Below are 55003 nucleotides of genomic sequence, written 5' to 3'. Positions count from 1 at the left end.
TGAGAAAACAGTCCGTAGGCCGTGCAAGTAATTACTCATCAGCGATCTCCTCGTATGAGTTGTTGGGGTAAGTCGGTAGGTTATTAATGTTCCAGGTGGGGCCGAATATCAGCTCAATCGCCAGGTTTGCAGCGTCTGTCATTTCCTCAGGCACAGATGCAGCGATCTCCGCATTATCGAACTCGTTGCTTTCCAGCTTGCGCATAAACGTGATGGTAAAGTCGATTTTCTGCCACTCTATAAACAGACGTCGCGGGATCTCGTTGCCAGCCTCATCCATTCCGCCAAGCAGAGGCTTAAACAGCTGATACTCTCGAAGCGTAAGATAGCCAAGCGGAGTAAATGACTCACCATCGCCGTCGCTGAATTTTTTGCCGCGATAGATGTGAACGGTGAACGTCTGGCCGCCCTGAGAAACATCCAACACAGACAGCGGCGAGTGGTTCGCGTAGTCGGAATTAACGCCCGGCATAACCACAGAAACCATTTTATGATCTGGAAAATCGGCTGCGTTCATTAAACTCATAGCGCGCCCTCTGCGTACTCAATAACTCTATCTCCGTCACCCACCCAGAAATCATCGCTAGGTTTTTTAGTGATAATTTCCCAATCACCGGGTAATGTGTTTTCGAGAATTGCGCCTGACCAGTCAGGATCATTCTCGTCAGCAATCGGGGACGCATAATTCCGCTGATAAATAGTATCAGACTGATCCAGACGGTATTCGGCAACGACAAAACCCTCATCCGGGGTCTCTGTACTCCATGCTAAAAAACTAAACATCGTACCGGCTGCTGAGCTGCCCCAAGTTGATATATCAGATCCGTACGCTCGCATTAAATATCTAATCCGGTACAAGCCCCCAGAAGAATAACTACCTACAGGAACTCCATTTACTTCTACGGTTATTGTGGAGCTGCCCGGCGGTCTGCTAACTGTGATCCTATGGATTGAATAATCCAAAGATAAGGTGGCTACCTGAATCCAGCTATTCGCATCACGAGCAACAAGGTTCCCGCTTTCTCGGGAGTAACTCAGGAAACCAAGGCCATTCTTAGATTCATTTCCCCAGAGTCGCACACTAGCGCCTTCCGGACAGTCACCGAAATACACTAATGCTTCTACGCGAAACGCATCCGGGAACTCTATGTCGTCACTCAACGTCGCATACTGAGTACCGTTGAAGTTCATAATGGCGCGGGTGATTTTCGATATTCCAGTGCGTATCGGGTTGATCATTGGCGTGGTCATGGGGTTAGCTAATGGCGACCTCAGCATTATTCGTACTCCACGTGGGTGCTACGAATAATCGCGTCGAGTTCTTCCGCGTAATCCAGAATCGCATTTTCTCGCTGATACAATACCTGGTACGTATCATTAGATAGGCACGTCAATTCATGCGCCGGTATTGCAGGCAACAGAGGTCGCTCGACGATTGGCAGTGGTACTGTCTGGTAGACAGTGTGCGTGCAGCCGCTAGCGCCAGTTGTTATTAAAATGATCGCGATCGCCAGTTTTGAACGCCTCATCATCGTCCTGTGCCTCGTTCTGTTGCTGTTGTTTCAACTGAGTACGTGCCGAGTTAATACGCTGATATGTGTTGGTCGCGGCCTCTGCCTGGTCGGCACGTTCTTCGGCTCGTTCGGCCTTCTCTTTCAAGGTCTGGCCTCGAAAGAACATGACCAGGATTGCACCTAATCCAGCCAGCCAACCCACTAAACGACTGGCCCAGTTACTCATAGTGGGCCGTCCTCTGGTGGTTGATTCAGTTGAGGTTTATTTTTCTCGGTGTATTCACGCCCAACCCAGATTCCCAGTACGCCGATAACAGCAAGGCCAAAATCACCTGCATTCATATCTGGTACGGTTCCGACCGGAGTATCTAGCCCAGCGAGCACGAATTTGATAATAAGTACCGCCCAGCTAACCGCCACGAAGAAAAGTGTGTGGCTGCGCGCTCCACGGCTGTCGTGCAAGCATGGCAGTGTTTTCATATCAGCCACCTTCCTTGTTTAAGTGCATCGTCCTGAGAGTAAATTCCCGGCACATATACAGTCGCTGATCGCCTCAGTGAGCGAGGCACTTTTACTGCTGTGTATGTCTCGCCTCGGGCTTCGTTCCATTTTGCAGGCGCTGAAATATGCACCCACTGGCCAAACTCAAGTATCAACTGGTCAAAGTCATGAGGATACGCAAACAAGGCACTGATCGTATTCGCAAGCTCGAGATCACTCATTCCTGCAACATGGATATCCGCAGCAAGGCCGTGCAGATGCTGTGATTTTTTAGCACCACCAATTTTCTTGTTTAGTTTCTTCGAGCGATATCCGGAGCTAATTGTAATCGGCTTGCCGATATGGTCACGTAGTGGCTGCAGGATGTCTCGGCTCAGACGCTTCAAGTTACTGAATACCACACTGTTTAGTTTCACCGAATTATCGATACCAAAGCGAGCCGCAGTCTGGCTGCGCTCGAATTCGTCAAGAAAGAAGTTTTCACTAAGTTGAATCCGCTGCATTACATGACCCCATCCTCTGCTGATTCAGATTTGAATTAATCGATAGGGTCATATTGCACGATCAGTGACGGGCGATCTTTTAAAGGGCTTTAAAATTATCGGGAGGGAGGCACGCGTAAACTGACCCTACTTTCTTTTTCGGATTTTAACAATGGAATTTCTGGATCAGCTCAAAGCCTGGGGGCCGTTCGTACTGCTCATTATGAATGGATTTTTTCTGTGGATCGCGTGGAGTTTTCGTCAGGCTACCGTCAGCCGTTCTGATTTCGAAGAATTTACCAAGGCCTTGTCGTCATCGATTAACGATCTGGATTCCGATGTCCGCGACAGGCTCACAGAACAAGATAAACGCATATCAACCGTCGAGGCGGTAGTAAAAGGTCAACCCGGCCATGATGATCTGAAAGACATTTATACCCGCATGAATGGCATGTCGCGCACGCTCTCGAAAGTGGAGGGCGCGACATCTGCGATGGCAAATCAAACGGGTGTTATATATCAACACTTGCTGAGTCAGAAAGGAGAAAGCAAATGAGCTTTGGAAACCTGGTCGCAGAGCATCAACGACTGCTGATTCTGCAGATGCTAGAACAGGACGCCGGCTATTCGCATAACGAAGCCGTGCTGAAGTCAGGTCTCGCAGCAATGGGGCATGCAATCAGTACCGCAGCGCTGCATTCAACAATCGACTGGCTAAGTGATGCGGCATTGGTCACATCTGATAACGTTGAGAGCGTTGGCAAGGTCGTAAAAATCACGAGCCGTGGCCTTGATGTGGCATTGGGTCAAACGGTCGTTACCGGCGTTGCTCGACGCATGCCGGGAGTGTGATATGGGCCGACAGTCATCTATTAAACAGCTCGCCCCCGACATCGTTGAAAAACTGAATGAGTTGCTGCGTGATCCTCGTATTAATCAGCTGGATGCGACGGAACAGATTAATGCGTTGCTTGTACAGCGGGGTGAAGATCCCGTCAGTAAAAGCGCGGTAAACCGATACAAACTCAGCATGGACCAGGTCGGCAAGGCTATCCGTGAATCACGCGAAATGGCCGAGATCTGGATTGGTAAGCTGGGGGCAGCCCCGCAAAGCAAAGTGGCCAACCTCACGTCTGAGATTATTCGCAACTCCTTGATCGATCTGTCACTCGCTATTCAAAAGATCACGATGGGCGAACACGACCCTGAAGTGATCGCGGGCGCGGTGCGGATGATTAAAGACCTGTCGTACTCCCACGAAAAACTCGAAAAAGCCGTCAGCGAAACCACCGCTCGTGAAGCGAAAATCAAAGAAGCCGCACGCAAAGAAGCGCTGGAAGAAGCTGCCGAGAATGCAGAAAGCGCTGCGCGGGCACAAGGCATGGACGAAGACCAGGTCACCTTCTGGCGTAACAAAGTGCTGGGTGTTTAATCATGGCCATCAAGCCGTTGGGCGATACTGTACGCTGCGTTGAATGGGAAGAACTGCCAGCGCGGGCGCGCGAGATTCCTGACGGTTTCGACCCGTCGGCTGAAGGCGTATTGATGCAGCACCAGGTGGAGTGGTTGCGAATCACTGCACCGATCAAGGTATGTAGCAAGGGTCGTCGTACCGGGATTACATTTGCCGAAGGCTTGGATGCACCGCTGACTGCTGGTGCAACGAAAGAAGCTGGCGGCATGGATGTGTATTACATCGGTGACACCAAAGAAAAGGGCCTGGAGTTCATCGGCTACTGCGCGAAGTTCTCTAAGACAATCGCTCAGGCTCAGGCTGGCGGGATCTCGGAGATTGAAGAATTTTTGTTTGAAGACCAGCAGGAAGACGGCACCACTAAACACATCACCAGCTACCGCATTCGGTACGCCTCCGGTTTTAAAATCGTCGCGTTATCAAGTAACCCCGCCAATATTCGTGGCTTGCAGGGTAAGGTCATCATTGATGAGGCTGCATTCCATCGGAACGTTGCGGCGGTGATTGATGCTGCGACTGCACTGCTGATCTGGGGCGGTCGCGTTTCTATTATCAGTACGCACAACGGTCGCACCAACGCATTTAACAGCCTGATCAAAGACATTCACGATCAACGCTATGGCGACAGTGCTGAGGTCTATACCTGTTCATTTGATAATGCCGTAGCGAATGGGCTGTACGAACGTGTCTGTATGATGAAGGGCGAAAAAGCGACGATCGAAGGTAAAGCTAAATGGTACGCCACGATCCGTAATGCGTATGGCCCTCGTAAGGCGCAAATGCGCGAAGAGCTGGATGCAATACCGCGAGACGGTACCGGTACCAGCATGCCTGGCATCTGGATTGATAATGCCATGCCTGAACTACCGCATCGTCCAGTAGTTCGCCTGAAATTGGCAGATGATTTTGCAACCAAGGCTGTCGAGGAGCGTGAGTCCTGGTGTGAAGACTGGATTAAAAAATACATCCACCCGGTGCTCGCGTTGTGCAATCCAGAGCACTTACATGTCTACGGTCACGATTTCGCACGTCACCGCGACTATTCCATTTTCGCGCCACTAGCAATCGAACCGGGGCGGCATCGTTACTGCCCGTTTGTATTGGAAATGCACAAGGTGCCAACCCGGCAGCAAGAGCAGATCATCTGGTACATCCTCAAAAAACTGCCACGTTTCTGCGGTGGGGCTGCGGATGCCACCGGCTCCGGTGAAACGCTCGCAGAATACACTGCTGATGAGTTTGGCATAGGTATTATCGCCCAGGTAAAACTGAATCGTGGTTGGTATGGCAGCTGGATGCCAAAAATGATTCAGCAATTCGAAGACGGAACCATTCAGGTACCGAAAGATCAGGATCTCGCCAACGACCTGCGAGCGGTTGAAGAAGTCGACGGTATTCCAATGGTCGCAAAACCACGCAGAAAAGATTTGAAAGATCCCGACACATATCGTCACGGCGACTTTGCACCAGCTCTGGCACTGGCGGTATTCGCCAGCATTGAAATGCGCCAAGGCCCGGTCGAAGTTTCAAGCCGCCACCGCAGAAAGTCGGGCGGATTATTAGAGGGTTATGATGCATGAATAATGGAATCTGGGTGTCGCCCAATCAATTCGTTCAATTCGCTGAAAAGAATGATCGTCTGACTGATCACATCGTTACGCGCGATCGCAGCCCGGATTTTTCCGCATTGGGCAGCTATCTTCCAAATCCCGACCCGATTCTACGAGCGAAGGGAAAAAGTGTTGAGATCTACCGCGACCTGCGCAGCCATCCTGCAGTTGGCGGTGCAATCCGTCGACGTAAAGCGGCAGTCACGGCTCTGGAATGGAACCTCGATCGTGGCAACGCCAATGCCCGCGCAACTGCGAACGTCAAAGCAGTGCTGGACGACATCGATATGGTTCAGCTGCAGCGCGATATTTTAGAGGCACCTTTATATGGCTATCAGCCGATCGAAATTCTATGGGCAAAAGGCCAGCGCTGGACCGCACCAGGTGAACTGATCGCAAAGCCGCCAGAGTGGTTTCTGTTCAATACTGAAAACCAACTGCGATTTCGCAGTCGTAAGTCGATGATCGAAGGTGAAGAGCTACCAGAGTATAAATTCCTGCTGCCACGTAATGATGCGACCTATCAAAACCCGTGGGGTAACGCAGATATGGCGATGGTGTTCTGGCCCGCTACCTTTATGAAAGGCGGGCTGCGGTTCTGGGTTCAATTCGCTGAGAAATACGGAACACCGTGGCTGATCGGTAAGGTTCCACGCAACACCAACAAGTCGGTGAAAGATGCTCTTGCTGAAGACCTGGAAGGCATGATTCAGGATGCTATTGCTGTGGTACCAGACGATTCATCGGTCGAGATCGTCGAAGCAGCTGCGAAAACCGGTGCAGCTGAAGCCTACGAAAAACTGCTGAAGTATTGCCGTTCAGAAATCAGCATTGCGCTCCTGGGGCAGAATCAGACCACCGAAAGCAACAGCACCAACGCTAGCGCAACAGCTGGACTTGAGGTTGCCGAAGACTTGCGCGACGGCGATGCAGCGCTCGTTGAGAGCACAGTGAACACCTTGATCGAATGGATAATGTACGCAAATGGCATCAGCGGCCCAGCACCGAAGCTCACAATGTTTGAGCAAGAAGACGTCGACGATACTCAAGCCAAGCGAGACGAGACGTTGAGCCGAGCAGGAGTGAAGTTCACTAAAGCGTACTGGATGCGATCGTATGATCTGGAAGAGGATGATATCGAAGATGCAGATGCGTCTACGTCGACGGATATACCGTCGGTACCGGATGTGAATTTTGCAGAGGGTGAGCCTGAGAATATTGGCAAGCGCATCGACAGCCTGACAACCGAGCTGATCAAGTCGGCAGCTGAACCACTGCAAGACTGGACCAGCAGAATTCAGCGCATGGCGGCCAGCGCTGAAAGCCTCACCGATCTGCACGAGCAGCTCATCAACGGATACGGAAATTTACCGGACGTATCCATGCAAGCCGCATTGGACGTAGCATTCACCGTTGCTCAAGCTCGAGGAGCAGAAGACGTTGCCCGCGAAGCTGGACAGGATCTACTGATGTTTGCCGAACCAGGCGATGCATTCTATGAGCAGCTCGCAGCGCTGCAGGTGCGTCTACGCAACCTGGTACCAACAGAACGCTGGAGTGACATTCAGCGATCAGCACACGATCGCGCCTTCGTGGTCGCTGGTGCTATGAAAGCAGACCTTCTGAATGACCTCGCCACAGCAGTAACCAAAGCGATCGAAACGGGCGGTACCATCGACGAGTTCCGCGCGGACTTCGATCGCATCATTGAGAAAACCGGCTGGTCGTACACAGGCGAGAAAAACTGGCGCACACGCACCATATATTCCACCAACATGAAGTCGACCTACCACGCAGGCCGACTGGCACAGCTCAACGACCCAGAGCTGAAGAAAGTCGCGCCCCTGCGCATGTATCGTCATGGCGGCAGCGCAGAACCGCGACTGGAACACCTGAAGTGGGACAAAACTGTACTGCCAGCAGACCACCCTTGGTGGCGTACGCACTACACGCCAAACGGCTGGGGCTGCAGCTGCTACGTGATCGCTGTATCCGAAGCAACGGCACGGCGCATGGGCGGCAACTTCGACGAGCCCGCCCCCGATCTGGACGGTGACATCGATGACGGCTGGGACTACGCGCCGGGTGAAAGTGTCGATCATGAGCTGCGGCAGATTGCTGGTACCAAACAGATCAGCCTGCACGAGACGCTAGCGACTGCATTTAAGCTGGCGCTGGTTAAAGCTCTGGGAGAGCGTTTCCTGTGAAGATCGAAGTCAACAACCGCGAGATAACGTCAGCGCTGGGCGCATTGCAGAACGCGATCGGAAACGTCGATCCAGCACTGAAAGAGATCGGTGACTATCTGATCGACAGCACCAAGCAGCGGTTTATTAAATCAGAAGCGCCGGACGGATCTCGCTGGAAAGACAACAGCCCGGTGACGCTGCTCAACTATGCCAGTCGTTTCAAAACTAAGCGCGCCCGTATAAGTCGCTTGCAAAACAAGAAGCCCGGAATTGGTGAAACTGGTACTTTGTCTGATGCAATCTACAAACAGGTTGGTAGCGGTGTGCTGGAGCTGGGGTCACCACTGAAATACGCGGGCACATTCCACTACGGTGCGAAGAAAGGTCAATATGGAAAGCGTACCCCGTGGGGCGACATTCCAGCTCGACCGTTCCTTGGGTTATCAAACGAGGATGAAGACGTGTTACTGGACATCATTCGAGCCCACTTTGCGTTTGCGTAGACTGCAATAGATTTGCAGAAACGTTCCCGATACTTCCCGATCGTTCCCACTAAATCCCGCATTTATTGCACACGTCCCTGTAGGTTTATCTCATTAGGGATCACTATGCTGTTGTTCATGGCTATGCCCGTGGCCTTCTTCGTGCTCATGATCGCCAGATGCGTGTACTGTTAAAGACAGGCTAAGCAGCAGGCAGATAGCCAGAGAGTGTGGTCGATACATCATTGTGGGGTGTCCTGTGTTGTCTGGTTACTTACTGCCCGGGCGGTTAATTCTTCTATCAGGGTGCGGCTGATCAGAGCGGCGCTGGCACTGCTGATCAGCTGGCGCTCAGCCTCAATCAGTTCTTCCCGAGCGATATGCCAGTCCTGATAGCGGTAACGACCCTGGGCGTATCCCTGCCCGACCTCATCCATGGCTCGTTTAAGTAATGGGATGATTTTTTGTTGGTAGGTAATCACGCTGGCGGAGTGTTGCTGCAAGGCGCTCCAGGCGGTGTGAAGTCTTTGGGTTACTTCTCGTTTATGGGCCTGGTATTCATATTCACTCGCGACGGCACGCTGGCGGGCTGAAGTGGCTGCGGATGATCCGCGACGACCGCTGAAAAGAGGGATGCTGGCGGCCGCGCTCAGAGCCTCATCGCGACTCTCTGCAAAGTGAGTAACGCCGACCCGCCACTCTACGCTGCCGGCATTCTGGGCCTGTACCAGTGTCGAGTCGGCTTCTGCCAGCCGTGCTTTGCTGGCATACATCTCCAGGACCAGCGCATCATCAACAGCGCTCAGCAGCTGAGGAAACTGACCGGGCGGGGTACTCAGATCGAACAGGTTGCCTGTCAAGCCGAGCTCTCCGCGGGGCTCCCCGGGTGTCATCCAATAGCTTGTGAGTCGGTAAATATCGTTATCCAGCTGTAGGCGGGCCTGCGCTACGGCAGAGGCTGAGCGCTCCAGTGCCGCTTCAGCGCGAAGTTGATCGTTCATCGGAGCGGCGCCGCGCTGGTGGCGTTTTTCAACGACCGCCAGCGCCTGTCTATTCAGGCGCAGGCTTACTTCTGCAATCCTGAGCCTTTCCTGCGAGGCAAGCGCCGCTATGTAGGCGCGGGTAACATCGCTCAGTAACGATAAGGTCCGGGACTTACTCTGAGCTTCTGTGAGTTCGTAGGCCGATAGTGCCTGTTGGCGGCGGGCTCTGCGCTGCCCGCCCAGTTCGATAACCGACGACAGGGCGAGGATGTACTCAGCCTGTGCTGCCTGTTGGTAGCTGCCATTACCGATAAGGTTGTCGGCCTCGCCACTGAGAATAAGCGGCGGAGCTAACGCCTGCGTATCGACATTGGCCTTGCTGGCACGCTTAAGGGCCGAATACGCTCTGAATTGTGGGTGCGCCGCTTGCGTGCGCTGAATGGTTTCATCGAGGGTCAGGGCCTGAGATGGCACTGACCACAAGGTACTGAGGCTCACAATCAGGCCCACAGCACCGCGTGTTATTGGTGATTTCATAAAATTTCCTGAATAGCTGATCTGTCGGGCAGCCATAAGGCAGCCCGGCAACGAGTGGCGTTATCGTTCAGCTATTCAGGCAATCGGAGGGCGACAGATCCCAGTGACGGGAGAGTGCGGTGGCCGGACAAAAGGGCCGGACTGTTTAATAGTCACACTACTCAGTTGTGGTACCGACCAGCGCTGAGGCAGCGTGGTAGGAGTTGTGTGTTGGTGGCTGTGACAACCTGCGTGACCAGTTTCCGGGCAAGCGTCCTCTGCTGTATGGTCCTGATGCTCATGATCGCTATGGTGGGCGGCATCATGATGGGCAATGTCTGAGGCGTTGGGATCGGCAGCAAAGACATCCGTCACTTCATTAAAAGGAGCGAGATTCTGCAACATCAGCACAAGCAGCATCATCACCAGCGCAGGTGATGTTCGGGATAGCTGATGTTTGCGGTCAGTCGCTAGCGTAGGTTGTCAGGGCGAATCTTTTCGCGAACTCTTATCGGGATCTTTTAGTATAGTCATATACGACTACTTCTAGGATCTCAGCAATGGCAGCAGAAAACCAGTTGCACGTGACCTTTCGTGACGAAGATATAGAAAGTCTGCGCAAGCAGATGCTCAGTTTTGCGCGACTGCAGCTCGATGATGAGCATCTGGCCGAGGATGCGGTGCAGGAAGCTCTGGCCGGTGCGTTGAAAAATGCCTCTTCTTTTTCCCGCCAATCGACTCTGAAAACCTGGGTTTTCTCTATTCTGCGAAGAAAAATTGCGGATGTACTACGTGGGCAATACCGGGAACCGGTGCGCGAAGCCTGTAAGGAATGCAGCACGGACGACGACGAACTCTTTGATGGACGTGGGCATTGGCAGGCGGGAGCGACCCCCCGGCGCTGGGGTGACACGCATGAACTGGCTGATAACACTCAGTTCTGGCAGGTGTTTGATATCTGTCTTGAGGCACTGCCCGCAGAGCAGGCAAGGGTGTTTATGATGCGTGAATTTATTGAGCTGGATTCCGCAGAAATCTGCGCCTCGCTTGAAGTGTCGACGAGTAACCTTCACGTTCTTCTGCACCGTGCACGCCTGAAGTTGCGGGCATGTTTATCTGATCATTGGTTCGAGAGGGAGGCCTGACTATGTTGAGCTGTGAGCAAGCTACCCGTTTATTATCCGAAGGGCAGGACCGCACTTTAACCTTCCCCGAAAAAATGAACCTGAAAGTGCACACCGCGATGTGTTCCGGCTGCCGCGAATTTGGTCGTCAGCTGGGCTCGCTAAGAACATTGATTCAGGAAGAAAAAGACGCTGGGCCTGCGTCCGGTAAAAAATAATTTCTGTTCCTGTAAGAAAAGTGTCGGCAGGTGCGACTTACTCTATGTGCGGCAGAACCGCTGCTAATTTATTAATCAGAGAGAAATCAAAATGAAAAAGACCATGACAACTTTATCTGCTGCAATGCTTCTTGGTGCCGCTTCGGCCACAGTCAGTGCTGCTGAAAATCCATTTGCATCACAGTCGCTGGAATCTGGTTATCAGGTTGCGGGCCACCATGCAGAAAAATCTACTGAAGGTAAGTGTGGCGAAGGCAAATGCGGTGCTAAGTCTGAATCTGAAGGCAAGTGCGGTGAAGGCAAATGCGGTGCTAAGTCTGAAGCCGAAGGTAAGTGCGGCGAAGGCAAGTGTGGCGGTGCCAAGTCTGAATCTGAAGGTAAGTGCGGCGAAGGCAAATGCGGCGGCTCTAAATAAGAGTCCTCTGGCAGAAAAAGGCTGACCTATGCTCAGAACAATGACTCAACACTATAACGCTGTACTTCAGCGGATCCTGCATCTCGATGGTCTTGCACCTCTGTTGCTTCGGCTTTATCTGGCGCCAGTGATGATGCAGGCGGGTTGGACGAAATTCCAGTCGTTCGACAGTACAGTGGCATGGTTTGGTAACGCTGACTGGGGCCTTGGGTTGCCATTCCCTGAGCTGATGGTTGTGCTGGCAGCAGGCACCGAGCTGGTGGGCGGTGCACTGCTGATACCGGGCATTGCAGTGCGGTTGGTCAGTATCCCGCTGATGGCGACCATGGTCGTCGCGGCCCTGACGGTGCATCTGGAATATGGCTGGCTAGCCATTGCAGACAGTAGTTCGTGGCTGGCCAATGAGCGTGTGCTGGAATCGGCGGAACGTCTCGAGCGGGCAAAAGGTATCCTGCAGGAGCATGGAAACTACAGCTGGCTTACCGGGCGTGGCTCCCTCGTTGTCCTTAACAACGGTATTGAGTTCGCAGCAACCTATTTTGTTATGTTGCTGACCTTGTTGTTTACCGGCGGTGGCCGCTATACCAGCGTTGACTACTATGTTTCACGCTTCCTGAATCGCAACTGAAATAGCGCATGCCTGAAACAAGCAGGGCCGCTGATTTATAGCGGCCCTGTTATTCCTGTCCTACATCTCGATCTTTCTGTCTGTCCTTAGTTCGTTCTGCGCATCAAGGTACCTTCGCGATTTTATAGGGGTTAATTCCGTCATTCGGGCGGCGCTTAAAGCGTTTATAGGTCCACTGATATTGAGCCGGGCATAGACGCACGCAGTTCTCGATAGACTGATTCATTGCCGTTGCGGATATTACGGGGTCTGGATCAAACTGCTCCGGCAGGGCGTCGAATAAATGAATATCGAAGCCTTCGGCATTGGGTAGGCGTTCGCCGAACGCATAAATCACCTGACAGCCGGTTTCGCGGATCATCTGATGCGGCAGTGTTGGTGTCAGGGTTTCAACGCCCATAAAAGGTGCGAACACCCCCCGCTCACGCTTGGGCTCCTGATCTGGCAGAAAGCCAACGACCTTACCTGCATTAAGAGTGGCGAATAATGCCTTAACACCGCCACCTGTCGTGGGCACCAGTTCCGCACCGACCGCCTCCCTTCGGGAGACCATCCAATCGCTGAAATTCTTAACTTTTGCGGGTCGATACATAATGGTCGCCGACGTTAAGGTGGCCAGCCAGGCACTGACGATCTCCCAGTTGCCAAGGTGCGGAGACATAAACAGCAAGCCCCGCTCATCGGCAAGCTTCTGCTCTAACAGTTCCTGATTGTGGACCTTCCGGACCATCGTCAACAGTTTTTCATGCGAGTAGCCCCACATGGGCCCCATCTCTCCACCGGTCATGCCGTTCTGAATCAGCGTGTCGTAGAGGAGGGTTTCGCGATAGTCTTCGCTTTTATCGGCAAAGCACATTGCCAGGTTCACTCGGGCGACCTCGCGTGATCGGGTCCGCTTTGATGCCAGTCGTTTTCCTAACATACGACCGATACGTTGAGCTGTCGGCAACGACACAAGCCCCATCAGCTTGATCGCACCAATCATCAGGTAGCCAATCAGATTATTCACATTTCTCACCTTCATCAGAGTGCCCAAAGTGTACAACCTACGCCATTGACGGTCACTTGCTGAGCCTCTGCTAAGCTTAAATAATCCCTGCAGGATATGGGGAGCCAAACTTACGCCATATAACTAATAAGTAGCAGTCGGGATTGTCATCGTTATGACGGAAGCGAGCTTTAATCTGCAGGGACAGAAAATTCTTATCGTTGACGACCTCGTCGAGGCGCGCAGCGCACTGAAAAGTATGCTGACGGTGCTGGGGGCTGATGATGTATATAGCGCCACTGACGGACGCGAAGCCGTTGAATACATCATGGAACACGATTTTGATCTCGTATTGTCCGACTACAACCTTGGTAAAGGCAAAGACGGCCAGCAGATACTAGAGGAAGCCCGTTACACCAACCGTCTGCGCGCGACGGCATCTTTTGTCATGATCACGGGCGAGAATGCGGTAGATCGGGTCATGGGTGCACTTGAATACGATCCCGATGCTTACGTCACCAAACCGTTTACGCTCAGTATTCTACGAGAGCGCCTGTATCGCCTGAGTATTCTTAAGACAATTCTGTTGCCGATGAACAGAGCCATTGATCAGGGACAGATCGACTGGGCGATAGAAATTGCAGACCAGATCAGGGTCGAGCACCCTCGCCTGTTACTGCCCGTTTCCCGGTTGCAAGGTAAGTTGTGCCTGAAGCAGGAGCGCTATGAGGATGCGCTTGAAGCCTACACCCGGGTTCTGGAAAGTCGCCCGGCTTCCTGGGCCCGGCTCGGTCAGGCCGTGTGTTTCCATTTTCTCGGTGACACTGATCAGGCCGTATCCCTGATTCGGGCAACTCTTCTCGATCACCCCTTGTATGTTCAGTGTCATGATTGGTTGGCGAAAATACTCGTCGGCCTGGGCAAGGGCGAAGAAGCTCAGCAGGAGCTTGAGGCGGCGGTAAAGATCTCTCCGCGGGCCGTGTTACGGCAGCTTGAGTTAGGCCAGCTGGCGCTGACCAATGAGAGCTACACCGTCGCACAGGACGCCTTCGAGCAGGCCATGAGACTGGCGCGTTACTCCTGCTATAAAAGTTCTTCGACATATCAACAGTTCGTTGAGGCAGCGCAGCATAATCTTGATGCCGAGCAGACCAAAGAGAACCGCTTGTTGTGTAGTAAAGCGTTACGGGCTCTTGATGAGATGAAACAGGAGTTCTCCGGTAACATGGGGGTAGTTTTCGATGCGACGATCGCAGAGAGTCGCACCTATCAGGCGGTTGAGGATGACAACAAAGCCCGGAGTAGTGCAGATAAAGCCGAAGGCGTACTGGCTCGCATAAAAGAGCCCACTGGTGAGCAACAGTTGACGATGACGGAGGTGTATATTGACACCGGCCAGTCTGAGAAAGCCGTCAATATGGTTCAGACCATGAAGGATCAGGGAGTCGCCAGTACGTTGCTGCAACGGTTGGGGGCAATCGAAGAGCGCCTGTCGAACATCAATGCTCGCGAGAAATCAGCCGAGTTGAACGAGAAAGGCGTGGCTCATTATGAGCGGGGCGAACTTAAAGAAGCGATTGCGGCATTTGATCAGGCGACCCGGTTTGAAGAGGCGGGAATCAGTGTGCTCCTCAATGCGATTCAGGCAAAGGTCAGTTATATCGAAAACGAAGAGTTGGATGTTGGCCAGCTCAAAGACTGTTACCGCTTACTTCGCCGTATAGGCAGTGTTGGCCATTTTGATGAAAGACATGATCGCTACCAACGATTGAAAGAAACCTGTGAGCGGCTACGTCGATCGGCGGGCCTTTAGGGGAGGGGAGAGTATGAACCTGAAAGATCTTGCCGGTGCGATCATTCATGACCTTAAGAATCAGCTGCACTCTGTGCTGCTGGAGGGTGAAAAGGCCATGAGGGATATGCCAGAAGAATATCGGGATAAGCTCTACCCCGTATTTGCCCGCAGTCGCCGGGTTCATCAGGATGCGATGCAGCTGGTGACGCTATACCGGCTGCAGGAGCGCGGCAACTTTCCGGCAGATGATGCCTGGCCGGCAGATACGGTAAAACACGCGATTGAGTGTTTTAAGGTGCATTGGCCAGATGTTGAAGTGCATGTTGAGATCGATCCAGACTGTCAGGGGTACTACAACGATTCACTGATGCAGATGGCGTTAACGAATTTGCTGAACAACAGTGCTCAGGCGGGCGCGAAGACCATCTCTGTATCCGCGCAGGAACAAGGCCCCGGACTCCTGGTGCGCGTCAGCGACGACGGTCCGGGATACCCGGATGATGTTCTTGACGGTAACGGCGACAGCGACAAAGAAGGCGGAACAGGCATGGGCTTGTATTTCACCGAACTGATCGTCGCTCACCATTCTACACCGGCGAAGCCAGCGACTCTGGACCTGCAGAATGCCGCTGGCGGCGGTGCAGAAGCTATTATTACACTCCCTTGAGCAGGGCGTCAGGCCGTATCGCCCACTTCGAACAGGCGGAACACGAACTCTTTCGTACCCTTGTTCTTCAGTTCTTCCCAGTGAGCAGGAAATTCAGGCTCGAGGCTGGCTTCGTGTTCGATATACACCAGAGCGCCCGGTAACAGCGTCAGTTTGTTTAATGCAGGTTGTAGCAGATCTTTGCCGAACGGTGGATCGAGAAACACCAGATCGTAGGGCTCTGGGTTCTGGTCAAGCCACATCAGGGCATCTCCGGCCCAGACCTGGGCATTGCGGGCGTCAAGCTGCTTGAGATTGTCTTTCAGTTGAAACGCAGCCTTCGCGTGCTTTTCAAGGAAAATGACCTCTTTTGCGCCTCTGGAAAGCGCTTCAAACCCAAGCGCTCCACTGCCAGCAAACGCGTCGAGTACCCGAGCCCCCTCAATATCAGATTGCAGCCAGTTAAACACGGTCTCGCGAACACGGTCCATGGTAGGGCGCAGGCCATCAATTGCGGGAAAGCGCAGTCGGCGAGAACGCCACTGGCCACCGATAATGCGTAATTGGTGATGAGATTGTCGGCTCACTCAGAGCTCCGTGGTGCAGATGAATTCGCTTCTGTAAGACACTGCGCAAACGCTTCTGGTTCAGTGCGTTGCGATACGGCAAGTGCCTGATACAGTTGGAGAAAATACTCCTCAGACCGCTGATGGTAGGCAAGTTCTGCAGCAATGTCGATGGCCGAAACCGGGTTCAGCCACTCGCGCCGCAGGCGTTTAATTTCGTTCTCCCGGAAGCTTGCCCATGCCTCTCTGCTTGGGGCAGGTTTGCTCCCCGAAGCGGCGGGTTGTGCTACGCCCGCGCCGCGTTCCCGGTTCCACCATAACGCGCCTGCTGCATGTGCTTGCTGACAAGCAGAGGTTTCTTTCTCAGGCGTGTCGGGTGTTGTCAGAGAAAGTTTCTGAATAATAAACGAAGCAGCCTGCTGCATTTCAACGTCGGTCAGCGGGCCTTGCAGAGCGAGTCCTGCAGGACGCGGTGCTGCTATTGGGGTGATTTGGGTTGCGAGATGAGACGCCCACTCACTCGCGGGAACCTGAGTCCTGAATGCGTAGTGATCTTCGCCGGTAATGGATATCTGCAGACTGGACGATGCCGTGGCCTGCCAGTAGACAGGGACACCTTTATTGCTATGCCACAGGTGCCAGCCGGTATCTGCCAGCGGTGGGGCGTCTAAAGGTTCGAGGGGGGAGTCTTCACTGGTGGTAAAACTCAGATTGATGACCGTGATGATAAGGAGGCAGCCGATGATAAGAGCATTCAGGGTGCGACGGCTTAATCCATGGAACATCTAAGGAGAACTCCCTGTAAACAACTCATAGTGTTAGGATAGCACCCCATCAGCGCACATGCGCCCATCCTGACTGATCAGATTCAGAGACGCCGATGTTTGATTTTTTTAAACGTAAGAAGAAAAGCCCTGAGAATGCTCAGCCTGCAGACCAGCAGGCACCCCAACAGGTAGAAGAAACGAATGATGTAGCGGAAGCTTCCGAGGCTGCCAATCTGGTACCGGAGGCGCCGCTGGTTCAATCGGATGCTCCGGTCAGTGAAACTGAGGAGATCCTTCAGAAGGCTGTGGAGCCCGTTCCAGAACCAGTGACAGAGGCTGCTCCGGAAAAAGAAGAGCCTTCAGAGCCTGAGATCAAAGCAGAGGTTGCAGCATCGCAGATTGCTGCTGATGATATTGCAGTCGAGCCAGAAGAAATAGCCGATCCAGACGTGATGGTACCGGTGCCTGAAAAAGCCAAAGACGAGAAGAAAGGCTTCTTCGGGCGCATGGCGGCAGGCCTGAGCAAGACACGCTCTAACCTGACCGATGGCCTCTCGACTCTGCTGCTGGGCAAAAAAGAAATCGACGACGACATGATGGAAGATCTGGAAACCCAGCTCATCATGGCCGACGTAGGTGTCGAAGCGACGACCGAAATTATCGACCGTCTTACCAAGCGTGTGGGTCGTAAAGAATTGCGTGATTCAGACGCATTGTACGAGGCTCTGATTGAAGAACTTCAGGACATGCTCGCGGTGTCGCAGAAGCCACTGGTGATCGACAGCAGCAAAAAGCCGTACGTGATTCTGATGGTCGGTATCAATGGCGTGGGTAAAACGACGACGATTGGCAAGCTTGCGAAGCAGTTTCAGGCGCGCGGCAAGAGCGTTATGCTGGCGGCGGGTGACACTTTCCGTGCTGCTGCAGTAGAGCAACTTCAGGTCTGGGGTGAGCGCAATAATGTGCCCGTAGTCGCCCAGCATACCGGTGCGGACTCAGCGTCTGTGCTGTTTGATGCCGTGCAGGCAGCGACGTCCCGGGGCGTCGATATCCTGATTGCCGATACGGCCGGTCGTCTGCACAACAAAGACAACCTGATGCAGGAGCTGGAGAAAGTCGTTCGTGTTATGAAAAAGATCGACGACACCGCGCCGCATGAAGTGATGCTGGTTCTGGATGCGGGTACCGGCCAGAACGCGATTAACCAGACCAAAACCTTCCTACAGTCGGTGGGCGTCACCGGCCTGACGTTGACCAAACTCGATGGTACAGCAAAAGGCGGCATCATCTTCGCACTGGCGAAGCAGTTTGGCCTGCCGGTGCGTTACATCGGTGTCGGTGAGAAAATCGAAGACCTGCGTCCGTTTAATGCGGATGACTTTACCCGGGCGCTGTTCCGGATCAGCGACGACTGACGGATTTTTCTATGCCAATGGTACGCTTCGATGGGGTCAGTAAAAGCTACCCCGGCGGTAAAGAAGCTCTGAGCAAGGTCAGTTTCGAACTGGCGCGCGGTGAGTTCGCATTTCTGACCGGGCACAGTGGCGCCGGTAAAAGTACCTTGCTCAAACTGATGTTGCAGATGGAGCGTCCATCAGAAGGTCAGGTGTTCGTTGACGGTGATTGCGTCAACACCATGAAGAGCTCTCAGGTGCCTTTTCTACGTCGTAAGGTGGGGGTGGTGTTTCAGAATCACCAGCTACTGTTCGATCGCACTGTTTACGATAACGTTGCCATGCCTCTTCTAATTGCGGGTTATCAACCTGCCGAAGCCGCACGCCGGGTTCGTGCCGCCCTCGACTCAGTGGGGTTGCTCGGCTTTGAGCGTCGCAACCCGATTGAGCTGTCTGGTGGTGAACAGCAGCGGGTTGGTATCGCCCGCGCTGTGGTCAATAAACCCCAGTTGCTGCTGGCGGATGAGCCGACCGGTAACCTTGATCCTGAGCTTTCTGAAGAAATCATGAAGCTCTTTCTGCGTTTTCAGCAGGTGGGCGTCACCGTGTTGATTGCAACGCACGATATCGCCCTGATTGAACGCATGGGCCACCGGCGCCTGATCCTGGATCACGGCACTCTTCACGACAGCGGTCCGCGCGCTGGTTTTGAGCGGGGTGACCATGTCCGCACCTGATTCTCCAAAACGCCAGACAGCGAATGCGCCCCGTAAACCTCAGGCCGGTGCTTCAACACACGAGATCAGTATCAAAGACCGCCTCAATGGCTGGGCCCAGCAACACCAGCTGGTGGCTGTTGAAACCCTGATGCGATTGCTGACGAAACCGCTGGGCAGCATCATGACCTGGCTGGTGATCGCGATTTCACTGACTCTGCCCGGCGCCATGTGGATGACACTGGATAACCTCAGTCAGCTGAGTAATCGCTTTCAGGCGTCAGGCAGCATGAGCGTTTATCTGAAAACCGCGGTTCAGAATGATCAGGCGCAACAGTTGTTGAGCCGAATTGAAAGCATGGACGGTGTCGCCGATGTACGTTTTATTAGCGCGGATGAAGCCCTTGCGGAATTCCGTGCCAGCTCAGGATTGGGCGAAGCGCTGGACCTGCTGCCCGGGAATCCTTTGCCGGGCGTGATCGTGGTGGAGCCTGAGCTGGCATTGCCGCAGCAGGACGTGATTGCACTGGCGGATGCGCTGCGGAGTGAATCCCGCGTTGATAGTGTGGAGCTGGACACCGCCTGGCTTGATCGCCTGCATGCACTGCTGGCTTTGAGTGAGCGGATTGTCTGGGTGATGGGCGCCTTACTCGCACTCGGTATCCTGTTGGTGGTCGGTAATACCATTCGTCTGTCGATCGCAGCGCGGGTTGATGAGATTCGTGTGACCAAACTGGTTGGGGCGACGAATGCCTGGGTTCGCAGGCCGTTCCTGTATACCGGTCTCTGGTTTGGCATGGTCGGTGGCCTGGTATCGTGGATACTGCTGGCAATCGGTTGGGCTCTGGTGAGCGGGCCTGTAGAAGATCTCGCTGCACTCTATGGCTCCGAGTATCGCTTGCTGCCTCTTTCTGCAGGCGCTGCACTGGTGCTGTTGCTGGGCGCTATGCTGCTCGGCTGGCTGGGCGCCTGGTGGTCTGTGGTGAGGCATCTGCACCGGATTGAGCCCTGATAGCTGCGTATTACGTGGGTCTTCCGTGAGCTTTACGTTTACCGACACTCTATCGACACAATAGTAAGAGTAATGGCGCTATTATGATCGTATAAAGAACGGTGAATGGCATTGAAGGGAACTTATCCAGCCATTTGCGGTCTTAAATAGTGGTGCTAAACTTAGCGCTCGATTTTGATTATCACGCGTTTGAAAACATGACTTACGAGTGTAATCAGGTCGCTGTAAGTTGCTGATTGAGCAACAGAATTCCTTCAGGAGTGAGAGATGAACAACGGTTTGCAAGCAGTATACGCGATGTCTCCGGGTGCTAACCTGGAAGCCTACATTTCGACTGTTAATGCTATTCCTGTGCTTACGCCAGAAGAAGAGAAAGATCTGGCAGAGCGTTTTCATTATCAAGAAGACCTGGAAGCAGCGCGTCACCTGGTGATGTCGCACATGCGCTTCGTGGTACATATTGCACGTAGCTACTCGGGTTACGGCCTGAACCAGGGCGACCTGATTCAGGAAGGCAACGTCGGTCTGATGAAGGCGGTAAAACGTTTTAACCCTGAGGTGGGCGTACGTCTGGTGTCCTTTGCTGTGCACTGGATCAAAGCAGAGATTCACGAGTTTATTCTGCGCAACTGGCGCATCGTCAAAGTTGCGACCACCAAGGCGCAGCGCAAGCTGTTCTTCAACCTGCGCAGCCAGAAGAAAAAACTGGGCTGGTTGTCTCAGGACGAAGCAACTGCGATTGCAGAAGACCTGGGTGTTGAGACCAAAACGGTATTTGAGATGGAAGGCCGTCTGAATGCGCACGATGCTGCATTTGATGCAGGTGCGGACGACGATGACGAAAGCGCGTACAAGGCGCCTGCTTATTACCTTGAAGACCACAGTCAGGACCCGGCTCAGCTGGTCGAAGCCGATAACTACGAACAGGATGCGAATGGCCGTCTGGCAGACGCGATGGCGGATCTTGATGATCGCAGCCGTACTATCCTGCAGCAGCGTTGGTTGAGCGAAGAGAAAGCAACGCTTCACGAGCTGGCTGATATGTACAAAGTATCTGCTGAGCGCATTCGCCAGCTAGAGAAAAACGCGATGAAGAAGCTGAAGAACGCAATTGGTACTGATCTGGTACTGGCGTAATTATCGCTTCGCAAGATACGTTCGAAAGCCGCTCAATGAGCGGCTTTTTTCTTTGTCTGACGACGAACAATACGAGGCATTGCGGTAATAACCTTGCCTTGTCATAAAAATGTCATATATCGGACCGATACTCTGCAACCCTGTGATTTCCGGGCGCCAAAGGTGCTTCGGGCGGGTTACAATCGATCTGAAAATTCCCCGCCGGCTCAGGAGTAAATCTCATGGCTTTAAACGATGCTCAACGCTTTTTCCCGGAAACCCGTATGCGCCGTATGCGCCGGGATGATTTCTCCCGACGACTGATGCGCGAAACCCAGCTCAGTGTCGACAACCTGATCTACCCCATGTTTGTGCTTGAAGGGCATCAGGAGCGTGAGCAAGTGGCATCAATGCCGGGTGTAGATCGCCTGTCGATTGATCTGCTGATTGAAGAGGTTAAACACCTTTATAAACTGGGTATCCCTGCGGTAGCGCTGTTTCCGGTGACGCCGGCGGATGCCAAGTCTGAACTGGCCGAGGAGGCGTTCAACCCGAACGGTCTGGCGCAGCGCGCGGTTCGTGCCATCAAAGATGCCGTGCCAGAGATGGGTGTGATTACCGATGTGGCGCTCGACCCCTTCACGACACACGGCCAGGACGGAATTATCGATGCGGAAGGTTATGTGCTGAATGACCGCACCGTAGACACCCTGGTACGTCAGGCACTGTCTCATGCGGAAGCCGGTGCGGATGTGGTTGCTCCGTCGGACATGATGGACGGTCGTATTGGCGAAGTCCGTGCGGCACTGGAGCAGGAAAACTTTGTGAATACGCGCATCATGGCGTACTCCGCAAAATACGCGTCTGCGTACTATGGGCCGTTCCGGGACGCGGTGGGTTCTGCCGGTAATCTGGGCAAGGCCGACAAGAAAAACTACCAGATGGACCCTGCTAATACGGATGAGGCACTGCATGAAGTGGCGCTGGATCTGGCAGAAGGGGCCGACATGGTCATGGTGAAACCTGGCATGCCGTATCTCGATATTGTCCGCCGGGTGAAAGACGAATTTAAAGTACCTACCTTTGTGTATCAGGTCAGTGGCGAATACGCCATGCATAAGGCCGCGGCACAGCAAGGGTGGCTGGACGACAACGCCGTCATGATGGAATCACTGATGTGCATTAAACGCGCTGGGGCAGATGGAATCCTGACCTACTTCGCGAAACAGTTTGCTGAATTAGGGGACGTCTGATCAGGCGCTATCCTTAAAGCAGGATTTTTAGGTACCCTGATGACAATCGCTGAAAATACACAGACCAAAGCAGAACAGCCGCCGGAGCTATCCATGACGGACGTACAGGATATAGATCTCAACAGCAGTGAGTTTTACATCAACCGTGAACTCAGCCACCTGCAGTTTAATATCCGCGTCTTGGAGCAGGCGCTCGACGAAGCGCATCCTCTGCTCGACCGTTTGTTCTTTCTGTGTATTTTCAGTAAAAACCTCGACGAATTCTTTGAAGTGCGTGTTGCTGATCTGGTTCACCAGCTGACATTTAATCGGGAGCAGTCGGGGATAGATGGTCTGCATCCGGCTCAGGTGCTGGACGAAATCTACTCACTCTGCAGTACCACCGTCGAACGTCAGTATGAAATTCTTAACGACACTCTGCTGCCGCAATTAAAAGAGCAGAATATTCACTTCCTGCGACGTGCTGAGTGGAACGACGAGCAGCGTATCTGGATACGTGATTACTTTGATGACAGTATTCAGCCACTGATCAGTCCGATCGGTCTGGACCCCTCGCACCCGTTCCCACGACTGGTGAACAAAAGCCTGAACTTTATCGTCGCGCTCGATGGCAAAGATGCGTTCGGGCGCCAGACTGGTCTGGCTATCATTCCTGCGCCGCGTTCATTGCCGCGTACTTTGCGCTTACCGGATGAGCTGGTGCAGGAGGGCGGAGATCACTTTGTTTTCCTGTCATCGATTATTCACGAATACGCCGATGAACTCTTTCCGGGGATGACGGTGAAAGGCTGTTACCAGTTCCGTGTAACGCGCAACGCCGATCTGGATATTGACCACGAAGAAACATCCGACCTCGCCTCGGCACTTGAGGACGAACTGCACTCGCGTAATTTCGGTGAAGAAATGCGCTTAGAAGTCGCGGACAACTGCCCTGACGAACTGATCAGCTTTCTGCTGCGCCAGTTCAACCTTGATGAGTCTGACTTATTTAAAGTGAACGGCCCGGTGAACCTTGGTCGCCTGATTGAAGTGATTGATCAGATTAATCGTCCGGATCTTCGTTACCCGCCATTTACGCCGGGGCTGCCGAAAAACGTTAATTTTAAAAAGAGTATTTTCGAGAGCATCCGCGCGAAGGATACTCTGTTACTGCATCCGTTTGAGTCCTTCACGCCCGTGGTCGACCTGTTACGCGAAGCTGCGAAAGACCCTAGTGTTAAGTCGATCAAACAGACGTTGTATCGCACCGGTGCTAAATCAGAAATTGTTAATGCATTGGTAGATGCTGCCCGTAACGGCAAAGAAGTCACTGTGGTGATTGAGCTGCGCGCGCGTTTTGACGAAGAAGAAAACCTCTATCTGGCGAACCGCCTTCAGGAGGCGGGTGCCGTCGTCGTGTATGGCGTAGTGGGGTATAAAACACACGCCAAAATGATGCTGATTGTGCGTAAAGAGGGCAATCAGTATCGCCGCTATGTACATCTGGGCACGGGCAATTATCACGCAGGGAACGCGCGGGCGTATACCGACTACAGCTTTATGACCTGCGATGATTCAATCTGCGAAGACGTTCATAAAGTGTTCCAGCAATTAACCGGCATGGGTGAAGTCATGCGGGTGAAAAAGCTGTTTCATGCGCCCTTTACTCTGCATAAGCGTTTAATTCAGCTGATTGATCGTGAGCGTGAACATGCGGATGCCGGAAAGCCTGCATTAATCCGCATGAAAGCCAACGGCCTGACCGAACCTAAAGTGATTCGTGCGCTGTATCGTGCTTCTCAGTCGGGGGTTAAAGTCGAGTTGATTATTCGTGGTATGTGCAGCCTGCGCCCTGGTATTCCCGGAGTGTCTGAGAATATTGAAGTCCGCTCAATTATTGGTCGTTTCCTGGAACATACTCGCGTGTATTACTTCCTTAATGGCGGAAGCGATGAAATTTATGCGGGCAGTGCCGACCTGATGGAGCGTAATCTGCTGCGTCGCGTTGAAACCGCGTTCCCGGTGGAAACCAACAAGATTAAAGAGCGGATGAAAGAAGAGCTTGAGATCTATGTGAGGGACAACACACAGGCCTGGATTCTGCAAACAGATGGCTCTTATGTCCGGGCGCAACCAGGGCCTGACGATGAGACCATTTCTGCACAAAGCTGGTTGCTTGATAAACTGGCTGCCAGCAGTGGAACGCCAAGCGCAAGTTGAGCAGAAACGCAGGCAAATAGAAAACGGGGCAATGCCCCGTTTTTTGTGCTTTTTGGACTCTCTTTTTCCGGGCTTCTGGCTCAGGTTATGGTGAGCACCAGCCCGGCGGTTTTCTGTAATTCTACTTCTTCTTCCATATCCTGAGACGTCAGCGGGAAGTTGTCCTGCCAGCCTTCGGGAAGCTTCAGCAGCAGAGCATCCTTGTCGATGCTTGCCTCCGGCAGGGGTACGTCGTAGGCCTCGCGGCTGTGATTAAGCACGATGGCCACGCGCAGAATACGTATCAACCAGAGCGCGATGGTTTGCTGTCGGGCGGGCAGTAATTCGAGTTCTTCCGGGTGGATTTTGCGTCGGTGGTTGCGAACCAGCAGGGCCAGTAACATCTGCCCCTGACGGGTAAAACCCAGCATGTCAGAATGTTGTAGCAGATAAGCGCCGTGTTTGTGGAATCCACTGTGAGCGATGCTCAGGCCAATTTCATGGACGCGGGCGGCCCAGCTTAACCATTGGGCGAGCTCTTTGCGTGCGCCAATGTCTTTGCGTATCTGATTGAACAGAGCAAGCGCTGTCGCTTCAACACGGTCAGCCTGTGCGGTGTCCACATAAAAGCGCTCCTGCATGGAGGCGATAGAGCGGCTACGTACATCTTCATGTTCTGAGCGGCCGACCAGATCCCAGAGTGCGCCCTCGCGCAATGCGCCATCTGAATAGCGCATGTGCTTGATATCCAGCGTCTGAAATACGGCAGTGAGAATCGCCAGACCACCAATAAATACCTGACGACGGTCGGGTTTCACGCCTTCAATGTCGACGTCTTCAACGGTTTCGTAATCCAGGCAGTGATCGACTAATTTCTCAAGGCCGTCTGGGGTGATACCTTCATTGCCCCAACCATTACTGATGATGGCTTGTTCGACAGCGCGGATAGTGCCCGAAGAACCGATTTCACTTTTCCAGCCCAGCTTTTTGTACTGGGCCTTAATATTCAGCAGTTCCTGCTGAGCAGCCGACACCGCTTTTTTAAACTGTTTGCGGGTGATCTTTCCATCAGCAAAGAAGCGTTTGGTGAAAGACACACAGCCCATGTGCAGGCTTTCCAGAGCTTTCGCTTCGAAACGTTCACCGATAATAAATTCGGTACTGCCGCCGCCAATGTCGACCACCAGACGCTGACCACCATCGTCTGCCTGAGTGTGTGCAACTCCGAGATAAATGAGGCGGGCTTCTTCACGGCCAGCGATGACCTCGACGGGGTAGCCCAGCACTTCCTCAGCGCGATCAATAAACTCACGACGGTTACGGGCAGCGCGCAGTGCGTTGGTGGCGAATACCACGATTCTGTCCGGGTCCATGCCCTGAAGGCGCTGACCAAACTGAGCGAGGCAATCGACGCCGCGCTGGATGGCCTCCTCGCTGAGATAGTTCTGATTGTCCAGGCCAGCGGCCAGCTGAACTTTTTCACCGCGTTTTTCCAGAGTACGTATTTCACCCTGAAATTCTTCTGCGATCATCATGTGAAAACTGTTTGATCCGAGATCGACAGCGGCAATACGGCTGGATTCGACCTCTGCTGAATACTGCTCTGACATAACTATCTGTTTCCAATAACCCTATGATGAATATGCCTTCCGGCGTCTCTGGCGTCCAGTCGAATAATCCAATTGATTCCGCATCAATGTGGCGTACAATAACCCTTTCTAACTGATTGCACTTTTCTGCAGGGGAATTTCATGAGCGATAACATTATCACCGTAACCGACGATTCATTTGACGCTGACGTGCTGGGTTCAGACGTTCCTGTACTGGTGGACTTCTGGGCAGAGTGGTGTGGCCCTTGCAAAATGATCGCGCCGGTTCTGGAAGAAATCGCCGATGACTACGCAGGTAAGCTGAAAATTGCCAAGTTGAACATTGATGAAAACGAAGCCACTGCGCCTAAGTTTGGTATCCGCAGCATCCCGACTCTGATTCTGTTCAAGAACGGCAACGCTGAAGCGACCAAGATCGGTGCAATGAGCAAGTCTGAACTGGCTGCGTTCATCGAACAGGCGATCTGATCTCCCTGTCAGCTGTATTCCGCACTGCAAATGGGGACAAATGTCCCCGCAGTGCTGGACAACCCCCCTATATCTGTCTATATTGACTCCGCAACATTGAAAGCGGGCCATAGCTCCGATCAACGCTGCCCTCCATGGCGATTCTGCCAGGTTTTCTTCAGATCCAGCATCTATCTAATTCAAATAACCTAACCGTATATACCTATACCTATGAATCTCTCAGACCTGAAACTCAAATCAGTCCCCGAATTGCTGAAAATCGCCGGCGATATGGGAATTGAGCACGTCAGCCGTACCCGTAAACAGGACATCATCTTCGCCATTCTGAAAACCCACGCAAAGAGTGGTGAAGACATCTACGGTGATGGCGTACTGGAGATTCTTCAGGATGGCTTCGGTTTTTTACGCAGTGCGAACAGCTCATATCTGGCCGGACCCGATGACATTTATGTGTCGCCGAGCCAGATCCGTCGCTTTAACCTGCGTAAGGGCGATAAAATCGCCGGTAAAATCCGTCCTCCGAAGGACAACGAGCGTTACTTCGCGCTGTTGAAAGTTAATGAGATTAACGACGACAAGCCAGAAAACGCGAAAAATAAAGTACTGTTTGAAAACCTGACGCCGCTGTTCCCGAACGAACGTCTGATTCTGGAGGCTGGTAACGGCTCTACTGAAGACCTGTCCTCCCGTGTACTGGATCTGGTCGCCCCAATCGGTAAAGGTCAGCGTGGCCTGATCGTTGCGCCACCGAAAGCTGGTAAAACCATGCTGCTGCAGACCATCGCGCAGTCTATTACCCGCAACAACCCGGAGTGTGAGCTGATTGTCCTGCTGATCGACGAACGTCCGGAAGAAGTAACAGAAATGAAGCGTTCTGTACGCGGTGAAGTTGTGGCGTCGACCTTTGATGAGCCGCCAGCCCGTCACGTACAGGTTGCTGAAATGGTCATCGAAAAAGCCAAGCGTCTGGTTGAACACAAACGCGACGTGGTCATTCTGCTTGACTCTATCACCCGTCTGGCCCGCGCTTACAACACCGTTATCCCTTCCTCAGGTAAGGTACTGACCGGTGGTGTCGATGCTAACGCCCTCGAGAAACCAAAGCGTTTCTTCGGTGCGGCACGTAACATCGAAGAAGGTGGCTCTCTGACCATCATCGCGACTGCGCTGGTTGATACTGGTTCTAAAATGGACGAAGTTATCTTCGAAGAATTTAAAGGTACCGGTAATCAGGAACTGCACCTCGACCGTAAGATCGCCGAGAAGCGTATCTACCCTGCGATCAACATCCGTCGTTCAGGCACTCGTCGTGAAGATATGCTGTTCAACGAAGCTGATCTGCAGCGTCTGTGGATTCTGCGTCGCCTGCTGGCTGAAATGGAAGACGTACAGGGCATTGAATTCCTGCTCGATAAACTGCGTCAGACCAAGACCAACGACGAGTTCTTTGATTCGATGCGTAAGGGAAAATAAGTCCTTACTCGCTCAGAAACGCCCGGTCAGCTTTGCTGCCCGGGCGTTTTTATTTGTACTTCTGTTCGACTTTTTCAATCACGTCATTGGCAATCCGAAGGCTTTCGAGAAGATCAAGCAGGTTGTAGTCCAGATTGACGTTAAGATGGGTCTTCTGGCCATCGAAGAAGTCGGGGTTTTTGCCTTCAAACTGTAGTGACAGGTTTAACTGTCCATCCGGCTGATAGCGCACACCTGACTGTAGCTCGTCATACTGAAAATTCTGTAACAGCTTCATTGCCATTCCGACGCTCTGGTCTGCCTGAGCGAGGGCATCGGCACTTTCGTCCTGATATTTGATGGTACCACCCGGGTCCCGGGCGAATAGATTGCCTCCCGGTACCATAGGACCCTCTTTGGTCAGCACAATCGGCAACATACCATCCAGCAAGCCGGTGGCTTTGATACCGGCTTCTTTCTCAATGGCGGCAATCTGACTGAGCTGCAGATGATCAAGACGAACACCGAAGGCATTGACGTCTTTGCGACTGTCATAGTGAATCTCAGGTGCATAGATCCGACCACCCAATAAGTCGGTGTGGATTTCGTAAACATCCACTTCGAAATAGCTGAGATCTTCCGGGAAGCGCGTCTGCGTCCGGGCAAGCAGGTTGGTCAATGGAATACCACTGTCGAGCTTGCTGCCAGACAACTGTGCATCCAGTTGGTATTCGCCCTGCTGCGGGCGGCGCAGGGCAAGCATGGCATTCCATTCTTCGAGGGTGATGCTGTTGTCGTAAATCAGGCCTACGCCATCAGCTCTGAGCATCATATCGGGAGTCAGCTCGAATCCATTTTCGCTGCTTTGCCAGTCCAGCCAGCCTTGTCCTGACAGGTGGCCATTAAGTAGCTGAACGCTGGTCAGGTTGGCCATGTCTGCAAGGCCGAGCGCCATCCAGTCGAGGCTCGCATCGGTCAGATGCCATTGCAGAGAACCATTGCCGGACAGCAGGTCATGCTCAGCCCGGGTGCGGAAATGAATCTCTCCGTTCGCAGCGGTGAGATCAAGTGACGCATCCACTCGTTCACGGATCTCGTCCATCGTGATGGTAACCGGGCCGCTGAGGCTGATGTCCGGTATTGGCCATAGGCCCCAGTCAGAATCATTGAGGCGCGCAGAGAGCGTGCAGTTACCCAGCAGACCGTTTGCAAGGTCCTGAAGGTCGATGTCGCCCGGATCGCAGCCAAGATGTGACGGCGCAAACCGCAGGCGGGCATCCTGTTCTTTCGATATCGCTGTGAAAGGCGCTATTTTCAGGCGCAGGTCTCTGGCTTGTACATGCCGGTTGTCATCAAGGCTGCCTTTGACCATCAGGTTCTGCAATACAGAAACAGTCAGCGGTGATACAGCCCAGCCCTGCCAGGGAGCAATCTCGGTATTGAGAACCAGCCCATCGTCCGAAGCAATCGACCATTGTCCTGTGTCGCTGATTTCTGCATTGAAACGCCCGTTACCTGTCATTTTCCATTCTGGTAACTCCTGCTGTGCCGGCTGTTGATAACTGACTGAGACTGGCAGTGTGATGGAGGACGCCCCCGTTGCTGTCCAGACACCTTCAGGTTCCAGCGTGATACGGGTCGTTGATAACCCAGAGAGCTGCGCGGAGAGCGAGCCTTCGAGTTGGCAGCTGTCAGCGCCAGGAGAGCACGTGGCGGTCAGCGCCTGCCCCGGCGTGGTGGCTTTCCAGTCGCTGAACTGACCGTCAGTGCTGGTTCTGATTGAGGCTGCAATTGGCTGGGTTGCCAAAAACAGACTCCAGTCGTCATCTGTTGCTGAGCGCCTGACGGAAAAAGCTACCCCGGCGGGCTGTACCGACATGTTGTCACTGATCACTGACTTGCGTGTGGTCAGCGTGGTGGTCAGGTCTGCTATCAGTTCGTCAGGCCATCGCGCCTGAGCGGGACTGTTGAGCGTTCCTTCTAATAGTACGTTCTGCCCTTTCACCGGAAGGTCAGCCATCTGTGGCAGGCTGTTCTGGATCTTGCTGAGGTCTGCCTCAAGTCTTATGTTGGCATCGCTGGTGTCATCTGTCTGGGTCAGGCCGGCCCAGAGTTGTGCCAGCAAAGCTTCCTGCTGGGAGAGCATTGCGAGGAGTTCAGCATTGCCCTGTTCATTACGTTGCAGCTGTAAATTGACGGTCACTGACTCCTGAATATGCGGCAATCTCAGGTCACCGGAGACTCCCCAGTGGTCAGGCCGGAGAGAGCCTGTCAGGCGGGCAGATATGTCGGGGGTATCGATCTCCAATGTCTGGACCCGGATATCGTCGACCGGCAGTGTCATTAGTTCTGTGATCACAGGCAGGTCAACGTCGAAGCCCGGACTCAGAGTCGATGAAGGCTGCGAAGGAGCGTCATCGACAGCAGTGATATGAACCCGAAGGGTTTCGGCGGTCAGGCTGTCAGCCTTTCCTTGCAGTAAGCCAGTACCGTGGTAATTCAGTTCGGCGTTACGAATCTGAATAAGGACGCCGGGCGCCGGTTGAATGTCCAGCTCATCGACAGCGAATTGCTGGCTCGTCAGGCTGCGTATCTGGAGGTGGCTGCCTGGAGCCACCAGGCGATCAAGAAGCGGAGGAAGCCAGTTGTTCAGCAGAGGAACGATCGAGAAATAGAGCGCCACTATCGCGGCGCCCGTTAGCAAAAGGGCGATCACTATGCCCTGAAACCAGCCTCGCCGGATCAGAGCCGGCGCTTGTTGATCTGATTCCCTGCGCTCACTCATAGCGGCGTATCAGGCTTTCAGGGTTTTAACGCCGTCCTGAGTACCGAGGAGCAGAACGTCCGCGCCACGCTGCGCAAACAGGCCGTTGGTAATGACGCCGGTGATCTGATTGATGTCGGACTCAAGTTGCATCGGTGATTGAATCTTCAGATTATGAACATCAAGGATCTGGCCGCCGTTATCCGTGACCACTCCCTCACGCCAGACCGGGTCACCACCCAGTTTCACCAACTCACGGGCAACGTGTGAACGGGCCATCGGTATGACTTCTACAGGCAATGGAAACGTGCCCATCATGCCGACCATTTTGCTCTCGTCCGCAACACAGATAAATTTCTTTGCGACTGCCGCAACGATCTTTTCGCGGGTCAGAGCAGCACCACCGCCCTTGATCATCTCAAGGTGCTCGTTAATTTCGTCAGCACCATCAATGTAGAAATCCATGCCATCGACGCTGTTCAGGTCGTACACCGGGATACCATGACTTTTCAGGCGCTCAGCCGATGCTTCGGAGCTTGCAACTGCACCGTCGAACAGGTGTTTTACGGCGGCGAGAGCGTCGATAAAACAGTTCGCTGTTGAGCCGGTACCGACGCCAACAATGCTGTCTTCGTCGAGCTGGGGCTTGATGTAATCAACCGCGGCCTGACCAACCGCCTGCTTGAGTTCGTCCTGATTCATAATGTCTGTATCCGGGTGAAATGCTTTCGCGAATTATAAGGCTTCATGCGCTACAATGCGCGTTCGCTCTCGATTTTTTTGGAACAGCGGCATGCTAAACGAATACCTTAAAAAAATACTCTCTTCCCGCGTCTATGACGTTGCTGAAGAGACGCCTGTCCATACTGCAACGTTTCTCAGTGAGCGACTGGAAAACCAGATATGGATTAAACGTGAAGACAAGCAGCCTGTGTATTCGTTCAAAATTCGTGGTGCTTACAACAAGGTTGTGCAGCTGACTGACGAAGAGAAAGCGCGTGGAGTGATCGCTGCATCGGCGGGCAATCACGCTCAGGGTCTGGCGCTGGCTGCGAAAAAGCTTGGCATCAAAGCCGTGATTGTTATGCCGCGGACAACACCTGAAATTAAAGTGAAGTCTGTAAAAGCACGTGGCGCTCGCGTGATTCTGCATGGCGATGCGTTTGATGAAGCTTTTCAGTACTCCCAGAAGCTGGTCGAAGAAAAAGGCTATACCTACATCCATCCGTACGATGACCCGGAGACCATCGCTGGACAGGGAACGGTCGGTATGGAAATCCTGCGGCAGATGCCGGTTCGTCCGGATGCGATCTTTATTCCTGTCGGTGGTGGCGGGCTGATTGCAGGTGTTGCCGCTTACATCAAAGCGCTGGCTCCTGAAATCCGCATCGTAGGGGTTGAGAGCAGTGAATCGGCTTGTCTGGCCGCTGCACTTGCTGCTGGCAGTCGCGTGGTTCTTCCTGAAGTAGGTATCTTCGCCGACGGTGTCGCGGTCGCACAGATTGGAGAAAATACCTGGGAAGTCTGCAAAGACTATGTTGACGAGGTGATCACCTGCACACCGGATGAAATCTGCGCAGCGATCAAAGATACCTTTGATGATACCCGCGCCGTCAGCGAACCTGCCGGAGCCCTGGCGATTGCCGGTCTGAAAAAGTACATCGAGCGTGAGCAGTGTAAGAATAAAAATCTGGTTGCCATCCTCAGCGGTGCCAACGTGAATTTCGATCGTATGCGCTACATCTCGGAAGTTGCTGAGATCGGTGAAGGTCGTGAAGTTATTCTTGCGGTCACCATTCCCGAAGAGCCGGGAAGCTTTCAGCGTTTCTGTAGCCTTCTGGGGAAATCACCAATCACCGAGTTTAACTATCGTTACAGTCGCGATGATGAGGCGCAGATTTACGTCGGCGTAAAAGTCTCTGACGAGCCGGGTTCGCGTAAAGCACTGGTCTCGGACCTTGAGGCTGAGGGCTATACGCTGATGGATATTACCGATGATGAAGTGGCGAAATACCATATCCGTCATATGGTCGGTGGTCACGCACCTGCGTCTGTTACCGATGAGCGGGTCTATCGCTTTGAGTTCCCGGAGCGCCCGGGGGCCTTGCTGAACTTCCTTAAAAAACTCGGTAAGCGTTTTAACATTTCACTGTTTCACTATCGCAATCATGGTGCTGCTTACGGCCGTGTCTTGGTCGGCCTGCAGATTTCTGATGATAAACGTGAACAGCTTCAGGGATATCTTGAAGAACTCGGCTATCGTTACTGGGATGAGACAGACAATACGGCTTATCAGCGCTTTTTGCGTTAATACGCCAGTGTCGTGATACAAGTTCACCTTGTGGGGCTGGCAGAGGAGTTTAGACTGCTTCGCTGCTGCCTCAAGCCGGATTTTTTATGTTAGCTGCTTTTCGAATCGTCTTTTTAGCCCTTTATTTCCCTATTGTGTGCCTGCTTGGGCTTCTGATTTGTATTATTCGACCATTCAACCGGAATAACAGTCGTATTATTGCCATAATATTTTCCTGGGCACGATTCGTAATGAATGTTCGTGTGGATGTTCGCAACCGACCTGAGGACAGCATTCAAGGGATTTACGTTGCGAATCACCAGAGCACCCTTGATATGTACATGTACGGCGAAAGCCTGCCGGATGACATGGCGATCCTTGGTAAGCACAGCCTGATGTACATTCCTTTGTTCGGTGTATTGTTCTGGTTGGCGGGCAATATCTTTATTAATCGCGGCGATCGTTCCAAAGCGCGCGGAGCGATGGAAGAAGCCGCAACGATTGTTCGCGAAAAGGGCTGCAGTGTGTATATGTTCCCAGAAGGCACCCGTAGCAATGGCAGAGGCCTTTTACCTTTTAAAAGTGGAGCCTTTATTCTGGCAATTGAGGCCGGTTTGCCGATTGTTCCCGTCTGTGCAAGTAGCACTCATAAAAATATCGACCTGAAGCGCTGGCGCGCAGGTGAGTGCCGTCTGGTGCAGCTACCGGCGATCAGCACCGAAGGCCTGACCCGCGACGATGCTAAGCGCCTTGCCGATGAGGTCCAGGCCCTCATGGCAGCACAGATCGATCAGATGGATGCAGACATAGCGCAGGGGCGGTAGCCCTTTAGTAGACTCTGCCTTTGCTGAATTGCTCTCGTGCCTGCTGCTTCTTACGCTCACTCTTTTTCAGCAATACATAGAAAGCACCTGCGCCACCATTTTGCGGCTGAGCGGTATGGAAGGCCTGAACGTCTTCCAGCTCTTCAAGCCAGAAAACCAGATAACTCTTCAATACTGCGGGGTCACCTTCATTGCGATCGCCCTTACCGGGCATGATCAGGACACTTCTGAGATCGGCGCCTATGCAGTCGTTAACGAAGCGATAGACTTCTCGCCTGGCCTCTTCGATCGTTCGACGGTGGAGGTCGAGGCGGGCTTCAATTTCGTATTTTCCCAAACGTAGCTTTCGGAATACGCCGTCCTGAATACCCGGACGTTTAAAGCCGAGCACATCGTGCGGGCCCACTCTTGGAACCTCGCTGGCACGCAGGTGGTTTTTGTCGCTCGCTGTCTCCTGAGATACAGCCGCTGAGCGGCGCGCAGCAACATTGTTGTCTTTCTGATCACGACGAAGGGGGACGCGCTCCTGCGTTTGCAGCTTCTTGACCCCCTGCATCTCTTGCAGAAAGAGCTCATCTTCTTCAGTCATTTTTACATCCTCCGGGGCAGCGACAAATCTTTGCAATGTCGGACACAAATATTAGGCTGTGACGCCTAGTATAACCTGATAATAAGCACCGCATCACAGGATCGATTTATGAAAATGCCCACTCCCATTGCCCGCTTTCAACGCTCCCTGAGCCTTGTTGCCTGCGGTGTACTTATGACGACTGCTCAAGCCTGGGGGTTTGACGATCGTCAGAAGAAGGTCGATTGGGAAAGCTCACTGAATCTGTCCGATGAGCAGCAGGAGCAGATTGATGCGATTGAAGATAAGTATCGGGATCGCTTTCGTGAGATGAAGCCCAGTGAGGCCGCAGGCAAAGAGCGCCGTGAGCAGCGTCAGGACCTCTACGTACAGATGCGTGAAGAAATCCGTTCGGTTCTGACTGACGAGCAACAAGCCATCGCGGAAGAGCAGGTTCGCAAGCGTGAAAAAGAAGGTCGTGAAGAGCACCTTGAACGCCTTTCCCGGAAACTTGACCTGACGAGTGAGCAGAAATCAGAGCTCGAAGAAAAGTTATCTTCCTGCTCTGAAGAAGAATGGCCAGTCAGTATGAAAATGCGCGAGAAAGACCGCCGTGATTTTGAAAAAGCAGTGAAGTCGGTTCTCACAGACGAGCAGAAGAAAAAATGGCGCAAGATGCAGCGTGAAGAGCGGGATAAGTGGCGTCACCACGACATGGATCGCCTTAAGGACAAGCGCGGCGAGAAAGATCAGGAAGAGGGTGAGTAACTCAAGAGCGAATAATATAAGAAGGGGCGGTTAACGCCCCTTTTCAATGGTGAATGGTTTACTGTTCAGGCTTCAGTGCTTAGAAGCTGCAAACCTCAGAAGCTGTAAACCAGGGTAACGCCGAATTCAGTATCGGTGTTTTCAGTACCTTCCGGCACTTCTTCCACATGCTTCACCTTATAAGTCAGCTTCGATGCAAGGCTACCGCTGAGCTGGCTCTGAAGACCCGTTTCTGACTTGTAGATAGAATTGTCGCTGCCGATTTCTGCAGTGAAGTTTTCAATAAAGCTTACGCCTTCGCGGATTTGCCAGTCGTAGCTCAGAGCCAGACGCCCAATGGCTTCTTCCTGAATCTCATCACTTTCTTTCAGTTTGTCGCGACGATAACCCGGACCGGCCTCAAGGTTCAGCTCCATTGTGTCGTTTTTCAGAACGCGATAACCATAGTTCACCGATACTGTGCTCTGGTACGTATAACCGCTGAAGCGCGCACGCTCCTGCTGCGCAACGATGGCCATATAGGAGTGTTCAGTAAAGTTACGGTCAAACTGAGTGAGAGCGCTGTACTTTTCTTTTGACTTAACACCGTCTTCTTCACTGGTCAGGGCTTCCAACTTCAATGTGGTATCCCAGACTTCACCGGTGCGCTTTGCCATGAAGTTAGCGTTGATGCTCTGGGTGTCTGTGTTACCTGAAGTGAAAATGGTACCGAGTTCGGCGGCGCCATCCCACGAAGGTTCTGCAGCCATTGCTGCGGTTGGAGCGATAACGATGGCCGCTACCAGTGCGTGCTTACGAAGCATATTTGGATATTCCTTGATACGACTGTATTCGGTTGCAGAATAGCGAGTGACTATGACAGGTTCAATACTTCATAGTTCACATATCAAGGTTTCGGGGTGTTTCAGAGCTCCAGTCCTGAAGTCCGTAACGCTCAAGTATTTCTGCAAGTCGACCAGACTCTCGCAAGCGTCGGATGCCGGTATCCAGCTGGCGAGTGTATGTCTCAGACTTGTCAGGCGTCGCAGGTGAGCAGGCAATATATAACTCATCGGCAACGCCGATGTTGCCTGCGGGTTGTACTGCGCCCTCCATACCGAGCGTAGCGACTGTGTAGTTGACCACAGTGGCCGAACCCACAATGGCATCAATACGGCCAGACAGAAGTTTCTGCAGGTTTTTCTCCAGTGCGTTATCGCCCTTCATTAACTGCACCCGGCTACCGGGAGAGCCGTCGCGGATGGCCATTGCTATATGTTCATCGACAGCACCCTGGTCATAGGAGTAGCCGCCAATGACGCCCAAACGGATGTTGCTCAGCTGACTGGGAGAGTGATATGTCCACGGGTTTCCAGAGCGGGTGTAAAACGTACTCTGATCAAGCCCCAGTGAAAGAGAATGAAATACAAAGTCGGGAACTTCTTCTGGTAACGCACCAAGTATGCAGTCGATGTTTCCTGAACGAGCTTCACTGATGGCCCGTTCCCAGGGAATCGTTGAGTAATCGACCTGATGACCTTCGCTATTCCAGATTTCGTTCGCGAGTTCGACGATGTAGCCGGGTTTATCACTGCCGGGTGTCGCGTTGTAGGGGGGCCAGATATCGGCTCTCAGGCTGATGGTGTCTGCACTGGCCTGATACACACTTAGTGCACCGGTAAGTGCGGTCATTGCGATGGATAACGCGCGTCTCATCATCGCCTCCACATTGGGCTGCAATCGATCGTTTCTGTCAGGAGCGAGGTAGTTTTTTGTCGATACGTCCCAGCAAAAAATCTTTCAGCATTACCCAGTCACCCATGAAGCTCCATAAAGGATAGCGGAAAGTGGCAGGTTTATTGTGTTCGAAGAAGAAATGTCCGATCCAGGCAAAGGCATAACCAGCTACCAGAGCCATCGGAATGTACTGGAAATTCCCACTGGTCAGTGAAAACAACAGAACACCCAAGCCAATCGAGCTGCCAATGTAGTGCAGGCTGCGGCAGGTGGAGTTCCGATGCTCAGAGAGATAATAAGGATAAAACTCACTAAAGCTCGTGAATCTGTGATCTTTGCTGACAGCGCTTTCGCTGTTTTTTGTTTGTGTACTCATGATGGCCACCTCTCCTCGTTATTATTATTGGCAGGCGGGTTTTCCGCACATTGCAAAATAACGTCATTACCAGTGTTACCCACAGGGCGCGGTGCGCCAAATCCCGAACTTATCGGGCCATAAAGAGGCAAACTTAACTCACAGTATAGACAATTTGACCCCAGAGGAAAATAAACGTCCTGATCGTCCGGTTGGTTCAGATTAAATTTCAATGAATGAACAGACACATCTGAACCTTCAGCTATGCTGGAAGTCTTCCCTGATCCGGGGCATGACCCGGATAAATTCTGGTGCGATGACGAGGTGGAATGGAATGCTCTACACAATCAATGCCCACGTAATGAATGCGCTACGCCCGATGCATGTGGCGGCACGCCTGTCCCGGCAGATGTTTTACCAACCCTGGAACCCGATGAATTATGGTTGGTATCTGCGCACTGTTCGTGCCTCGCTTGAACTGGTTGAGCGTTTAACGGATTTCTATGAAAAACCGGAATGGAGACTCGATACGACACGTATTGATGGCCGTGAAGTGGGCATCGAGTATTGCAGTGTCGTTGAAAAGCCTTATTGCGATCTGGTTCATTTCCGCCGTCGGAAGCGTGGCCTTGAACAGCCTAAGCTGCTGATCGTAGCGCCACTGTCCGGACACTTTTCCACCTTGTTGCGGGGGACAGTTGCTGAGTTTTTACCAGATCATGAGGTCTACATCACCGACTGGTTGAATGCTCGTGATGTTCCGCGTTCTAAAGGTGAATTCAGTTTTGATGATTATGTCGATTATCTGATCGAATTTCTGGAGTTCCTTGGCCCGGATACTCACGTTCTGGCAGTGTGTCAGCCCTGTGTTCCGGCACTTGTCGCGGCGAGTGTTATGTCAGAGCAGGGCAGCAAAGCGGTACCCAAGTCCATGACCTTAATGGGCGGGCCGATTGATGTGCGTATCAGCCCGACAGAAGTGAACGACTATGCCTCGGGTAAAGATCTTGAGTGGTTCGAAGATAATGTGATCTGCCACGTGCCGGATGGCTTTGCGGGTCGGGGCCAGTCGGTATATCCCGGTTTTATCCAGTTGTCTGGATTTATGTCGATGAATATGGATAACCACGTCAGTAAGCACTTTAAGTTCTTCACTGACCTGGTGAAGGGCGATGGAGACAGCGCAGAAGCGCACAGAGAATTTTACAACGAGTACCTCGCGGTGATGGATATGCCGGCCCGGTATTATCTCGATACTATCCGAAAGGTATTCCTGGAGTATCAGTTGCCAGAGGGCACGATGGAGTACCGGGGTAAGATTGTTGATCTGAAGGCCATTAAGGATATGGCTTTGATGACGATTGAGGGCGAGCTCGATGATATTACCGGAAAAGGACAGACCGCTTGCGCGTTAGATCTTTGCGCGGGTATTCCCGACAAAATGAAAATTCATCGTGAGGAGCCGGGTGTAGGCCATTACGGTATTTTTAACGGCCGGAAATTCCGTGAGAGCATTGCACCTGCCGTTAAGGCCTTTATTAGCAAGCACAGTTAGTCTGCCGGCCGGGCCCACGTGGGCCTGGCTCAATGGCTCGCTTCAGTTGCCCCTGCTATCATGAGCCTCCCTATGTGACGGGTTCTACAGGATGAACTGCTCATGACAGATGCTTCTCACCGGTCAGGTCTGACCGATGATATCTATGAAAAACTGGTTAATGACGAAGACGCCCGTGCCTGTAAGTCGATCCCTGAAAGCGCGTGCCGGGAAGTCCCCGGCAATTTCCTTAAAACCCTGCTCAGTATGTTTTTCTCCAAACTGGGTGATGCACTGGTCAACCCTAAGATTACCTTACCCTGGTTAATGCAGTCAGTCGGCGCTCCGGCCTGGATGCTCGGCTGGCTCGTTCCGATTCGTGAGTCGGGCTCAATGTTGCCACAGCTGGCCATCGCCAGTGTCGTGCGCACCATGGCTATTCGTAAGTGGATGTGGGTATTGGGAAGTGCACTTCAGGCGTTGGCGGTGCTGGGGATTGCAGCCGTCGCTTTCTCGCTTGAAGGGGCGGTGGCGGGTTGGGCGATGCTGGCGTTAGTCGTAATTTTCAGTCTGTCACGAGGCCTGAGTTCTGTGGCATCCAAGGATGTTCTGGGTAAGACGATTCCTAAGCCCCGGCGTGGCACCCTGAATGGTTGGGCCGAAACAGCTGCGGGGCTGATTACGCTGACGGTTGCGCTATTACTGATCAGCGGCATGCTGGGAGAAGGTTCCACTACTCTCTACGCCAGTGGTTTTGCTCTGGCAGCCCTGATGTGGGTGATTGCGGGTGGCGTTTATGCTGGCATTAATGAATTTCCGGGAGAGACAGACGGTGGGAATAACGGGCTGAAGGAAGCCTTTGCCAGACTGTCGCTGCTTAAAACTGACGCACCTTTCCGGCGTTTTTTACTGTCCCGCTCGTTACTTCTTTGTTCAGCGCTTACTGCGCCTTTTATTGTAGTTCTTGCTCATCAGGAACTGAATGCAGCGATCAGTATGCTGGCTTTGTTTATGGCCGCCAGCGGGGCGGGAAGTCTGGTGTCAGGACGTTTCTGGGGGCGCTTCGCAGATGTCTCCAGTCGCCTTGTCATGGTTCGTGCGGGGATGATGTCTGCGGCTGTCGGCGGAGTGATATTTCTCGTCGGAGCATTCCGGACAGAGTGGCTGTCAGAAATATGGGTACTACCTCTGTTGTACTTCGTATTGAGCATTGCCCATCAGGGTGTTCGTCTGGGAAGAAAGACGTATGTCGTTAACCTCGGTGAAGGCAATAAGCGTACGGACTATGTTTCTGTGGGCAACACACTAATTGGCGTTATGTTGCTGATGACAGGATTTATCAGCCTGCTGGAGCCGCTGATAGGTGTCAGTGGCGTTATCCTGATACTGTCATTTATGGGGATGGCGGGTAGTTGGATGGCTATAAAATTACCCGAAGTTGAAGGCTGAGACAGGCATTCAACTTCAGGTGTTCAGTCTGGCTTTATCTCAGGGCCGGTTCAGTTTTTATCAATCAGATAGTTGATGTACTCATCCCGGAGGCTACGTTTCTGTAGCTTCCCTGTGGCGGTATGAGGGAGTTCGTCCACCACGAGAATATCGTCGGGCATCCACCACTTAGCGATTTTTCCATCGAGATAGGCATAGACGTCTTCTTTTGTGACGGTCTTGCCTTCAAGTGCGACGATAAACAGCAGAGGCCGTTCATCCCACTTGGGGTGCTTCACACCAATAACGCAGGCTTCTGCGACTTCTGGGTGGCCGACCGCAGCATTCTCCAGATCGATGGAGGAGATCCATTCACCGCCTGATTTAACAACGTCCTTCGCGCGGTCGACGATCTGCAGGTAGCTTTGCTCGTCGATCACCGCAATATCACCGGTGTCGAACCAGACACCGCCATCTTTATCGGTGAAAAACGCGTCGGGCTTTTCTGTCTTGTAGTAACTGCTTAGCACCCAGGGGCCTCTGACCCGAAGGAAGCCGCGACTGGTGCCATCGTGTGGCAGCGGCTCTCCGTCGTCATCAAAGATTTCCAGGTCAATACCAAACATGGGCTTACCGGCGGTTGTCTGAATCCGGTAGCGTTCATCATCAGACATACTGGCCATGGCTTTGGTCGGTGCTCCAAGCGTTGCCAGTGGCGATGTCTCAGTCATCCCCCAGATTGGAAGCAGATAAATGCCGAAGTCTTTATCGAGTGTTTCGACCAGAGAACGAGGCGAGGCGGAGCCGCCAACGCCCACGGTTTTGACTGACGGAATGGTGAGGTCGTTGGCTTTCAGATAATCGATGAGGCGCAGCCAGACTGTCGGTACTCCGAGCATCATGTCGACCTGAGCAACATCAATCAGCTCATACAGGTCCGGACCATCCATTCCCTCCCCTGGAAGTACGAGGGAGGCACCTGACATAGGAGCAATGTACGGCATTCCCCAGGCGCATACGTGATACATGGGGACAACAGGCATCACAACACTATCGGAAGAGACATTCAGGGCATCCGGGTTGCGGCTGGCGTAGGCGTGCAGAACGGTGGATGCGTGTGAGTACAGAACGCCTTTGGGGTTGCCTGTGGTGCCAGAGGTGTAGCACAGGCAGGCAGCGGTATCCGCTTCAAAACGGGGCCATTCGTACATATCTGGTTGCTGAGCCAGCAGGTGTTCATAATTGTGAACATACGGCAGTGATGTGTCGGGCATCTGATCTTCGTCGATCATCAGAATGAACCCTTTAACGCTGGAGAGTTTGTCGGCGATGGGCTCCAGAAGCGGGGCAAAACAGGCATCGAGAAAGACATAGCAGTCTTCAGCGTGCTGGATAATGTACTCGACCTGTTCCGCATACAGGCGCGGGTTCACCGTATGGCAGATGGCACCGATGCCCGATATCCCGTAGTAGCACTCGAAGTGGCGATAGCCGTTCCAGGCCAGCGTTGCTACACGATCACCGGGTTGTACTCCCAGTGAAATCAGCGCATGTGCCAGCTGCTTACTCCGCCGTAGCGCGTCCTTGTATGTGTATCTGTGAATATCCCCTTCAAGCCTGCGGCTGATGATCTCTCGAGAGCCGTGATGAGCGGCTGCGTATTCCAGTAAATCACTGATCAGCATAGGCTGCGTCAACATTTGCCCGGTGACAGGTCGCGCGGTTGTCATATGGCGTTCCTTTGCAGTGTCGCGGCATGGTGCGCGCGAAAATGAGAGAAGCAGTGAGGAGCTATGGGGATCTCACCATTCAGAGAGATCAGCTTATGCCGAGCAAGCAGAGTCAGCCAGTGCAAACGTGCAGATTGTTAACTCTGCTGCCACTCAGGGAGCTTCTGCGGCCAAACAGAAAAAGGCAGGTCACTGTGTATCGCGGTTTGGCTCGTATGGACTAATTTGAATAGGACATATCAGGACATGAACTTGATCGGATATCACCTGTTCAGTTTAAGGGTGTCCCGTCATTCTTGGCCCGTTTTGCAACATGAGCATATTCCCAGATGAAATTCGCAGTACTGACAATGCTTGTATGGTTCTTCAGCTCTGCGTGTGCATTCGCAGTCGAAGATACCCCAGCGCTGGAAGATAAGCAGACGCATGCTGCTCTTGAGTCGTCGGGTTGTGCTTATATGGTGTCTGTCATGCTCGAGGAGAGCATGGGTGTGAAAACCAGCGAAGTCGATATATTTGCTTTGCTGTTCATTCACGGTGATCCGGTAAGAATCCGTGAGCAGCGCGGCTTCAACTTCTACGACATAAAACAGGCAGCAGCTGCATTGGGACTTCGTGCCAGCGCTTTTAAATCTGACGATCTGTTACTGGATCTGGCACAGCGCAAGCTTCAGCAGCAAGATGGTCCTTATCTCCTGTTGAAGGACAACCCGGAAGGTGTTGACCGCTTCTACCTCTACTACTTTGAAGACGAAGAGTACGTTTACCTGCGTGATCCATTTGCGGGCATGATTACCATAGAGCGCAGCGAGTTTAATCGAACCTTCGTTCCCTACGTATTAATCATTGAAGGCAAAGTAACAGAGTTCACAGAGGTATAGAGGTCGGGGTATCCCAATGGACACCCCGTTTGGCTCTTTGCTTAACTTCGCTCTACCGCCAGAGAAACGCCCATTCCTCCGCCAATGCACAAGGTGGCGAGACCTTTCTTCGCATCACGCCGAGCCATTTCATGCAGCAGTGTGACCAGAATCCGACAGCCTGAGGCCCCGATCGGATGGCCAAGGGCGATGGCACCGCCGTTCACATTGATCTTATCAGCATCCCACTCCAGCCCTTTGTTGACTGACAGCGCTTGAACTGCGAAGGCCTCATTGGCTTCAATCAGATCCAGGTCAGCAACCGACCAGCCTGCTTTGCTCAGGCATTTTTTAGTCGCTGGAATCGGCCCTGTTCCCATAATGCGAGGCTCGACACCGGCATTGGCGTAACCCTTAATCGTCGCCAGCACTGGAAGACCCAGCTCTGCAGCTTTGGCTGCACTCATGAGCATAACGGCGGCGGCGCCATCGTTGAGCGATGAAGCATTACCAGCGGTGACTGAGCCGTCTTTACTGAAGGCCGGACGCATGCCTGCAAGCTTCTCTGCAGTTGTTCCCGGGCGCGGATTTTCATCAACCTTGAATACGACAGGGTCGCCTTTACGCTGAGGGATTTCGATCGGGGTGATTTCAGCATCGAATGTGCCTGCTTCAATCGCAGCGAGGGCTTTGTTCTGAGAAGCTGCAGCAAACGCATCCTGCTCTTCACGGCTGATGCTGTAGTCACAGGCGATGTTCTCGGCTGTTGTACCCATGTGATAGTCGTTAAATGCGTCCCAGAGGCCATCCACAACCATAGTGTCGACCATGGTAATAGGTCCCATGCGCTGACCATTACGGGAGCCCGGCATCGCGTGCGGTGCGTTGGACATAGACTCCTGGCCCCCCGCGATGATGACCTCAGCATCACCACAGGCGATCGCCTGCGCGGCAAGGTGAACAGCTTTCAGGCCCGAGCCGCAGACCTTGTTGATGGTCATCGCCGGAACAGAAGGAGGGAGCCCAGCTTTGATCGCGGACTGGCGTGCCGGGTTCTGGCCGGCAGCGGCCGTCAGCACCTGGCCCATAAGTACTTCATCGACCAGTCCTGCGTCGACACCTGTTTTTTCGATGATGGATGAAATCACCGCGGCGCCGAGGTCAACGGCCGATAATCCAGCGAGTGATCCGCCGAAGCTTCCGATAGCGGTACGGGTAGCTGCAACTATGACAACGTCAGTCATGTGTATCTCCAGAGAAACAGTAGAAAAGCGGGATGAGCGCCCGCTGATGCGCTACAACCATTCTACTGTATAGACTGTTGAGCGTGATCAGGAGGCGATCCGGATAAGCGGGAGGCACATTGATGACAATGCACCTCACCAGGAGGCAGACTGTCAGTGGTTACCTGGGTCAGTACGATCCAGCTGACCAAGATCAAGGACAGGGGACGCGTCAATGTGCTGCGCATCCATCATATAGGCCACTCGTTCCAGAGACGTCAGAATCATGCTTTGCTCCCAGTCTCTTAAATCCTGAAACTGCTGCACGAAACTATCCTGCAACGGGCGGGGGGCATCAACCAAAGCCTGGATCGCTTGTTCTGTGAGGTGCACAAATACTTTTCGTTTGTCTGTGCTGCCGCGTTCGCGGACAACAAATCCGCGTTTACTGAGGCGATCAATAATGGTTGTCACTGTTGCCTGAGAGAGACTGACACGGCGGGCTACATCTCCGACAGTCAGTTCGCCATGATGGCGCAGAGTCTGAAGTATCAGGAGCTGTGGAGAGGTCAGACCAGATACTTTACTCAGTTGCTTCGAGTGAAGATCGGTAGCGCGAATGATACGCCGTAGTGCAACAAGCACCTCGTCATAGCGGTTCATAGATTTTTCGTCTTCCAGCAGAGGATCGTGATTCTTGCCCTGTAGTTTACCTTGTTGCTGATCAATAGAGTACGAAATATTCATAAGGGGGCCTCCTGACCGCTAATCCGGGTGGCGCATCCCGTCCTATGTTTAGATCTCAAAATATCGATCTCTATATATTTTTCTCGAGGGATTGGTGGAAATCACACAAAATACGCCTATTTAGTTCGTTTATTGTACAAAAAAATGCGTTCTTCTCAATCGAAAAGTCTGAGATCGGATGAAATATATTTAGAGTTGTATATATTTTTCGATTGGCTATAATGTTTAGAGTTCAAAGTAATTGACTAACCCTAGCAATTGACGAGGACGTAATGGCTTACGCCGGTACGCGGATCTCGAAGAGGAAATGAATCAGATTCTGGCGCAGGCAGCGCCCAACGAAAAAGATCAGTCTCAACGCCTAATCACAATGCGCAAGCCAAACCCGGAAGACGGCTCTGTAGTGAATAATCTTGTGGAAAACTGCAAGCCTCTGGATACAAATTCAATGTACTGCAACAACCTGCAGTGTTCTCACTTCCGCGATACCGCGGTGCTTGCTGAAGAGCAGGGTGAAACGATCGGTTTTATCTCCGGTTATCTTCTGCCTGAACAACCAGACACTCTCTTTGTCTGGCAGGTAGCTGTCAGCCCCAAAGCTCGCGGTCTGGGTCTTGCCAGCAAAATGCTGCTTGAGCTGCTTTCCCGTCACGAAGGTACGGTTCGTCATCTCCACACCAGCATTACGCCGGGTAACGAAGCTTCATGGAATTTATTCAGAAGGCTTGCCCGCAAATTAGATGCACCGCTGAACGAACGCGTTATGTTCGATAAAGAACAGCATTTTGCAGGACAGCATGAAACAGAAATGCTCGTCCACATTGGTCCTTTCGGTAGTGCTGATATCAGCGCTGCGCAATAACAGAATTTAAACCAAATACAGAGGAAATCTGATATGGGTATTTTTAAAGATCTTGAGTCAAACGTTCGTGGTTACTGCCGTTCATTCCCTGTGACCTTTGTTAAGGCGCAGAACGCTACCGTGACCGACAGCGATGGCAACGAATACATCGATTTTCTGGGTGGCGCAGGCACACTCAACTACGGTCACAACAACCCGGCGTTCAAACAGGCTCTGATTGATTACATCGAAGCGGATGGCATGACTCACGGTCTGGATATGCATACCGATGCGAAGGCTGCCTTCCTTGAGACTTTCCGTGACCTGATCCTTGAGCCACGCAACATGGACTACAAAGTTCAGTTCACTGGTCCAACCGGTACTAACGCGGTTGAGGCGGCTCTGAAAGTAGCTCGTAAAAATACCGGCCGTCAGACCATTATCTCGTTCACCAATGGTTTCCACGGTGTGACTCAGGGTTCTGCAGCGGTTACCGGTAACGGTTACTACAAGAAGGCCAGTGGTCTGCCAACAACTGGTGTTCAGTTTATGCCGTATGATGGTTACCTTGGCGATTTCAATACGCTCGAATATCTGGATAAAGCGCTCGAAGACGGTTCATCAGGTCTGGGTCATCCAGCCGGTGTCATTGTTGAGTGTATCCAGGGTGAAGGTGGTCTGAATGTTGCGTCTAAAGAATGGATGCAAGGTCTGCAGGCGATCTGTAAGAAGCACGATATGCTGCTCATCGTTGATGATATTCAGGCGGGTTGTGGTCGTTCAGGTACCTTCTTCAGCTTTGAAGAATTCGGTATCGAGCCTGACGTAATCACTCTGTCGAAATCGCTGGGTGGCTACGGTCTGCCGATGGCGGTTGTTCTGCTCAAAGAAGAGCTCGATATCTGGGGCCCGGGTGAGCACAACGGTACTTTCAGGGGTAACAACCATGCGTTCGTTACTGCACGTCGCGCACTTGAAGAGTACTGGAGCGACTACCGCTTTGCTGAAGAAATTCAGCACAAAGCAAGTGTTATCCGTCGTCGTCTGAAAGAGATTCAGGCAGAAAACGGTGGCACCTCTAAGATGAAGCACAAAGGTCGTGGCATTATGCAGGGTCTCGAGTTTGCTAACGGTGACATCGCCGATGCAATTACTGAATTAGCGTTTGAGCATAATCTGATCATTGAGACCAGTGGCTCTGACGGTCAGGTTGTGAAAATTCTCACACCGCTGACCATTGAAGAAAGCAAGTTGAGTGCGGGTCTCGATATTCTTGAGAAATGTGTTGCCCAGGTAATGTCTGAGCAGGTGAGTAAGGCTTCTTAAGAAGCCTCCTCTAAACTCTTAACGCTAACAAATTCAGGAAAACTCAAAAATGATCGTAAGAACACTCGAAGAATGCAAAAACAGTAGTCGCGCTATTGATGGTGGCAACTGGGAAAGCGTGCGCATGTTGCTGAAAGACGACAACATGGGTTTCTCATTCCATATCACCACTATCTTCGCGGGTACTGAAACGCCTATTCATTACCAGAACCACCTCGAATCTGTGTACTGCATGCAGGGCGAAGGTGAAATTGAGACGGTAGAAGACGGCAAAATTTACCAGATCCGTCCGGGCACTCTCTATATTCTGGATAAGCACGATAAGCACTTACTGCGCGCGACCAAAGATATGCACATGGCATGCGTGTTTAATCCGCCACTGAACGGCAAGGAAGTCCACGATGAGAATGGTGTCTACGCACTGGAAGCCGAGACCATCGAAGACTGATTCGCGTGATGGCCTGGAAACGGGCCAATCCAACTAACTTACAGAATCAGCAGGAATAACATGATTAAGCACAGTGTAGAAAAAATCGGCGGCACTTCGATGAGCCGTTACGACGACGTTCTGAAAAATATCTGGCAGCGCCCGCAGGTACCACACGGTGGTACTGAAAAAACCTTATACCAGCGTGCCTTTGTAGTATCGGCCTACGCCGGTATGACCAACGGTCTTCTTGAACATAAAAAGACCGGTGAGCCCGGTGTTTATGCTCTCTTCTCCGAGATGGACGAAAACCGTCCATGGCAGCAGAAGCTGTACGAAGTACAGGCCGCTATGCTGGCCATGAATGAAGAGATGTTCGAAGGACAGGATATTGTTCGTCGTCGCGCTGATCAATTTATCAGTAGCCGTATTGAAGATGTTAAACAGTGCCTTGAGCATCTTGAAAATGTCTGTACCTTCGGCCACTTCCAGCTGGATGATCATCTGCACCGTGTGCGTGAGATGCTGAGTGCGCTGGGCGAAGCTCACAGTGCTTACAACTCGGTTCAGCTGCTGAAGCTGAATGATATCAACGCACGATTCATTGACCTGACTAACTGGCGTTCGGACAGTCAGCAGACCCTGGAAGATCACATCAGCGATGCCTTTGCTGATGTCGACTTTACTCAGGAAATGCCTATCGTGACCGGTTATACCCAGTGCCGCGAAGGCCTGATGAAAACTTACGACCGTGGCTACAGTGAAATGACCTTTTCGAAGGTAGCGACAGTAACGGGTGCCGGCGAAGCGATTATTCATAAAGAATATCACCTGAGTACGGCCGATCCGGAGATGGTTGGTGCTGAGAACGTTCATCCGATTGGTCTGACCAATTATGACGTTGCCGACCAGCTCGCTAACCTGGGTATGGAAGCAATCCACCCACGTGCAGCGGCGGGCCTGCGCAAGCGTAATATCCTGCTTCGGGTCAAAAATACATTCGAGCCTGAGCATCGCGGTACTGAAATCCGCAGTGATTACAGCAGTAAAACACCAAAGGTTGAGATCATTGCGGGTACCCGCAGCGTCTGGGCGATGGAACTGTTTGATCAGGACATGGTAGGCGACCCGTCTTACGGCCAGAAGATGAACGACCTGGTATTTGAATCTGGTGTACGTGTTCTGACTAAAGACTTTAACGCTAACACCGTGACTTTCTACCTTAAGGGCAACAAGCGTCGCATCAATTGGTTGATGGATCGTTTGCAGGCCAACTACACTAATGCCGATATTCGGGTTGAGAAGATGGCAATGGTGAGTGCAATCGGTAGTGACATGAAGGTGCCGGGCCTGCTGAAGTCCGCGGCGTCCGCTCTGTCTGACGCGGGTGTGAATATTCTTTCTGTTCACCAGGCGATGCGTCAGGTGGATATGATGTTCATTGTTGCCGACCAGGACTATGCTGCCGCAGTAAAAGCACTGCATACTGACCTGATCGAGAACAACAGTGATTGGGAGGCGGTACAGTCCGCATGATAAGAACCGTCTGGCATATATTTTTGTCCCTGATGGTGTTCGCCTCAGCGTTGGTGATTCTACCGGCGCGGGTCAACGCCGCCCCAACAACTGAAACTGCTGAATCGGCCGAAGAAGTACAGGCAAACTATGCCAAGGCTGAAAAAACGATAGAGGCGCTTGATGCGCCTCTTTATTCTGCGTTCACCGAGCGTTACCTGCTGGATGAAGTCAAAGTGCTTCGTCAGATGCTGGCCGACCACCGTGTCGAAGTCACCGAGAAAATGACGGATCGCGAGCTTGGTGTAGCTGATAAAGCGTTGATGTACGCGACCGATACCGTTACCTATTTTTTCTATCTTATCGCTGGTGCCTCAACTCTGTTGGTACTGGTTGGCTGGAATTCCTTACGCGAGATTAAAGACAGAGCGAGTGCCCTCGCCAATGACGAGATCTCCCGGATTACCAGTTCCTATGAAGAACGTCTTGAGAAACTTGAGCGTGAGCTTCACAGCAAGTCCCGTCATATTGCGGCGACTCAGGAAGAGATTGAGCTGACTAACGAAGTCCACTCTCTCTGGCTGAAAGCTTCTCAGGAGTCGAGTGCGCAGAATAAAATCGCTATTTACGATCAGATTCTCGCTTTGCGACCTGATGACGTTGAAGCGATTACTTACAAGGCGGATGCGGCCTTGCTGCTTGGTCAGAACCAGTGGGCCAATGCTCTGGCAAATCGCGCGCTGACGATCGACCCTGAAAACAGTCATGCGAAGTACCAACGTGCTTGTGCACACGCTGAAAGTGGCTACATTGAAGAAGCGTTGCGCGACCTTTCTGAGGCAATTGAAACATCGGAGGCCTTGCGCGAGCAGGCTGCTCATGATCCGAGCTTCGAAAAATTACGTGATATGGAAGAGTTTATCGCAATGACTCAGTTGTCTTCCTGATCTTGATTCAGCCTTGATAGCTACTCCTCGATAAAAGCCCGTTGCACTGCATCGGGCTTTTTTGTTTGCCCTGATTGTCGCAGTCAGCAAGCTTTTGCCTATTGGTTGAATTGGAAAAATTCATTTCAATGGAACCAAAGTGGGTGTCACCCTTCTGAAATATGTTGGCAATGCACGATCAGCAATAAGATCGGTATAAGTGATTGCCACGAAGGTTGGAACTAAGCGGAGATCGATATGGCAAGCGACGATACTGTAAGCAACAGCGCAAAAGACAGTGCGGCAAGCAACGATACGGCTGGTGGGTCAAAGAAAGCGATCGTTGTCGAAGGTGGTGCGATGCGCGGCATATTCGCCAGTGGCGTGCTTGATCACTTTCTCGAACAAGGTTATCACGAGTTTGATTTTGGTATCGGCGTCTCAGCGGGTGCCACCAACCTGACAGGATACCTGTCCCGGCAGCCCGGACGGGCACGCACGGCGATCATGGAATACGCACGTCAGAAAGAGTTCTTTAGTCCGGTGCGCTTCGTTCGGGGCGGGCATATGACTGATGTGCACTGGTTGTGGCATTACACGCACCAGCAGCTTCCTCTGGCAGATTTCGTCGGTGATATGGAGCTGTATGCCACTGCGACGCATGTCGAGACAGGACAGGCGCATTATCTGCCCGTCACAGGAAACACAGTGCATGACGCCATGGTGGCAACCTGTGCAATCCCTTACTTCTATCGTTCGCCTGTGACCGTCAACTCAGAACGCTATGTTGATGGTGGCGTGGCTGATTCCATCCCTGTTCGCCAGGCCTGGAACATGGGGGCTGACGACATTACGGTGGTGCTTTCACAGCCTCTGGGTTTTCGTAAAAAAGACAGTCAGAGCCATTGGCTGCTTGAGAAAATGTTTGCGGGTGAAGCGGGCCTGATGAATGCCATGAAATTCCGCACCGCACAATATAACGAGAGCCTCGATTTTATTGCCTCGCCTCCAGAAGGCTGCCGGGTACGCGTTATTGCTCCACCGCCGGAGTTTGCTGTGTCGCGCCTGTGTATGAATGAGAAAAAGCTGGTGGATGGTTACGACATGGGTGTCGCGGCGGCGAGTACTTATCTTGAGGAGCTGTATGCCCCGCAACCAGACTTGCGGATAGTGTCGGTCGCCTGATTTCCTGACGTTATTTAATCGGTCAGAAAGAGGGCAAGCAGTTCATTCAGGTATTGCTGGCCGCGCTCAGAAGCCCGGATAGTAGTATCGCATTCAATTAATCCAAGCGAGCGCGCTTTGCTCACTGGGGCTTCGATACTGCTCAGCGTCATACCGGTACGGGCCTCAAAGTCGCTGACAGGGATGCCCTCATGCAGGCGTAATGCGTTCATCATGCATTCCAGCGCTGTGTCGTCAGGCGCGATGCGATCTTGCCCTGCAAGAAAACGTTTTTCGGTATTTAAGTAGTCTTTCGGAAGGCGCGTTTTGCGTGTGCGAAGTATGGTCAGCCCTTGTGGCCCAGAGGTCGTGATTTTTCCGTGTGCACCTGCACCTATGCCGAGATAATCACCGAAGCGCCAATAATTAATATTGTGTCTGGCTTGCTTATCAGGCTGCGAATACGCCGAAATTTCGTACTGACTCAGCCCGGCTTGTGCCAGTCTTTCTTGTCCCTGCTCCTGAATATCCCATAGGGTATCGTCTTCAGGCAGAACCGGTGGACGCTTATAAAATTCGGTGTTGGGTTCAATCGTCAGCTGATACCAGGACAGGTGAGGTGGCTGAAACGACAGCGCGGTATTTAAATCATCGAGCGCCTGCTCTGGCGTCTGGTTGGGCAGGCCGTGCATCAGGTCGAGATTAAAATTACTGAATCCGGCATTGATGGCTGTTTCAATGGCCGCGAGTGCCTGTGCTCTGTCGTGAATTCGCCCAAGCTTTTTTAAGTGTTCAGGCTGAAAACTCTGAATACCCATGGATAAGCGGTTAATGCCGAGTTGGCGATAGGCTTTAAATTTATCCGCTTCGAACGTTCCGGGATTAGCTTCCAGGGTAATTTCTATATCCGGGCTGAACGTGAGTTTTTCAGTCAGTCCGGTGAAGAGCGCTTCGTAGCTTCTGGCAGATAATAAACTTGGGGTGCCTCCACCAAAAAAGATACTTTCTATGGGCCGTCCCTGTACCCAGTGAAGGTCCTGTTCAAGGTCATTCAGAAGCGCCTGAATATACTCTGTTTCAGGAATATCGCTGCCTGCCTCGTGAGAGTTGAAATCACAGTAAGGACATTTGCGTACACACCATGGAACGTGGATGTACAGGCTCAGAGGAGGCAGTGTCATGATCCTTTCAGGCGACTCCGGTCGCTGAAGACGATTCGGGAGAGGAAGGCTCGATAGAAGAAGACCCTGTAGAAGGCGACTCGAGTTCAAACTCTGTCTCGTCAATGGCTTCCATCAGCGCAGATACTTTTACTTCCCACTCATTTTTCTCATGAGACAGGCGGGTATTTTCTCTCTTAACGGACTCGTACTGCTGTTGCAGTGCGGTAATGGCCGTGTCGCGATGTTGCAGGCGCTCTTCAGCATCCAGAACGGTCTGACGTAGCTCAGCGATCGTATTATTTAATTCTTCGGTGGTTGCCTGTAAGGCTTTATTTTCTTTCCGTGTTTCCTGCAGTGCAGAAACCGTATTCAGAATTTTCTGTTCGAGTTGTTCAAGCATGTTCACGGTGTTCTTCTTTGTGATGTTTTAGCAGTCATTGATCGCTTTAAGGGCGCCAGCGGGCCAGCAGTTGCTGAATGGCCTGACCGCGATGAGATAGTTTGTTCTTACGTTCACGACTCAGTTCAGCTGCGCTACATTGCTCGCTCGGAACATAGAATATCGGGTCGTAACCAAAGCCTTCAGTGCCCGATGGCTCGGTCAGAATAATGCCTTCCCACGCCCCCTGAAATACTTGTGGGGTCGGATCTTCGGCATGACGCATATACACCAGAACGCATTGAAAGCGTGCGGTACGTTGCGCTTCTGGAATACCCTTCATATTTTCCAGGACTTTCGCGTTATTTGCCTGGTCGCCTTCACCTGAGTAGCGAGCGCTGTAGATTCCTGGGGCACCGTCAAGTGCATCAATTTCAATGCCCGAATCATCGGCCAGAGCGGGCAGTCCAGTGACCTGACAGGCGTGACGTGCTTTTATGATGGCATTTTCAACGAAGCTCAGGCCTGTCTCGTCGGCGTCAGAGACATCCAGTTCTGTCTGCGGAATCAGCTCAACGTTGTCATTCGCAAAGTGTTCTGAAAACATGGCTGAAAATTCACGCAGTTTGCCTTTGTTTCCACTGGCAAGAACGATTCGGGTCATGATTATTCCTGATAAAATTTCTGGCTGAACTTCACGTCAAAAGTACGGTTGCTACCGTCTGGGGTGACGTCCAGATCAATGCGATATATTTCATTTTTATCGAAGCGGAAGGTCGATACGTAATAGACCGCATTGGTTTCTTTGATTTCCCGGAATTCGATACTGCGGCTCTGACCAATAAGATTTTTGATCGTGCCTGTCAGTTCTGCGGTGACTGGAGCTGGCACATCATTTTTGACCTTCTTCAGTACCGAAATGCTCAGGTACGCCAGCGAACGGGAGCGCGGAATATCATAGGCTTCGGCAACATCTTCAGGCAAAAAGCTGGAGTTGAGGCCGATATAGTGAACCTCATAGTCGCCGAACACCTGCTTCTGTTCACCGCGATCTGCAGATACCTGCAGGGACACGACAGAAAGAGCCAGTATTAGGATAGCGTTGATCTTACTCAGTGCGTTCATACTTATCTCCTGGTGATGTGGTAAACCGCGATTTCACCCAGCATGGCTGGCCAGAGGCGAATGCTCCAGTGTTCGCGGTGTTGATCGTCGACTACGGTTTTATTAAGTATACGTATGCCTTTTTCACGGCACAGAATTTCAAAGTCGCGGAAGGTGCACATATGAATGTTCGGCGTGTCGTACCAGTTGTACGGCAGCGTATCCGACATCGGCATGCGACCTTTCAGTAAAAGATAGAAACGTGTTTTCCAGTAACCAAAGTTCGGAAACGTCACTATGGCTTCTTTGCCGATACGCAGCATCTCGTCGAGCAGTTCATCCGGTCGCTGCACCGCCTGCAGTGCCTGAGTCATCACAACGGTATCGATGCTTTGATCTTCAAAGTTACCGAGACCATTATCCAGGTTCTGTTCGATGACATTGACGCCATTACGGATGCAGGCTGTCAGCTTCTCCGGATTGATCTCCAGACCATAGCCGTGAACGTTTTTCTCATTCTTCAAATAGCTGAGTAATTCTCCCTCGCCACATCCAAGGTCAAGGATTTCACTTTCTGGTCGAATCCACTGCTGAATAATACTCAGATCAGGACGCAGTTCACTCATGACTTACCTCCGAAACTACGTGCTGCCACACCTTCCATATACGCATGAAAGATATCCAGGTAGCGCGGAATAGGAAGCAGGAAGGCATCGTGGCCGTTGTCAGATTCAATACAGGCATAGCTGACGTCTTTGTCGGCGTGGATCAGTGCATTCACGATTTCTTCTGAGCGCGCCGGAGCAAAACGCCAGTCGGTTGTGAAGGATACGACCAGAAAACGACATTTCGCCTGACTCAGGCATTTACGCAGATCATTATCGTGGTCGCGTGCCGGGTCAAAGTAGTCAAGTGCTTTGGTCATCAGCATGTAAGTGTTGGCGTCGAAACGTGTACTGAATTTCTCGCCCTGATAGTGCAGGTAGCTTTCTACCTGAAACTCAGGAGCAAAACTGAAGTTCAGCTTACCCTCACGTAATTCCCGGCCAAATTTCTGCCGCATTGCATCGTCTGAAAGGTACGTCAGGTGCCCAAGCATCCGCGCTTGCATCAGGCCTGCTTTAGGCAGTGTTCCTTTCTCCTGATACCAGCCATCGTGAAAGTCGGGGTCTTTGGCGATGGCCTGTCGGGCGACTTCGTTAAAGGCGATATTCTGCGCTGAAAGTTTGGGGGCAGAAGCAATAACAACGGCGT

General features: G+C 52.3%; 59 protein-coding genes (2 of these 59 only partly in view). 32 read left to right on the top strand and 27 right to left on the bottom strand.

Features of this window, described 5'->3' with window-relative positions:
* From AC5E51_RS06360 to AC5E51_RS06335, 6 genes are all read right to left on the bottom strand, one after another.
* On the bottom strand, nucleotides 1-39 hold the start of the coding sequence (locus AC5E51_RS06360; RefSeq protein WP_491778299.1) for a hypothetical protein. Its footprint begins 381 nt before the window's first position; only the first 39 of its 420 coding nucleotides appear in the window; it begins with the start codon at nucleotides 37-39; its stop codon lies off the left edge, out of view.
* Nucleotides 32-526 (bottom strand): hypothetical protein, encoded by a 495-nt coding sequence (locus tag AC5E51_RS06355; RefSeq protein WP_491778298.1) that lies wholly within the window; start codon nucleotides 524-526, stop codon nucleotides 32-34. Before AC5E51_RS06355 ends, AC5E51_RS06360 begins: the two co-directional genes overlap by 8 nt.
* The gene (locus AC5E51_RS06350) at nucleotides 523-1278 is read right to left on the bottom strand and encodes a hypothetical protein (protein ID WP_491778297.1); all 756 of its coding nucleotides are present in this window, start codon (nucleotides 1276-1278) and stop codon (nucleotides 523-525) included. The genes AC5E51_RS06355 and AC5E51_RS06350 overlap by 4 nt, the downstream gene beginning before the upstream one ends.
* Nucleotides 1279-1476: 198 nt before the next feature.
* Nucleotides 1477-1740 (bottom strand): hypothetical protein, encoded by a 264-nt coding sequence (locus AC5E51_RS06345; protein WP_491778296.1) that lies wholly within the window; start codon nucleotides 1738-1740, stop codon nucleotides 1477-1479.
* Entirely contained in the window at nucleotides 1737-1994 is a 258-nt protein-coding gene (locus AC5E51_RS06340) for a hypothetical protein (RefSeq protein WP_491778295.1), read from the bottom strand. The genes AC5E51_RS06345 and AC5E51_RS06340 overlap by 4 nt, the downstream gene beginning before the upstream one ends.
* Entirely contained in the window at nucleotides 1991-2518 is a 528-nt protein-coding gene (locus AC5E51_RS06335) for a D-Ala-D-Ala carboxypeptidase family metallohydrolase (RefSeq protein ID WP_491778294.1), read from the bottom strand. Before AC5E51_RS06335 ends, AC5E51_RS06340 begins: the two co-directional genes overlap by 4 nt.
* A 151-nt stretch (nucleotides 2519-2669) precedes the next feature.
* On the opposite strand from AC5E51_RS06335, the gene AC5E51_RS06330 reads away from it, so the two are divergent.
* The 6 genes from AC5E51_RS06330 to AC5E51_RS06305 are packed head-to-tail and all read left to right on the top strand — an operon-like array spanning nucleotide 2670 to nucleotide 8273.
* Nucleotides 2670-3053, top strand: a complete 384-nt coding sequence (locus AC5E51_RS06330) for a DUF2730 family protein (protein WP_491778293.1) — start codon at nucleotides 2670-2672, stop codon at nucleotides 3051-3053.
* Nucleotides 3050-3349, top strand: a complete 300-nt coding sequence (locus AC5E51_RS06325) for a VpaChn25_0724 family phage protein (protein ID WP_491778292.1) — start codon at nucleotides 3050-3052, stop codon at nucleotides 3347-3349. The genes AC5E51_RS06330 and AC5E51_RS06325 overlap by 4 nt, the downstream gene beginning before the upstream one ends.
* Before the next feature lies 1 nt (nucleotide 3350).
* Nucleotides 3351-3929, top strand: coding sequence for a phage protein Gp27 family protein (locus AC5E51_RS06320; protein ID WP_491778291.1), 579 nt, complete (start codon nucleotides 3351-3353; stop codon nucleotides 3927-3929).
* Between the two features lie 2 nt (nucleotides 3930-3931).
* Nucleotides 3932-5551, top strand: a complete 1620-nt coding sequence (locus tag AC5E51_RS06315) for a hypothetical protein (protein ID WP_491778290.1) — start codon at nucleotides 3932-3934, stop codon at nucleotides 5549-5551.
* The gene (locus AC5E51_RS06310; protein WP_491778289.1) at nucleotides 5548-7788 is read left to right on the top strand and encodes a phage portal protein family protein; all 2241 of its coding nucleotides are present in this window, start codon (nucleotides 5548-5550) and stop codon (nucleotides 7786-7788) included. The genes AC5E51_RS06315 and AC5E51_RS06310 overlap by 4 nt, the downstream gene beginning before the upstream one ends.
* Nucleotides 7785-8273, top strand: coding sequence for a phage virion morphogenesis protein (locus AC5E51_RS06305; protein ID WP_491778288.1), 489 nt, complete (start codon nucleotides 7785-7787; stop codon nucleotides 8271-8273). Before AC5E51_RS06310 ends, AC5E51_RS06305 begins: the two co-directional genes overlap by 4 nt.
* Nucleotides 8274-8494: 221 nt before the next feature.
* Here AC5E51_RS06305 and AC5E51_RS06300 read toward each other — a convergent pair whose 3' ends face one another.
* Nucleotides 8495-9772: a TolC family protein gene (locus tag AC5E51_RS06300; RefSeq protein WP_301377872.1), complete on the bottom strand. Its 1278-nt coding sequence runs from the start codon at nucleotides 9770-9772 to the stop codon at nucleotides 8495-8497.
* A 75-nt stretch (nucleotides 9773-9847) separates the two neighbouring features.
* On the bottom strand, nucleotides 9848-10174 hold the full coding sequence (locus AC5E51_RS06295) for a hypothetical protein (RefSeq protein ID WP_491778287.1): 327 nt from the start codon (nucleotides 10172-10174) through the stop codon (nucleotides 9848-9850).
* 137 nt (nucleotides 10175-10311) lie between these two features.
* Between AC5E51_RS06295 and AC5E51_RS06290 the strand changes: the two genes are divergently transcribed.
* The 4 genes from AC5E51_RS06290 to AC5E51_RS06275 all read left to right on the top strand — a co-directional run bounded on the left by AC5E51_RS06290 (nucleotide 10312) and on the right by AC5E51_RS06275 (nucleotide 12136).
* Nucleotides 10312-10896 carry a sigma-70 family RNA polymerase sigma factor gene (locus tag AC5E51_RS06290; RefSeq protein ID WP_068435975.1) on the top strand — a complete coding sequence of 195 codons (585 nt, stop codon included), beginning with the start codon at nucleotides 10312-10314 and terminating at the stop codon, nucleotides 10894-10896.
* 2 nt (nucleotides 10897-10898) lie between these two features.
* Complete coding sequence (locus AC5E51_RS06285; RefSeq protein ID WP_273092262.1) at nucleotides 10899-11093, top strand: zf-HC2 domain-containing protein; 195 nt, start codon at nucleotides 10899-10901, stop codon at nucleotides 11091-11093.
* Between the two features lie 103 nt (nucleotides 11094-11196).
* Nucleotides 11197-11508 carry an HvfA family oxazolone/thioamide-modified RiPP metallophore gene (locus tag AC5E51_RS06280; protein ID WP_301377873.1) on the top strand — a complete coding sequence of 104 codons (312 nt, stop codon included), beginning with the start codon at nucleotides 11197-11199 and terminating at the stop codon, nucleotides 11506-11508.
* 28 nt (nucleotides 11509-11536) lie between these two features.
* Entirely contained in the window at nucleotides 11537-12136 is a 600-nt protein-coding gene (locus AC5E51_RS06275; protein ID WP_068435981.1) for an HvfX family Cu-binding RiPP maturation protein, read from the top strand.
* Between the two features lie 103 nt (nucleotides 12137-12239).
* Here AC5E51_RS06275 and AC5E51_RS06270 read toward each other — a convergent pair whose 3' ends face one another.
* Entirely contained in the window at nucleotides 12240-13145 is a 906-nt protein-coding gene (locus AC5E51_RS06270) for a lysophospholipid acyltransferase family protein (protein ID WP_068436026.1), read from the bottom strand.
* Nucleotides 13146-13299: 154 nt separating this feature from the next.
* On the opposite strand from AC5E51_RS06270, the gene AC5E51_RS06265 reads away from it, so the two are divergent.
* Together AC5E51_RS06265 and AC5E51_RS06260 are read left to right on the top strand one after the other, a co-directional pair.
* Entirely contained in the window at nucleotides 13300-14937 is a 1638-nt protein-coding gene (locus AC5E51_RS06265) for a tetratricopeptide repeat-containing response regulator (protein WP_297533332.1), read from the top strand.
* A gap of 13 nt (nucleotides 14938-14950) precedes the next feature.
* Nucleotides 14951-15586, top strand: coding sequence for a sensor histidine kinase (locus tag AC5E51_RS06260; RefSeq protein WP_491778286.1), 636 nt, complete (start codon nucleotides 14951-14953; stop codon nucleotides 15584-15586).
* Nucleotides 15587-15594: 8 nt separating this feature from the next.
* Here AC5E51_RS06260 and rsmD read toward each other — a convergent pair whose 3' ends face one another.
* Both rsmD and AC5E51_RS06250 read right to left on the bottom strand, forming a co-directional pair.
* Nucleotides 15595-16152: a 16S rRNA (guanine(966)-N(2))-methyltransferase RsmD gene (rsmD, locus tag AC5E51_RS06255; protein ID WP_273092011.1), complete on the bottom strand. Its 558-nt coding sequence runs from the start codon at nucleotides 16150-16152 to the stop codon at nucleotides 15595-15597.
* A complete protein-coding gene (locus AC5E51_RS06250) occupies nucleotides 16149-16916 on the bottom strand; it encodes a hypothetical protein (protein WP_301387591.1) in 768 nt (255 codons plus the stop codon). Before AC5E51_RS06250 ends, rsmD begins: the two co-directional genes overlap by 4 nt.
* A gap of 95 nt (nucleotides 16917-17011) precedes the next feature.
* Here AC5E51_RS06250 and ftsY point away from each other — a divergent pair, with 95 nt between their 5' ends.
* The 6 genes from ftsY to ppk1 all read left to right on the top strand — a co-directional run bounded on the left by ftsY (nucleotide 17012) and on the right by ppk1 (nucleotide 24588).
* Nucleotides 17012-18313 carry a signal recognition particle-docking protein FtsY gene (gene ftsY / locus AC5E51_RS06245; RefSeq protein ID WP_301387590.1) on the top strand — a complete coding sequence of 434 codons (1302 nt, stop codon included), beginning with the start codon at nucleotides 17012-17014 and terminating at the stop codon, nucleotides 18311-18313.
* A 17-nt stretch (nucleotides 18314-18330) separates the two neighbouring features.
* Complete coding sequence (ftsE, locus tag AC5E51_RS06240) at nucleotides 18331-19029, top strand: cell division ATP-binding protein FtsE (protein WP_273092013.1); 699 nt, start codon at nucleotides 18331-18333, stop codon at nucleotides 19027-19029.
* Complete coding sequence (ftsX, locus tag AC5E51_RS06235) at nucleotides 19016-20020, top strand: permease-like cell division protein FtsX (protein WP_491778285.1); 1005 nt, start codon at nucleotides 19016-19018, stop codon at nucleotides 20018-20020. Before ftsE ends, ftsX begins: the two co-directional genes overlap by 14 nt.
* 267 nt (nucleotides 20021-20287) lie before the next feature.
* Nucleotides 20288-21157, top strand: a complete 870-nt coding sequence (gene rpoH / locus AC5E51_RS06230; RefSeq protein ID WP_068435996.1) for an RNA polymerase sigma factor RpoH — start codon at nucleotides 20288-20290, stop codon at nucleotides 21155-21157.
* A gap of 221 nt (nucleotides 21158-21378) precedes the next feature.
* Nucleotides 21379-22389: a porphobilinogen synthase gene (gene hemB, locus AC5E51_RS06225; RefSeq protein WP_491778284.1), complete on the top strand. Its 1011-nt coding sequence runs from the start codon at nucleotides 21379-21381 to the stop codon at nucleotides 22387-22389.
* Nucleotides 22390-22428: 39 nt separating this feature from the next.
* Complete coding sequence (gene ppk1, locus AC5E51_RS06220) at nucleotides 22429-24588, top strand: polyphosphate kinase 1 (protein ID WP_414716227.1); 2160 nt, start codon at nucleotides 22429-22431, stop codon at nucleotides 24586-24588.
* Between the two features lie 80 nt (nucleotides 24589-24668).
* On the opposite strand, the gene ppx is transcribed toward ppk1, so the two are convergent.
* Complete coding sequence (ppx, locus tag AC5E51_RS06215) at nucleotides 24669-26177, bottom strand: exopolyphosphatase (RefSeq protein ID WP_491778283.1); 1509 nt, start codon at nucleotides 26175-26177, stop codon at nucleotides 24669-24671.
* A gap of 141 nt (nucleotides 26178-26318) precedes the next feature.
* Between ppx and trxA the strand changes: the two genes are divergently transcribed.
* Nucleotides 26319-26645 (top strand): thioredoxin TrxA, encoded by a 327-nt coding sequence (gene trxA / locus AC5E51_RS06210; protein WP_068436003.1) that lies wholly within the window; start codon nucleotides 26319-26321, stop codon nucleotides 26643-26645.
* A gap of 210 nt (nucleotides 26646-26855) precedes the next feature.
* On the top strand, nucleotides 26856-28118 hold the full coding sequence (gene rho, locus AC5E51_RS06205; protein WP_068436005.1) for a transcription termination factor Rho: 1263 nt from the start codon (nucleotides 26856-26858) through the stop codon (nucleotides 28116-28118).
* 49 nt (nucleotides 28119-28167) lie between these two features.
* On the opposite strand, the gene AC5E51_RS06200 is transcribed toward rho, so the two are convergent.
* Both AC5E51_RS06200 and rpiA read right to left on the bottom strand, forming a co-directional pair.
* Nucleotides 28168-30882, bottom strand: a complete 2715-nt coding sequence (locus AC5E51_RS06200) for an intermembrane phospholipid transport YdbH family protein (protein WP_491778282.1) — start codon at nucleotides 30880-30882, stop codon at nucleotides 28168-28170.
* A 9-nt stretch (nucleotides 30883-30891) separates the two neighbouring features.
* Nucleotides 30892-31563: a ribose-5-phosphate isomerase RpiA gene (rpiA, locus tag AC5E51_RS06195; protein ID WP_068436010.1), complete on the bottom strand. Its 672-nt coding sequence runs from the start codon at nucleotides 31561-31563 to the stop codon at nucleotides 30892-30894.
* 91 nt (nucleotides 31564-31654) lie between these two features.
* Here rpiA and ilvA point away from each other — a divergent pair, with 91 nt between their 5' ends.
* Together ilvA and AC5E51_RS06185 are read left to right on the top strand one after the other, a co-directional pair.
* On the top strand, nucleotides 31655-33172 hold the full coding sequence (gene ilvA / locus AC5E51_RS06190; RefSeq protein WP_076514487.1) for a threonine ammonia-lyase, biosynthetic: 1518 nt from the start codon (nucleotides 31655-31657) through the stop codon (nucleotides 33170-33172).
* A gap of 230 nt (nucleotides 33173-33402) precedes the next feature.
* Nucleotides 33403-33975: a lysophospholipid acyltransferase family protein gene (locus tag AC5E51_RS06185; protein ID WP_297533339.1), complete on the top strand. Its 573-nt coding sequence runs from the start codon at nucleotides 33403-33405 to the stop codon at nucleotides 33973-33975.
* A 4-nt stretch (nucleotides 33976-33979) separates the two neighbouring features.
* Here the strand turns inward: AC5E51_RS06185 and smrA are convergent, their stop codons facing one another.
* Nucleotides 33980-34564, bottom strand: a complete 585-nt coding sequence (smrA, locus tag AC5E51_RS06180) for a DNA endonuclease SmrA (protein WP_068436014.1) — start codon at nucleotides 34562-34564, stop codon at nucleotides 33980-33982.
* A gap of 108 nt (nucleotides 34565-34672) precedes the next feature.
* On the opposite strand from smrA, the gene AC5E51_RS06175 reads away from it, so the two are divergent.
* Nucleotides 34673-35311, top strand: a complete 639-nt coding sequence (locus tag AC5E51_RS06175) for a hypothetical protein (RefSeq protein WP_301377882.1) — start codon at nucleotides 34673-34675, stop codon at nucleotides 35309-35311.
* 95 nt (nucleotides 35312-35406) lie between these two features.
* On the opposite strand, the gene AC5E51_RS06170 is transcribed toward AC5E51_RS06175, so the two are convergent.
* From AC5E51_RS06170 to AC5E51_RS06160, 3 genes are all read right to left on the bottom strand, one after another.
* On the bottom strand, nucleotides 35407-36114 hold the full coding sequence (locus AC5E51_RS06170; RefSeq protein WP_068436019.1) for a DUF481 domain-containing protein: 708 nt from the start codon (nucleotides 36112-36114) through the stop codon (nucleotides 35407-35409).
* Nucleotides 36115-36190: 76 nt separating this feature from the next.
* A complete protein-coding gene (locus tag AC5E51_RS06165; RefSeq protein ID WP_297533342.1) occupies nucleotides 36191-37006 on the bottom strand; it encodes a substrate-binding periplasmic protein in 816 nt (271 codons plus the stop codon).
* A gap of 37 nt (nucleotides 37007-37043) precedes the next feature.
* The gene (locus tag AC5E51_RS06160) at nucleotides 37044-37403 is read right to left on the bottom strand and encodes an Mpo1-like protein (RefSeq protein WP_068435403.1); all 360 of its coding nucleotides are present in this window, start codon (nucleotides 37401-37403) and stop codon (nucleotides 37044-37046) included.
* 313 nt (nucleotides 37404-37716) lie between these two features.
* Between AC5E51_RS06160 and AC5E51_RS06155 the strand changes: the two genes are divergently transcribed.
* Both AC5E51_RS06155 and AC5E51_RS06150 read left to right on the top strand, forming a co-directional pair.
* Nucleotides 37717-38937, top strand: coding sequence for a polyhydroxyalkanoate depolymerase (locus AC5E51_RS06155; RefSeq protein ID WP_068436024.1), 1221 nt, complete (start codon nucleotides 37717-37719; stop codon nucleotides 38935-38937).
* A 102-nt stretch (nucleotides 38938-39039) separates the two neighbouring features.
* Nucleotides 39040-40365: an MFS transporter gene (locus AC5E51_RS06150; RefSeq protein WP_491778281.1), complete on the top strand. Its 1326-nt coding sequence runs from the start codon at nucleotides 39040-39042 to the stop codon at nucleotides 40363-40365.
* Between the two features lie 50 nt (nucleotides 40366-40415).
* Here the strand turns inward: AC5E51_RS06150 and AC5E51_RS06145 are convergent, their stop codons facing one another.
* Nucleotides 40416-42074, bottom strand: a complete 1659-nt coding sequence (locus AC5E51_RS06145) for a long-chain-fatty-acid--CoA ligase (RefSeq protein WP_488045787.1) — start codon at nucleotides 42072-42074, stop codon at nucleotides 40416-40418.
* Nucleotides 42075-42403: 329 nt separating this feature from the next.
* Between AC5E51_RS06145 and AC5E51_RS06140 the strand changes: the two genes are divergently transcribed.
* Nucleotides 42404-42955 carry a cysteine peptidase family C39 domain-containing protein gene (locus AC5E51_RS06140; RefSeq protein WP_068438966.1) on the top strand — a complete coding sequence of 184 codons (552 nt, stop codon included), beginning with the start codon at nucleotides 42404-42406 and terminating at the stop codon, nucleotides 42953-42955.
* Nucleotides 42956-42996: 41 nt separating this feature from the next.
* Here AC5E51_RS06140 and AC5E51_RS06135 read toward each other — a convergent pair whose 3' ends face one another.
* Both AC5E51_RS06135 and AC5E51_RS06130 read right to left on the bottom strand, forming a co-directional pair.
* On the bottom strand, nucleotides 42997-44178 hold the full coding sequence (locus AC5E51_RS06135) for an acetyl-CoA C-acetyltransferase (protein ID WP_301388033.1): 1182 nt from the start codon (nucleotides 44176-44178) through the stop codon (nucleotides 42997-42999).
* 153 nt (nucleotides 44179-44331) lie between these two features.
* Nucleotides 44332-44904, bottom strand: a complete 573-nt coding sequence (locus tag AC5E51_RS06130) for a MarR family winged helix-turn-helix transcriptional regulator (RefSeq protein WP_349676799.1) — start codon at nucleotides 44902-44904, stop codon at nucleotides 44332-44334.
* Nucleotides 44905-45211: 307 nt separating this feature from the next.
* Here AC5E51_RS06130 and ectA point away from each other — a divergent pair, with 307 nt between their 5' ends.
* The 6 genes from ectA to AC5E51_RS06100 all read left to right on the top strand — a co-directional run bounded on the left by ectA (nucleotide 45212) and on the right by AC5E51_RS06100 (nucleotide 51124).
* The gene (gene ectA, locus AC5E51_RS06125; protein ID WP_245820041.1) at nucleotides 45212-45766 is read left to right on the top strand and encodes a diaminobutyrate acetyltransferase; all 555 of its coding nucleotides are present in this window, start codon (nucleotides 45212-45214) and stop codon (nucleotides 45764-45766) included.
* Between the two features lie 33 nt (nucleotides 45767-45799).
* On the top strand, nucleotides 45800-47071 hold the full coding sequence (ectB, locus tag AC5E51_RS06120) for a diaminobutyrate--2-oxoglutarate transaminase (protein WP_301377888.1): 1272 nt from the start codon (nucleotides 45800-45802) through the stop codon (nucleotides 47069-47071).
* Between the two features lie 49 nt (nucleotides 47072-47120).
* Complete coding sequence (locus AC5E51_RS06115; RefSeq protein WP_068438096.1) at nucleotides 47121-47519, top strand: ectoine synthase; 399 nt, start codon at nucleotides 47121-47123, stop codon at nucleotides 47517-47519.
* Nucleotides 47520-47579: 60 nt separating this feature from the next.
* Nucleotides 47580-49034: an aspartate kinase gene (locus AC5E51_RS06110; RefSeq protein WP_068438093.1), complete on the top strand. Its 1455-nt coding sequence runs from the start codon at nucleotides 47580-47582 to the stop codon at nucleotides 49032-49034.
* Entirely contained in the window at nucleotides 49031-49960 is a 930-nt protein-coding gene (locus AC5E51_RS06105) for a TPR end-of-group domain-containing protein (RefSeq protein ID WP_301388035.1), read from the top strand. The genes AC5E51_RS06110 and AC5E51_RS06105 overlap by 4 nt, the downstream gene beginning before the upstream one ends.
* Before the next feature lie 237 nt (nucleotides 49961-50197).
* On the top strand, nucleotides 50198-51124 hold the full coding sequence (locus AC5E51_RS06100; protein WP_491778280.1) for a patatin-like phospholipase family protein: 927 nt from the start codon (nucleotides 50198-50200) through the stop codon (nucleotides 51122-51124).
* A gap of 14 nt (nucleotides 51125-51138) precedes the next feature.
* Here the strand turns inward: AC5E51_RS06100 and hemW are convergent, their stop codons facing one another.
* The 6 genes in view from hemW to metX are tightly spaced (at most 46 nt apart) and all read right to left on the bottom strand, a layout consistent with a single transcriptional unit that may run on beyond the window.
* On the bottom strand, nucleotides 51139-52284 hold the full coding sequence (hemW, locus tag AC5E51_RS06095) for a radical SAM family heme chaperone HemW (protein WP_491778279.1): 1146 nt from the start codon (nucleotides 52282-52284) through the stop codon (nucleotides 51139-51141).
* Between the two features lie 7 nt (nucleotides 52285-52291).
* Entirely contained in the window at nucleotides 52292-52666 is a 375-nt protein-coding gene (locus AC5E51_RS06090; RefSeq protein ID WP_491778278.1) for a hypothetical protein, read from the bottom strand.
* 46 nt (nucleotides 52667-52712) lie between these two features.
* Nucleotides 52713-53312: an RdgB/HAM1 family non-canonical purine NTP pyrophosphatase gene (rdgB, locus tag AC5E51_RS06085; protein WP_217693568.1), complete on the bottom strand. Its 600-nt coding sequence runs from the start codon at nucleotides 53310-53312 to the stop codon at nucleotides 52713-52715.
* Entirely contained in the window at nucleotides 53312-53770 is a 459-nt protein-coding gene (locus AC5E51_RS06080; RefSeq protein WP_491778277.1) for a DUF4426 domain-containing protein, read from the bottom strand. The genes rdgB and AC5E51_RS06080 overlap by 1 nt, the downstream gene beginning before the upstream one ends.
* A gap of 2 nt (nucleotides 53771-53772) precedes the next feature.
* Nucleotides 53773-54366 (bottom strand): methionine biosynthesis protein MetW, encoded by a 594-nt coding sequence (gene metW, locus AC5E51_RS06075; RefSeq protein ID WP_076514567.1) that lies wholly within the window; start codon nucleotides 54364-54366, stop codon nucleotides 53773-53775.
* A 5-nt stretch (nucleotides 54367-54371) separates the two neighbouring features.
* On the bottom strand, nucleotides 54372-55003 hold the 3' portion of the coding sequence (gene metX, locus AC5E51_RS06070) for a homoserine O-succinyltransferase MetX (protein ID WP_273086889.1). The gene runs 526 nt beyond the window's last position; 632 of the gene's 1158 nt are visible here — the last part of the coding sequence; its start codon lies off the right edge, out of view; it ends in the stop codon at nucleotides 54372-54374.

This window comes from Thalassolituus sp. (assembly GCF_984348125.1).
This window is presented reverse-complemented; position numbering and strand designations above follow the sequence as displayed.

Bases quoted from the DNA above. Each gene is read 5' to 3' on its own strand.
- AC5E51_RS06150 (WP_491778281.1), top strand. From the start codon at position 39,040: ATGACAGATGCTTCTCACCGGTCAGGTCTGACCGATGATATCTATGAA.
- AC5E51_RS06115 (WP_068438096.1), top strand. From the start codon at position 47,121: ATGATCGTAAGAACACTCGAAGAATGCAAAAACAGTAGTCGCGCTATT.
- rpiA (WP_068436010.1), bottom strand. From the start codon at position 31,563: ATGAATCAGGACGAACTCAAGCAGGCGGTTGGTCAGGCCGCGGTTGAT.
- AC5E51_RS06175 (WP_301377882.1), top strand. From the start codon at position 34,673: ATGAAAATGCCCACTCCCATTGCCCGCTTTCAACGCTCCCTGAGCCTT.
- ftsE (WP_273092013.1), top strand. From the start codon at position 18,331: ATGGTACGCTTCGATGGGGTCAGTAAAAGCTACCCCGGCGGTAAAGAA.
- AC5E51_RS06325 (WP_491778292.1), top strand. From the start codon at position 3,050: ATGAGCTTTGGAAACCTGGTCGCAGAGCATCAACGACTGCTGATTCTG.
- ilvA (WP_076514487.1), top strand. From the start codon at position 31,655: ATGCTAAACGAATACCTTAAAAAAATACTCTCTTCCCGCGTCTATGAC.
- rpoH (WP_068435996.1), top strand. From the start codon at position 20,288: ATGAACAACGGTTTGCAAGCAGTATACGCGATGTCTCCGGGTGCTAAC.
- ectA (WP_245820041.1), top strand. From the start codon at position 45,212: ATGAATCAGATTCTGGCGCAGGCAGCGCCCAACGAAAAAGATCAGTCT.
- ftsY (WP_301387590.1), top strand. From the start codon at position 17,012: ATGTTTGATTTTTTTAAACGTAAGAAGAAAAGCCCTGAGAATGCTCAG.
- AC5E51_RS06265 (WP_297533332.1), top strand. From the start codon at position 13,300: ATGACGGAAGCGAGCTTTAATCTGCAGGGACAGAAAATTCTTATCGTT.
- AC5E51_RS06315 (WP_491778290.1), top strand. From the start codon at position 3,932: ATGGCCATCAAGCCGTTGGGCGATACTGTACGCTGCGTTGAATGGGAA.
- AC5E51_RS06140 (WP_068438966.1), top strand. From the start codon at position 42,404: ATGAAATTCGCAGTACTGACAATGCTTGTATGGTTCTTCAGCTCTGCG.
- AC5E51_RS06200 (WP_491778282.1), bottom strand. From the start codon at position 30,882: ATGAGTGAGCGCAGGGAATCAGATCAACAAGCGCCGGCTCTGATCCGG.
- AC5E51_RS06260 (WP_491778286.1), top strand. From the start codon at position 14,951: ATGAACCTGAAAGATCTTGCCGGTGCGATCATTCATGACCTTAAGAAT.
- AC5E51_RS06155 (WP_068436024.1), top strand. From the start codon at position 37,717: ATGCTCTACACAATCAATGCCCACGTAATGAATGCGCTACGCCCGATG.
- AC5E51_RS06110 (WP_068438093.1), top strand. From the start codon at position 47,580: ATGATTAAGCACAGTGTAGAAAAAATCGGCGGCACTTCGATGAGCCGT.
- AC5E51_RS06165 (WP_297533342.1), bottom strand. From the start codon at position 37,006: ATGAGACGCGCGTTATCCATCGCAATGACCGCACTTACCGGTGCACTA.
- AC5E51_RS06105 (WP_301388035.1), top strand. From the start codon at position 49,031: ATGATAAGAACCGTCTGGCATATATTTTTGTCCCTGATGGTGTTCGCC.
- AC5E51_RS06275 (WP_068435981.1), top strand. From the start codon at position 11,537: ATGCTCAGAACAATGACTCAACACTATAACGCTGTACTTCAGCGGATC.
- AC5E51_RS06330 (WP_491778293.1), top strand. From the start codon at position 2,670: ATGGAATTTCTGGATCAGCTCAAAGCCTGGGGGCCGTTCGTACTGCTC.
- AC5E51_RS06350 (WP_491778297.1), bottom strand. From the start codon at position 1,278: ATGCTGAGGTCGCCATTAGCTAACCCCATGACCACGCCAATGATCAAC.
- AC5E51_RS06170 (WP_068436019.1), bottom strand. From the start codon at position 36,114: ATGCTTCGTAAGCACGCACTGGTAGCGGCCATCGTTATCGCTCCAACC.
- AC5E51_RS06310 (WP_491778289.1), top strand. From the start codon at position 5,548: ATGAATAATGGAATCTGGGTGTCGCCCAATCAATTCGTTCAATTCGCT.
- AC5E51_RS06300 (WP_301377872.1), bottom strand. From the start codon at position 9,772: ATGAAATCACCAATAACACGCGGTGCTGTGGGCCTGATTGTGAGCCTC.
- AC5E51_RS06335 (WP_491778294.1), bottom strand. From the start codon at position 2,518: ATGCAGCGGATTCAACTTAGTGAAAACTTCTTTCTTGACGAATTCGAG.
- ftsX (WP_491778285.1), top strand. From the start codon at position 19,016: ATGTCCGCACCTGATTCTCCAAAACGCCAGACAGCGAATGCGCCCCGT.
- AC5E51_RS06250 (WP_301387591.1), bottom strand. From the start codon at position 16,916: ATGTTCCATGGATTAAGCCGTCGCACCCTGAATGCTCTTATCATCGGC.
- AC5E51_RS06185 (WP_297533339.1), top strand. From the start codon at position 33,403: ATGAATGTTCGTGTGGATGTTCGCAACCGACCTGAGGACAGCATTCAA.
- hemW (WP_491778279.1), bottom strand. From the start codon at position 52,284: ATGACACTGCCTCCTCTGAGCCTGTACATCCACGTTCCATGGTGTGTA.
- AC5E51_RS06145 (WP_488045787.1), bottom strand. From the start codon at position 42,074: ATGACAACCGCGCGACCTGTCACCGGGCAAATGTTGACGCAGCCTATG.
- AC5E51_RS06340 (WP_491778295.1), bottom strand. From the start codon at position 1,994: ATGAAAACACTGCCATGCTTGCACGACAGCCGTGGAGCGCGCAGCCAC.
- AC5E51_RS06090 (WP_491778278.1), bottom strand. From the start codon at position 52,666: ATGCTTGAACAACTCGAACAGAAAATTCTGAATACGGTTTCTGCACTG.
- AC5E51_RS06295 (WP_491778287.1), bottom strand. From the start codon at position 10,174: ATGATGCTGCTTGTGCTGATGTTGCAGAATCTCGCTCCTTTTAATGAA.
- AC5E51_RS06100 (WP_491778280.1), top strand. From the start codon at position 50,198: ATGGCAAGCGACGATACTGTAAGCAACAGCGCAAAAGACAGTGCGGCA.
- ppk1 (WP_414716227.1), top strand. From the start codon at position 22,429: ATGACAATCGCTGAAAATACACAGACCAAAGCAGAACAGCCGCCGGAG.
- AC5E51_RS06160 (WP_068435403.1), bottom strand. From the start codon at position 37,403: ATGAGTACACAAACAAAAAACAGCGAAAGCGCTGTCAGCAAAGATCAC.
- AC5E51_RS06355 (WP_491778298.1), bottom strand. From the start codon at position 526: ATGAGTTTAATGAACGCAGCCGATTTTCCAGATCATAAAATGGTTTCT.
- rho (WP_068436005.1), top strand. From the start codon at position 26,856: ATGAATCTCTCAGACCTGAAACTCAAATCAGTCCCCGAATTGCTGAAA.
- AC5E51_RS06320 (WP_491778291.1), top strand. From the start codon at position 3,351: ATGGGCCGACAGTCATCTATTAAACAGCTCGCCCCCGACATCGTTGAA.
- hemB (WP_491778284.1), top strand. From the start codon at position 21,379: ATGGCTTTAAACGATGCTCAACGCTTTTTCCCGGAAACCCGTATGCGC.
- AC5E51_RS06135 (WP_301388033.1), bottom strand. From the start codon at position 44,178: ATGACTGACGTTGTCATAGTTGCAGCTACCCGTACCGCTATCGGAAGC.
- AC5E51_RS06290 (WP_068435975.1), top strand. From the start codon at position 10,312: ATGGCAGCAGAAAACCAGTTGCACGTGACCTTTCGTGACGAAGATATA.
- AC5E51_RS06130 (WP_349676799.1), bottom strand. From the start codon at position 44,904: ATGAATATTTCGTACTCTATTGATCAGCAACAAGGTAAACTACAGGGC.
- ppx (WP_491778283.1), bottom strand. From the start codon at position 26,177: ATGTCAGAGCAGTATTCAGCAGAGGTCGAATCCAGCCGTATTGCCGCT.
- AC5E51_RS06345 (WP_491778296.1), bottom strand. From the start codon at position 1,740: ATGAGTAACTGGGCCAGTCGTTTAGTGGGTTGGCTGGCTGGATTAGGT.
- trxA (WP_068436003.1), top strand. From the start codon at position 26,319: ATGAGCGATAACATTATCACCGTAACCGACGATTCATTTGACGCTGAC.
- AC5E51_RS06285 (WP_273092262.1), top strand. From the start codon at position 10,899: ATGTTGAGCTGTGAGCAAGCTACCCGTTTATTATCCGAAGGGCAGGAC.
- AC5E51_RS06280 (WP_301377873.1), top strand. From the start codon at position 11,197: ATGACAACTTTATCTGCTGCAATGCTTCTTGGTGCCGCTTCGGCCACA.
- smrA (WP_068436014.1), bottom strand. From the start codon at position 34,564: ATGACTGAAGAAGATGAGCTCTTTCTGCAAGAGATGCAGGGGGTCAAG.
- ectB (WP_301377888.1), top strand. From the start codon at position 45,800: ATGGGTATTTTTAAAGATCTTGAGTCAAACGTTCGTGGTTACTGCCGT.
- AC5E51_RS06080 (WP_491778277.1), bottom strand. From the start codon at position 53,770: ATGAACGCACTGAGTAAGATCAACGCTATCCTAATACTGGCTCTTTCT.